49 protein-coding genes and 1 tRNA gene (2 of these 50 cut by a window edge) are annotated in these 57,671 nt (G+C 49.0%); 11 read left to right on the forward strand and 39 right to left on the reverse strand.

Features of this window, described 5'->3' with window-relative positions; genetic code table 11:
* The 3 genes in view from BRW83_RS09505 to BRW83_RS09515 are tightly spaced (at most 33 nt apart) and all read right to left on the reverse strand, a layout consistent with a single transcriptional unit that may run on beyond the window.
* Positions 1-18, reverse strand: the beginning of a protein-coding gene (locus tag BRW83_RS09505; protein ID WP_036602589.1) for an ammonium transporter. The gene continues 1,320 nt to the left of window position 1, outside the view; the window shows 18 of its 1,338 coding nt (coding positions 1-18); its start codon is at positions 16-18; its stop codon lies beyond the left edge, outside the window.
* Positions 19-31: 13 nt separating this feature from the next.
* On the reverse strand, positions 32-370 hold the full coding sequence (glnK, locus tag BRW83_RS09510) for a P-II family nitrogen regulator (protein ID WP_005879748.1): 339 nt from the start codon (positions 368-370) through the stop codon (positions 32-34).
* Between the two features lie 33 nt (positions 371-403).
* Entirely contained in the window at positions 404-1,147 is a 744-nt protein-coding gene (locus BRW83_RS09515; protein ID WP_005879746.1) for a TorF family putative porin, read from the reverse strand.
* A 476-nt stretch (positions 1,148-1,623) separates the two neighbouring features.
* Here BRW83_RS09515 and BRW83_RS09520 point away from each other — a divergent pair.
* Positions 1,624-1,699 (forward strand) — tRNA-Lys (locus BRW83_RS09520).
* Positions 1,700-2,125: 426 nt separating this feature from the next.
* Here BRW83_RS09520 and BRW83_RS09530 read toward each other — a convergent pair.
* The 3 genes from BRW83_RS09530 to BRW83_RS09540 all read right to left on the reverse strand — a co-directional run bounded on the left by BRW83_RS09530 (position 2,126) and on the right by BRW83_RS09540 (position 4,085).
* Positions 2,126-2,332 (reverse strand): hypothetical protein, encoded by a 207-nt coding sequence (locus BRW83_RS09530; RefSeq protein ID WP_005879744.1) that lies wholly within the window; start codon positions 2,330-2,332, stop codon positions 2,126-2,128.
* 26 nt (positions 2,333-2,358) lie between these two features.
* Positions 2,359-2,556: a hypothetical protein gene (locus BRW83_RS09535; protein WP_005879742.1), complete on the reverse strand. Its 198-nt coding sequence runs from the start codon at positions 2,554-2,556 to the stop codon at positions 2,359-2,361.
* Between the two features lie 74 nt (positions 2,557-2,630).
* The gene (locus BRW83_RS09540; protein ID WP_005879741.1) at positions 2,631-4,085 is read right to left on the reverse strand and encodes a phage tail protein; all 1,455 of its coding nucleotides are present in this window, start codon (positions 4,083-4,085) and stop codon (positions 2,631-2,633) included.
* A gap of 649 nt (positions 4,086-4,734) precedes the next feature.
* On the opposite strand from BRW83_RS09540, the gene BRW83_RS09545 reads away from it, so the two are divergent.
* The 4 genes from BRW83_RS09545 (at position 4,735) to BRW83_RS09560 (ending at position 8,890) form a co-directional block, all read left to right on the forward strand.
* Complete coding sequence (locus BRW83_RS09545) at positions 4,735-6,384, forward strand: phosphoethanolamine transferase (RefSeq protein WP_005879739.1); 1,650 nt, start codon at positions 4,735-4,737, stop codon at positions 6,382-6,384.
* A 239-nt stretch (positions 6,385-6,623) separates the two neighbouring features.
* Positions 6,624-7,181: a nitroreductase family protein gene (locus BRW83_RS09550; RefSeq protein ID WP_005879737.1), complete on the forward strand. Its 558-nt coding sequence runs from the start codon at positions 6,624-6,626 to the stop codon at positions 7,179-7,181.
* A 10-nt stretch (positions 7,182-7,191) separates the two neighbouring features.
* Positions 7,192-7,809 carry a nitroreductase family protein gene (locus BRW83_RS09555; RefSeq protein ID WP_005879736.1) on the forward strand — a complete coding sequence of 206 codons (618 nt, stop codon included), beginning with the start codon at positions 7,192-7,194 and terminating at the stop codon, positions 7,807-7,809.
* Between the two features lie 325 nt (positions 7,810-8,134).
* Complete coding sequence (locus BRW83_RS09560; protein WP_005879734.1) at positions 8,135-8,890, forward strand: META domain-containing protein; 756 nt, start codon at positions 8,135-8,137, stop codon at positions 8,888-8,890.
* Positions 8,891-9,017: 127 nt separating this feature from the next.
* Here the strand turns inward: BRW83_RS09560 and BRW83_RS09565 are convergent, their stop codons facing one another.
* Both BRW83_RS09565 and BRW83_RS09570 read right to left on the reverse strand, forming a co-directional pair.
* A complete protein-coding gene (locus BRW83_RS09565) occupies positions 9,018-9,341 on the reverse strand; it encodes a hypothetical protein (protein WP_005879732.1) in 324 nt (107 codons plus the stop codon).
* A gap of 79 nt (positions 9,342-9,420) precedes the next feature.
* Positions 9,421-11,286, reverse strand: a complete 1,866-nt coding sequence (locus BRW83_RS09570; protein ID WP_036602585.1) for a YadA family autotransporter adhesin — start codon at positions 11,284-11,286, stop codon at positions 9,421-9,423.
* A gap of 236 nt (positions 11,287-11,522) precedes the next feature.
* Between BRW83_RS09570 and BRW83_RS09575 the strand changes: the two genes are divergently transcribed.
* Positions 11,523-11,915 carry a hypothetical protein gene (locus BRW83_RS09575; protein WP_005879730.1) on the forward strand — a complete coding sequence of 131 codons (393 nt, stop codon included), beginning with the start codon at positions 11,523-11,525 and terminating at the stop codon, positions 11,913-11,915.
* A gap of 611 nt (positions 11,916-12,526) precedes the next feature.
* Here BRW83_RS09575 and BRW83_RS09585 read toward each other — a convergent pair.
* The 3 genes from BRW83_RS09585 to BRW83_RS09595 all read right to left on the reverse strand — a co-directional run bounded on the left by BRW83_RS09585 (position 12,527) and on the right by BRW83_RS09595 (position 15,042).
* Positions 12,527-13,015 carry a hypothetical protein gene (locus BRW83_RS09585; RefSeq protein WP_155811797.1) on the reverse strand — a complete coding sequence of 163 codons (489 nt, stop codon included), beginning with the start codon at positions 13,013-13,015 and terminating at the stop codon, positions 12,527-12,529.
* A gap of 363 nt (positions 13,016-13,378) precedes the next feature.
* Complete coding sequence (locus tag BRW83_RS09590) at positions 13,379-13,732, reverse strand: nucleotide pyrophosphohydrolase (protein WP_005879728.1); 354 nt, start codon at positions 13,730-13,732, stop codon at positions 13,379-13,381.
* On the reverse strand, positions 13,729-15,042 hold the full coding sequence (locus tag BRW83_RS09595) for a mechanosensitive ion channel family protein (RefSeq protein ID WP_005879727.1): 1,314 nt from the start codon (positions 15,040-15,042) through the stop codon (positions 13,729-13,731). Before BRW83_RS09595 ends, BRW83_RS09590 begins: the two co-directional genes overlap by 4 nt.
* A gap of 189 nt (positions 15,043-15,231) precedes the next feature.
* On the opposite strand from BRW83_RS09595, the gene BRW83_RS09600 reads away from it, so the two are divergent.
* Positions 15,232-16,698, forward strand: coding sequence for an aminoacyl-histidine dipeptidase (locus BRW83_RS09600; RefSeq protein ID WP_005879726.1), 1,467 nt, complete (start codon positions 15,232-15,234; stop codon positions 16,696-16,698).
* A 127-nt stretch (positions 16,699-16,825) separates the two neighbouring features.
* Here the strand turns inward: BRW83_RS09600 and BRW83_RS09605 are convergent, their stop codons facing one another.
* From BRW83_RS09605 to BRW83_RS09675, 15 genes are all read right to left on the reverse strand, one after another.
* Positions 16,826-17,158, reverse strand: a complete 333-nt coding sequence (locus BRW83_RS09605; RefSeq protein ID WP_005879725.1) for a hypothetical protein — start codon at positions 17,156-17,158, stop codon at positions 16,826-16,828.
* 543 nt (positions 17,159-17,701) lie between these two features.
* Complete coding sequence (locus BRW83_RS09610; protein WP_005879724.1) at positions 17,702-18,469, reverse strand: hypothetical protein; 768 nt, start codon at positions 18,467-18,469, stop codon at positions 17,702-17,704.
* Between the two features lie 99 nt (positions 18,470-18,568).
* Positions 18,569-19,081 carry a hypothetical protein gene (locus BRW83_RS09615; protein WP_232451487.1) on the reverse strand — a complete coding sequence of 171 codons (513 nt, stop codon included), beginning with the start codon at positions 19,079-19,081 and terminating at the stop codon, positions 18,569-18,571.
* 258 nt (positions 19,082-19,339) lie between these two features.
* Entirely contained in the window at positions 19,340-20,446 is a 1,107-nt protein-coding gene (locus BRW83_RS09620; RefSeq protein ID WP_036602580.1) for a porin, read from the reverse strand.
* 208 nt (positions 20,447-20,654) lie between these two features.
* On the reverse strand, positions 20,655-22,073 hold the full coding sequence (locus BRW83_RS09625) for a Sapep family Mn(2+)-dependent dipeptidase (protein WP_005879720.1): 1,419 nt from the start codon (positions 22,071-22,073) through the stop codon (positions 20,655-20,657).
* Complete coding sequence (locus tag BRW83_RS09630; protein ID WP_005879719.1) at positions 22,066-23,496, reverse strand: class I adenylate-forming enzyme family protein; 1,431 nt, start codon at positions 23,494-23,496, stop codon at positions 22,066-22,068. Before BRW83_RS09630 ends, BRW83_RS09625 begins: the two co-directional genes overlap by 8 nt.
* Positions 23,493-24,248: a VOC family protein gene (locus BRW83_RS09635; RefSeq protein ID WP_157658864.1), complete on the reverse strand. Its 756-nt coding sequence runs from the start codon at positions 24,246-24,248 to the stop codon at positions 23,493-23,495. The genes BRW83_RS09630 and BRW83_RS09635 overlap by 4 nt, the downstream gene beginning before the upstream one ends.
* A gap of 2 nt (positions 24,249-24,250) precedes the next feature.
* Positions 24,251-24,646: a PaaI family thioesterase gene (locus BRW83_RS09640; protein WP_005879717.1), complete on the reverse strand. Its 396-nt coding sequence runs from the start codon at positions 24,644-24,646 to the stop codon at positions 24,251-24,253.
* Positions 24,643-25,641: a quinone oxidoreductase family protein gene (locus tag BRW83_RS09645; RefSeq protein WP_005879716.1), complete on the reverse strand. Its 999-nt coding sequence runs from the start codon at positions 25,639-25,641 to the stop codon at positions 24,643-24,645. Before BRW83_RS09645 ends, BRW83_RS09640 begins: the two co-directional genes overlap by 4 nt.
* Positions 25,641-26,645: an ABC transporter substrate-binding protein gene (locus BRW83_RS09650; RefSeq protein WP_036602577.1), complete on the reverse strand. Its 1,005-nt coding sequence runs from the start codon at positions 26,643-26,645 to the stop codon at positions 25,641-25,643. The genes BRW83_RS09645 and BRW83_RS09650 overlap by 1 nt, the downstream gene beginning before the upstream one ends.
* 18 nt (positions 26,646-26,663) lie before the next feature.
* Positions 26,664-27,416, reverse strand: a complete 753-nt coding sequence (locus BRW83_RS09655; protein WP_005879714.1) for an ABC transporter permease — start codon at positions 27,414-27,416, stop codon at positions 26,664-26,666.
* Positions 27,413-28,195, reverse strand: coding sequence for an ABC transporter ATP-binding protein (locus BRW83_RS09660; RefSeq protein ID WP_005879713.1), 783 nt, complete (start codon positions 28,193-28,195; stop codon positions 27,413-27,415). The genes BRW83_RS09655 and BRW83_RS09660 overlap by 4 nt, the downstream gene beginning before the upstream one ends.
* A 581-nt stretch (positions 28,196-28,776) precedes the next feature.
* Positions 28,777-30,039: a Y-family DNA polymerase gene (locus tag BRW83_RS09665; RefSeq protein WP_005879711.1), complete on the reverse strand. Its 1,263-nt coding sequence runs from the start codon at positions 30,037-30,039 to the stop codon at positions 28,777-28,779.
* A gap of 31 nt (positions 30,040-30,070) precedes the next feature.
* Entirely contained in the window at positions 30,071-30,493 is a 423-nt protein-coding gene (locus tag BRW83_RS09670) for a LexA family protein (protein WP_005879710.1), read from the reverse strand.
* Between the two features lie 211 nt (positions 30,494-30,704).
* Complete coding sequence (locus BRW83_RS09675) at positions 30,705-32,834, reverse strand: bifunctional diguanylate cyclase/phosphodiesterase (RefSeq protein WP_196793271.1); 2,130 nt, start codon at positions 32,832-32,834, stop codon at positions 30,705-30,707.
* Between the two features lie 372 nt (positions 32,835-33,206).
* Between BRW83_RS09675 and BRW83_RS09680 the strand changes: the two genes are divergently transcribed.
* Entirely contained in the window at positions 33,207-34,208 is a 1,002-nt protein-coding gene (locus BRW83_RS09680; RefSeq protein ID WP_005879708.1) for a sugar ABC transporter substrate-binding protein, read from the forward strand.
* 163 nt (positions 34,209-34,371) lie between these two features.
* On the opposite strand, the gene BRW83_RS09685 is transcribed toward BRW83_RS09680, so the two are convergent.
* Both BRW83_RS09685 and phrB read right to left on the reverse strand, forming a co-directional pair.
* On the reverse strand, positions 34,372-35,805 hold the full coding sequence (locus BRW83_RS09685; protein ID WP_005879707.1) for a phage tail protein: 1,434 nt from the start codon (positions 35,803-35,805) through the stop codon (positions 34,372-34,374).
* A 258-nt stretch (positions 35,806-36,063) separates the two neighbouring features.
* Positions 36,064-37,560, reverse strand: a complete 1,497-nt coding sequence (gene phrB / locus BRW83_RS09690) for a deoxyribodipyrimidine photo-lyase (RefSeq protein ID WP_005879706.1) — start codon at positions 37,558-37,560, stop codon at positions 36,064-36,066.
* Between the two features lie 302 nt (positions 37,561-37,862).
* On the opposite strand from phrB, the gene pnuC reads away from it, so the two are divergent.
* Together pnuC and BRW83_RS09700 are read left to right on the forward strand one after the other, a co-directional pair.
* Positions 37,863-38,429 carry a nicotinamide riboside transporter PnuC gene (pnuC, locus tag BRW83_RS09695; RefSeq protein ID WP_005879705.1) on the forward strand — a complete coding sequence of 189 codons (567 nt, stop codon included), beginning with the start codon at positions 37,863-37,865 and terminating at the stop codon, positions 38,427-38,429.
* Positions 38,426-39,082, forward strand: coding sequence for a thiamine diphosphokinase (locus tag BRW83_RS09700; protein WP_005879703.1), 657 nt, complete (start codon positions 38,426-38,428; stop codon positions 39,080-39,082). The genes pnuC and BRW83_RS09700 overlap by 4 nt, the downstream gene beginning before the upstream one ends.
* A 245-nt stretch (positions 39,083-39,327) precedes the next feature.
* Here the strand turns inward: BRW83_RS09700 and BRW83_RS09705 are convergent, their stop codons facing one another.
* The 5 genes from BRW83_RS09705 to BRW83_RS09725 all read right to left on the reverse strand — a co-directional run bounded on the left by BRW83_RS09705 (position 39,328) and on the right by BRW83_RS09725 (position 52,997).
* On the reverse strand, positions 39,328-40,500 hold the full coding sequence (locus BRW83_RS09705) for a tail fiber protein (RefSeq protein WP_005879702.1): 1,173 nt from the start codon (positions 40,498-40,500) through the stop codon (positions 39,328-39,330).
* A gap of 160 nt (positions 40,501-40,660) precedes the next feature.
* The gene (locus BRW83_RS09710) at positions 40,661-49,330 is read right to left on the reverse strand and encodes an autotransporter outer membrane beta-barrel domain-containing protein (protein WP_005879701.1); all 8,670 of its coding nucleotides are present in this window, start codon (positions 49,328-49,330) and stop codon (positions 40,661-40,663) included.
* A gap of 249 nt (positions 49,331-49,579) precedes the next feature.
* Positions 49,580-51,343, reverse strand: a complete 1,764-nt coding sequence (locus BRW83_RS09715; protein ID WP_005879700.1) for an AAA family ATPase — start codon at positions 51,341-51,343, stop codon at positions 49,580-49,582.
* Positions 51,343-51,822 carry a hypothetical protein gene (locus BRW83_RS09720; protein WP_036602569.1) on the reverse strand — a complete coding sequence of 160 codons (480 nt, stop codon included), beginning with the start codon at positions 51,820-51,822 and terminating at the stop codon, positions 51,343-51,345. Before BRW83_RS09720 ends, BRW83_RS09715 begins: the two co-directional genes overlap by 1 nt.
* Positions 51,819-52,997, reverse strand: a complete 1,179-nt coding sequence (locus tag BRW83_RS09725; protein WP_005879699.1) for a dsDNA nuclease domain-containing protein — start codon at positions 52,995-52,997, stop codon at positions 51,819-51,821. Before BRW83_RS09725 ends, BRW83_RS09720 begins: the two co-directional genes overlap by 4 nt.
* Before the next feature lie 618 nt (positions 52,998-53,615).
* Here BRW83_RS09725 and BRW83_RS09730 point away from each other — a divergent pair.
* Positions 53,616-53,852, forward strand: a complete 237-nt coding sequence (locus BRW83_RS09730) for a hypothetical protein (protein ID WP_005879698.1) — start codon at positions 53,616-53,618, stop codon at positions 53,850-53,852.
* 257 nt (positions 53,853-54,109) lie between these two features.
* On the opposite strand, the gene BRW83_RS09735 is transcribed toward BRW83_RS09730, so the two are convergent.
* From BRW83_RS09735 to BRW83_RS09760, 6 genes are all read right to left on the reverse strand, one after another.
* A complete protein-coding gene (locus BRW83_RS09735; RefSeq protein ID WP_005879697.1) occupies positions 54,110-54,394 on the reverse strand; it encodes a helix-turn-helix domain-containing protein in 285 nt (94 codons plus the stop codon).
* Positions 54,387-54,704 (reverse strand): type II toxin-antitoxin system RelE/ParE family toxin, encoded by a 318-nt coding sequence (locus tag BRW83_RS09740; RefSeq protein WP_005879696.1) that lies wholly within the window; start codon positions 54,702-54,704, stop codon positions 54,387-54,389. Before BRW83_RS09740 ends, BRW83_RS09735 begins: the two co-directional genes overlap by 8 nt.
* Before the next feature lie 332 nt (positions 54,705-55,036).
* Complete coding sequence (locus tag BRW83_RS09745) at positions 55,037-55,222, reverse strand: hypothetical protein (RefSeq protein ID WP_036602567.1); 186 nt, start codon at positions 55,220-55,222, stop codon at positions 55,037-55,039.
* 57 nt (positions 55,223-55,279) lie between these two features.
* Positions 55,280-55,483, reverse strand: a complete 204-nt coding sequence (locus tag BRW83_RS09750) for a cold-shock protein (protein WP_036602565.1) — start codon at positions 55,481-55,483, stop codon at positions 55,280-55,282.
* Positions 55,484-56,527: 1,044 nt separating this feature from the next.
* On the reverse strand, positions 56,528-57,358 hold the full coding sequence (locus BRW83_RS09755; protein ID WP_050757765.1) for a BRO family protein: 831 nt from the start codon (positions 57,356-57,358) through the stop codon (positions 56,528-56,530).
* A gap of 120 nt (positions 57,359-57,478) precedes the next feature.
* Positions 57,479-57,671, reverse strand: the 3' portion of a protein-coding gene (locus BRW83_RS09760; RefSeq protein ID WP_232455509.1) for a lysis system i-spanin subunit Rz. 182 nt of this gene lie beyond the right edge of the window; only the last 193 of its 375 coding nucleotides appear in the window; the start codon falls outside the window, past its right edge; it ends in the stop codon at positions 57,479-57,481.

A 57,671-nucleotide genomic window follows, 5' to 3' on the forward strand; every position in this document is an offset into this window, starting at 1 on the left:
TGAAATCAAGGCTTTCACGACAGTCTCCTCATCAAAGTGCACCCGCGCCGGTTTCACCGGTACGAATACGGATAACCTCTTCCAGATTGACGACAAATATTTTGCCGTCCCCGATTTTTCCGGTCGAAGCCGATTTTTCGATGGCTTCGATCACCCGTTCGAAAAACTCATCCGCAATAGCGACTTCAATCTTCGTTTTCGGAAGAAAATCGACGACATATTCCGCACCGCGATACAACTCGGTATGCCCTTTCTGTCGCCCGAATCCCCGAACATCCGTAACCGTCATCCCCTGTATCCCGATGGCCGCAAGCGCTTCGCGCACCTCGTCCAGCTTGAATGGTTTGATAATGGCACTGATCAGTTTCATATTGCTCTCCTTGTCGTTATTACATCGTCTGCGCTAAAAAACTTTCCCCACCGAAAAAATGACACGCGCATCCGCATTGGCTTCTTTCTTGTTCGCAAGATCGGTATCGACGTAATGCAGGCCGAAATCGAATCCCTGCCAATTGAGCGTCGCCCCCAGTTTCCAGTCGTTATAGGAATTGCCCGAACCGGTAATGATCTGGCGACCGAAATGGGCATTTAAAGTAAGCTTCTCCGTCAAGGGATAAGCGGCTGAAAAGTCGATGTACTTGCTGTTTTTCGTATCGACCGCCCCGAACAGATCCGTAAACGAATGGGAATACTTCAATGAAAGAAATTTCCACGAACCGCCGATATAGCCTTCCAGCGTGTGCGGGTCTTTCATATTGTTAGCCTGTTTCCACGCACTGCTGTAACTGCCCGGATAGAGATACCCCAGCAAACCGACGTCCACGCCGAAATCACCGAACTGGTGCTTGTAGCCGCCATATACATCCAGTTCCATACTGCTCGAAGGCGCACCACCATCAGACATATCGTGGAGCCATGAAATACTTGAGGCCCAGGTACCGGCATAAAAACCGGAATCATGCTTGAAATCGAACCCACCCTGAATGGCGGGACGTTCATCCGTCTGGCTGATCCCGCGATAAGCGTAATCGCTCGTCAATGTGACATTGGCAGAAAACGGGTTTTTAGCTTCCTCGGCATTAACGCTGGAGATGCCCAGAAAGGGCAGACAGGCTAAAGAGGAAAGGGCGATGATTCTACGATCCATGAAATGCTCCTTAAAAAAGCTTCAATATTTTTATGATTAGACTTACGCATAATGCGTGCCAACTTTTATAAAGGAATCGATATCAAGATGTCGCCAATATGAAGAGAGTGCCTGTAAAGAAGCTGTTAACGGCAGGGTTTACTGAATAAAAACCGTATTTGGGCATTATGGAGAGGCATTCTTATGCAGAATAGAAAGACTGGCATGACAGATCCCCCATGCCAAAACACCATAAAATCGGAAAAATATGCACCAAATTGGTGAAAAAATAAGGTAATGACGGGTATTTTTGTTGGAAAAACAGCATTCAGGGCATTGCCAGCAAGCTGGACAACTCAATGGGTGAAAAAAGGCTTCCCGAGCTGGCCTTATGCATTTTTTCCAATAAAAATCGTATGAAAAAGGCATTACATGAAAGAAACAGCACGCCGGTATTAACCTCGGACGATTTTGCTGCTATAATTTCATCCCTCGATGGGTTGTTAGCTCAGTTGGTAGAGCTGCGGACTCTTAATCCGTAGGTCGAGCGTTCGAGTCGCTCACAACCCACCAATAAATTCAAGGGGTTACGTACTTTTACGTAACCCTTTTTTATGCCTTATATAGTTTGAGATTTACAGGTCAAAATGTCTTTTTTTGTGCCTCTAATTCAGGCGAAACGCGCATAGGATTTCATCCTTTATTGAGTTTTGCCTCAAGAACGCCTCACAACGCGTCGATGTTCCCCGGCAATTTAGATGATCTGCATTCTGTCATTCTGGTTTCCTGAATTCCTGCGGCATTTGCAATCGTTTTTTTCCGACTCATAAGCCTGCCGGCAATGTTCTTTTTGCCAAAAAAAAGCACGTCAATGACGTGCATTATGATTTTCCAGCGTCTTTTTTATGCCTTTCCCGCCATGCCCAGCTTGATAAAGTTTCATCCGCCCATTTACCGATCAATGTATTGGCCAGCTGATCGACTGCAATCAAAACCTGATCAATTCTCATCTACGGACACGTTTATGGTGACTTCGATCGCGTTGACATCATCGATTGTTTCACATATATCCAACCTGTTTTCAAGTGCCTGTCTCTGCCTGATGACGACACCCGACAGAACAGAATAAGCCCCGTGTTTTTGCATGACACGATTGACCAGATCAGCCAGCGATATCCCTCGCGCACTTGCCAGAGCCGATAACAAAGTTGCATCCGATTTTTTACCGGTTTCTACAAAACCTTTGCGTCACTGATCTGCTGGTCGAAAGTCATCATTTCCGTGTCCGTATAGGTTTTGACAGCATCTTTCAAAATGCCGTCACATGCGCCGTTGATTTCGGCCAGTTTCGCGGCTTTCGCATCTTCTAGCGTCTGTTCCGGAAACGTGACGACTTCGTAATAGCTACCTATCTCTTCAATCCTGAACATGTTGACATTGCACCAGATCGCCGTATTTCGATAGTCATCCCAGTCGTGTACTGGTTTATGGATTTATTTTCCGATCATAATTGGGCTCCTTGTCCACATGCGTACCAACGTGAGTACGTATACACGTCCACTTGTGGAGTTAGAGCAGATGTCGCAGTTAAATTGTAAAAAGACACGGCCGCGCTGCTCGGATATCCGCCGTTTACTGTAGACCCCGTATTTTTCAAAATACAGTATTTATCGTCAGAAAATGGCAATAAAAAGGTGAGCGTTATAATGCCCGTTTGCGCAACAAGCATACCTCCCTGCTCCAGCCACCCATCCGACCATTTCCGGTACCAGTTCATGCCATCGTTATAAGTTTCCGTGATGTATTTGACGGCTTTGCCATTTACAGATTTATCAAGTTTGTTTGCTGACAGATCAGCAACATCATTCGCCAATTCCGTAATATCAATCAGGCTGGGATTCGTCGCTGCATCGAAGGCCTTGATACAGGGCAACAAGGTTAATGCAGGGGGCTGGACGGTATTGGAAGCACCATAAATATGATTGGATCTAGAGGCATCAAATCCCGTTATAAATTGAATTGCAGAAGTGCCAGTATAACCGACCTGATTATGATCTTGACCATCACCAACAAAAGCACCTGTCACATTATTTGCATGTAATCTAATTGTTGCGCCAGCAGTAATATTCGGCAACCCCGCCTCAATCTTCAGCCCCGGCGTAGAACTCCCCTGAGCGAACCGGTCAATCAGGTCCGGCAGGTTGAACGTGGTGGATTCATCACCTTCTCCAAATGCCGTCCCTATCGCTGCAAAGAGTTCCGGGTATGTCGTACGTCCCACTGCCACCCCATCCGCCTTGAGGTATCCTGCAGGCGGAATCGCTGAGGCAAAGTATTCAATGGTTCCAACCGGAACCCCGCTTGACGGGCTGATGCCTTTGGCCGGATTCTGCAGGATCCATTTGTCCAGCGCTTCGTCGTATTGCATTTCCAGCCAGTGTCCCGCTCCGGCAATATCCCCGATCGCCAGCGGCAGGTTATTGCCTTTGACGATGGCTTTTGCGCCTGTTTCATCGGCATTGAAGGTCGGGATAACCGTGACATTGATGTCTTTTGCCCGGACATGCACGGGCAGGCCATGCTTCAGTTCTTTCACTTTTGGCGTAAAGCGCGCAATCAATGCGTCAGGTAATCCGTCTGCGTCAGCAATCAAAAGGGACGAGACACTGCTGATGGCGGTTTCGATTTGTCGGGAAAGCGCACCGATATCACCATTGTCAAAGATATCTTCTCCGGTCTTTTCCGCCGCAAAACGCGCAACGGCGGCGGCAATGGACGATCCCTGTCGGATGGCCTTGTTGATCTCGGAGGATCTTGCCATTCCTTTTTTGAAGCCTTCTTTCAGAAAGCCTGATTTTTCATATTCCAGCTGGTCTACTACGTTGGCTCCTTCTCCTGTCGCGAAGGGTTTGAAGTCGTTTCGGACCTGAATTGAATTTTCTCTTGCCTGTGCTTCCACAATACTCTTTCAAAAAATAGACACCGTCTCCGGTAGCGGGTCTGATTGAACAATAAAGCCCAATTGGGAAGCGCGAATAGTACGTCAGGATTTTTCTTCGGTCAGCTTGCATGACATGAATATGACGTTTGTTACAACATTTTCTGCAGGCACCCTCAGTCTTTTACAACAGAGAGAGGCACGAATGCGCTTTTTGATGAAATGTCATGTACTACAGCGTTGTCATGGTATTTGAAAATAAACAAGCAAAATATTTTCCATTTCTCCCGATTTTGCTTCGGGCAACTCACTCATTATTCGACCATTGTCATCCCTCATCCCGGCTATGTGCTTTTTATTTATCCCCACATCCTGTGGAAAACCCGGTGTATAAAGATGAGCCAGCCAACAATTCAGGCGCGGCCGGTCATAATTGCCACTTTTTCAGGCAATCAGAATCCCGGCAATTATGACAAATGTAACAAAGTGTGAATATTTCATTCTGCGGAGTCTGACCGTCGTATGCTCTTGCCTGTTTTCTATAAGCAAAAAAATATTTCCAGAATTGTCAACAAAAAAATACCGATTCTGTCATAATTTCGCAACATAATTTCAGGCGCCATAAATAGCAGGCTTTAACGTACCGAACGCATCGACTTCAACCTTCATCATGAGACGACTCTCTTTCAGTTCATTCCCTTATAAATTCCACATTAAAAGTCACTGGTTAATCCTGTTCTCGGCACTTTACATGACCAGTATCCTGAATCTGAGTCTCTGGCGTTATCTGCTCGTCCATCTGGAGGTGACTGGCATCAAAATGTTCTTTTTCGGAATCAGCCTTCCGGTCTTTGTCTTCGCTGCCTTATACCTTTTACTGAACATCTTCTGCCTGCCGTATCTGACGAAACCATTGCTGACAGGCCTGTTGCTCATATCTTCCGCCACCAATTACTTCATGTTCAATCTGGGTGTTTTCATCGATTCCGACATGATCCGTAACGCCTTTGAAACCACAACCCGCGAAGCGATGGACCTGATGTCGCTCTCCGCCATAACATGGATATTCATTACCGGAATCATTCCTGCCGCGCTTCTGGTATTCACGAAAATCGAATACAAGAGTTTCTGGAAAGAATTGCGTTTCCGTCTTTTCGCCATAGTCGGTTCCATCGTCACTATCGGCGGCATTGCAGCCCTGTTTTTCAAGGAATACGCCGCTTTCGGCCGTAACCACCATGAAATGCCACGTCTGATCAATCCCACCAACTACATCTATGCAACCGTCCGGTATTACCATCACAAATCGCTGGTCAACCGCCAGTTCGCACGGCTCGATGAAAAGGCAAAGCTGATGCCTTACGAAGACGCCGCTCCGACCGTTTTCATTCTGGTCGTCGGGGAAACGGCCCGGTCGATGAACTTCTCATTGAATGGATATCCGCGTGAGACCAATCCGATGCTGGCGAAAGAAGATGTGATTTCTTTCAAGGATGTCTATTCCTGTGGAACGGCGACAGCCATTTCCGTTCCATGCATGTTCTCGAACATGGGGCGTGAGAAATTCAATGCCGACGATGCGGCTTATTCGGAAAATCTGGTCGATCTGATGCAGCAGTCGGGTTTTCAGGTTTTGTGGAAAGACAATGATGACGGATGCAAGGGCGTTTGCAACCGGGTTCCCAACGAAGAGATGGTCAAGAAAAATGACATCCGATACTGTGACGGAAAAAGCTGTTTCGATGAAGTCCTGCTGGAAGACCTCGATGAATATCTGGGCAATGTCACCAAAGACGCTTTCATCATCCTGCATACCATGGGCAGTCACGGACCGACTTATTACAAGCGATATCCGGCGACATTCAAAAAGTTCACGCCGACCTGCGATACGGCAGACATTCAGAAATGTACCCGTGAAGAGGTCGTGAACACATACGACAATACGATTCTCTATACGGACTATGTCGTTGCCAACGCCATCAATATCCTGAAACGTTTCCCGCATCTGGAGTCCGGCCTGATGTATATATCCGATCATGGCGAATCACTGGGGGAAAACAATATTTACCTGCATGGACTTCCGTATTCCATCGCTCCTTTAGAGCAGAAAAAAGTCCCGATGGTCCTCTGGATGTCCGAAAACATGAAGAAATTCGACCATCTCGATTACAGCTGTATCGCGAAAGAAGCGGAAAAGAACACTTATTCGCACGACAATCTTTTCCACACCCTTTTGGCGCTGATGGAAGTGAAATCATCAACCTACGACAAATCGAAAGACATGTTTGAAAACTGCCGGCTGAAACCGCTGCCGCACTGATTCTGAACTGATCTTGTTTTTTACGAAGGACTATCCCGCGCGATAGTCCTTTTTTTATAAACCTTTCAGGAAAAGGCAACTTTTTCTTTTCCGCCAACGTCAAAACATGCTGAGACATTCAGAAAACAGAATATGAAGAGCTCAAGTTTACAGGGCAAAAAAACAGTGGTCTAATAAGCTTCATCCCCAACCGCACACAGCCTTTAAGGCTACGAACCTATCTTTCAAGGAGATTTCTCATGAATGAGACGATCAACTCCATGCTGACCCGCAGAAGCATCCGATCGTACAAAACCACCCAGATTGCTGAACGCGACCTCAACTGGATTCTGGAAGCCGCCATTTATGCCGCGACCTCGCGAAACCTGCAATCCTGGGATTTCACGGTCATCCAGAATAATGACATGCTGAAAAAGCTTTCGAAAGCCGCTGCTGACACACTTCGCAAGATGGGGGATGCCCGTAGTCTGGAAAAAGCGAACGACCCGGATTTTTCCCCTTTCTACCATGCCCCGACCGTTATCATCGTTTCCGGAAACGATAATCGCAATGCCCGTATCGATTGCGCCAACGCCACACAGAACATGTGCGTTGCCGCCAACGCACTGGGACTTGGCTCCTGTTATCTGGCCAGCTTCACGCAAGCGTTCGACGATCCTGCTGTTGCCGCGACACTTATGAAAGAGCTCGGCATTCCCGATGGCTACAAACCCCAATTTGCCGTTTCATTGGGATATGCGAACGAAAAACCGGCCACCCCTGAACGTCGGCGCGACGTCATTCACTTCGTGAAATAAGGAGAGAGCCATGTTCGACAACCGTAAACGCATCATAAGTGCATTGGCCGCCATGACACTCATCAGTGCGCCTGCATGGGCAGACGTTATCCTGCCAGCCCCTAAAACATCCGCAGGCATGGGGGTTTTCGCTGCATTGAACAGCCGCCATTCTGCCAAAGCCGGTGAATTTCCCCTGAAAGACATCTCCAAACAGGAACTGTCCAACCTGTTATGGGCAGCATCGGGGAAAAACCGTTTCGGCAAAGGCTGGACTGTCCCGTTTGCCATGGGAAAAGCGCCGTACAATACCATTTATGTACTCGACAACAGCGGTGTATTCAAATACAACTGGAAAGATAACAGGCTGATTGAAATCTCGAAACAGGATGTCAGGGAAAAAGCCGGGCCGCAACCGATCGTCGGGCTCTCGCCCGTTGTCCTCGTCTTTGTGGCAGACAGCGGCACAAAACCGGATGTCGCCTGGATCGCTTCAGGTGCCATGACACAAAATATCTATCTGGCTGCTGAATCTCTGGCGATAGAAGGTCGTTACGTCATTTCAATTGACGAGGCCCAATTGCGTCAGGCACTGAAACTCAAGCCGGACGAAAAGCCCCTGAACCTGATGTTGATCGGAAAAAAATAACCACTCCATCATTCATGAAAGAGTTTTCAGACTGAAAGCTCTTTTTTTATTTCCCCCGGATTCTGATAGTTGATCATGACCAAACGCTTATTCATTAATACTGCCTGTCCCGCAAATTCCTGAACTTAAAAACATGAGGGCTGTCACATTGTCGCAAGAGCATGTGGGCGCGTTGTCCTGACATGTCTTTCAGGAAAATTGAAACAAATTTGATAAATCGAAGCACTTCCCGTTCTCGCAATGTTACATTTTCACCTGTGAGAAGAAGTGCCCCATTCTGTCCAGTCCCTGTTTTCGGCTGGCAAAATCATCCCTGGAGAATAATATGAAGCGTTATCTCTTATCTTTATTGGTAGCTCCGCTTGTTCTGGTCGGTTGCGCGCAAATGCCCGACTCCAATCCACCCGTTTCGCAAGCGGTCAATTCCCTTGATGCATTTCACTGGCAACTGACCGATGCAACCAATCATCGTGGCCAGCGCCTTGACTATCTGTTCGTCCAGCCATCCAAACCGGTACAGGTCGACTTCAAGGTCAACCGCTTTACTATTTCGAACACGTGTAACGTCATGTCCGGCAATTACCTTCTGAACGAAAACATGGTGACGTTTTCCGATATGGTATCGACCCGGATGCTTTGTGCACCACAGCTGAATACACTGGAACAGCAGGTCGCTGCCCAGTTCCAGAAAAAAGCCAACATAGACATCTACCTCTCTGCCGCCCCGGTCATGAAACTGCGCTTTACTGACGGCAACACCCTGACCTTTACCGGCCGTCCTACAGCCGAAGTCCGTTACGGTGGCACCGGCGAAACCATATTCATGGAAGTCGCTTCATCGACGGTGGCATGCGCCCTTCCGGGAATGCCATTGAAACAGTGCCTGCAGGTGCGTGACGTCTATTACGACAATAACGGCGTCATCAACGGCACCAGCACATGGCGTCCTTTCTATCCAAACATTGAAGGTTACAGACACGATGGCATGGGTCACATCCTGCGCCTGAAACGTTATAACGTAACCAACCCGGCCGTCAATGCACCGAATCAGGCCTATGTCATGGATATGGTTGTTCAGTAACGTTTGTCCACCATCTGCTGCCGTTCAGGAAATCCCGATGGACACAAGACTGTCGGGATTTTCCAAATTCCTCTCCCGCGCAGAAAACCGGCACAAAAAAGCCATTCAATTTCGCCTGCGGCAATCGTCACCTTGCTTTCATCGGCACAACATGCACCTTCACCTTCACACAACTGATCGAGCCGATAGAGTTGCCTTCATACATGATTCCCTGCGGGATTTTTCGTGTCACCGGCAAATCCGGCATCAGGACATAGCACACCACGTCGTCCGACGGATCGTACATCTTGTAAATCCCGGCATTCGGGACACCTGCATCGAACTTGCCCAGAAACTTCATCTTCAACGCCCCGCCCTGAGCCACTGTTTTGCCGGCAGCCGGGTCGGCGAACCCCGGCGACAGGAACAAACCGGCGAATGCCGCCAGCAAAACGCAAACCGTTTTTTTCATTACACATACCTTCCCGCTTCAATGCAAAAGGGCCGGCAGTCGCCTGCCAGCCCCTGATGTGCACACTCCTGTTCACCACTTACCAGGAATACGAAACACCGCCACCGAAAGCAACATGACCGTTTTCAGACGTGCCAAGGGACGCTTTTACAATCGTGTTTTCCGTCACACGTCCACTTGCGCCGATCGCAATAGCCTGATAACCGTTATAGCTGCCGACGCCGGCGCCAATTGAAAATGACTTGCCCTGTTCGACCTGCGGAATATTGGACATGGCACTCACCGCTGCGATACCGCGAGAGGCCAGTCTTTCAACATCCTGCAACTGACCATAGTTGACCGCATCGTAACGGCTGCGACCGTCAGCCACGCCGGAAACCGTAACCGGACCGCCGCTGGCATTCGAAAAATGCGCGCCGGAACTGCTCAAGGCCATACTGGTACCACCACCTACCAGAGTTGTTGTCGTGGCATTGGCCATCATACCGTTACGGCCCCAGCCACTGTCAGCGGTCATGATCTCTGCCCTGTTGTCAGCCAGAGCGACAGTAGAAGCCGTATCGGTACCCGATCCGCCACTCAAAGCCGTCGTGTCCGCTGTCGCCGTGTTGACGTCCAGACCCATGCCCGTACTTGCCTGCAATGTAGCCCTCGTTCCGGAAAGCGCCATTGTCGCAGAAGCCCCTCCGACCGTACCGGCCAGCGACATGCCGGTCGCCGTACCTGTCCCGCTCATGGCAATACCGGTTTCCTGATTCGTCCCCAGCGAATTGATGACGACACCTGTACCGCCAGTCTCATCGTTTCCGACAACGACACGGTTATTGTCATCCATACTCCGGATGGTATTGGTATCGCCGGTTATACGATTGTAAGTCGCCGTGATATTGTTGGCACCGTTTGCACCTGTCGCCGACAGATTGTTGCTGCCATTGTCTCCAGTCACAGTGATATTGTTGTTTCCGGCAGCCGTAATGGTGTTTTTGACACCGGCACTCATTGTATTGTCACCCTGCGACAAGACCTGGTTATGATTGCCTGCGGAAATAATATTGTTCTGATCCGCCCTCACCGTATTGTTGGTTGCCGACGAAATGGTATTCTGTCCCGTTCCGGTTGCCGTGATCGTATTGGTACCGTTGGCCACTGACATGGTATTGGATGCACCTGCGCCGGTTGCTGTAATGATGTTTTTGTTGCCTTCAACCGTATTCGTCTGGCTGGTAATCAGATTGCTGGTATCACCGTTTATTGTATTGGTCGTGCCGGTAATGGAAGTGGCCCCGTTTTCCGCCTTGATCACGGACGTTCCGGATGTAATCGTGACAGCACTGCCGCTTGCATTCCCGATAGTCGTTGCACCCGTTCCGGTGGTATTGATACTGGTATTGCCCCTCACGCCCAGCGTCCCGTCAACCGTGGTATTCGTCAATGCGGTATCACCTGTCACGCCCAGTGTCCCGCCTACTGTCGCATTACTGGTTACGCCAACACTGTTTAATGTCGCAGCGCCCGTCGTCTGTAACGTGTCCGTTTTAACATCACCTGTATTGGTGATTCCAGTCGTCTCCGTCGCTCCCAGTGTACTGGTACCCGAAACATTTAACCCACCCGTGCCAATGATCTGACCCGTTCCTGCATTCACGCCTGTACCGGTTATTTGACCGCTTGCATGAATTGTTGTGGCACCACTAATCGCCCCGGCATTGATAATACCTGCATTATTGGCATCTAAACCGGCAGTTCCCTTAATCGTTGTCCCTGACACGGCTCCGTTCGATGTCAGCCCTCCCACGGTAATGGTATCAGCCGTCTCGGTACCTGTCGTGCCTGAAAATGTACGATCCCACCGATCAACTGTTCCGCTATATGAAAAACCAGCTGCATGAACCGCACCCGTAACAAAAACAGAACCAACTGCCAAAGCAATCCATTTCTTATTCATCTCTTCCACCATTATTATTTATTAGACACCGTTTTATCTTTTTAAAACCAAGATAGGATTTAATGATTTCAACATGAAAGGAAAGGATTTCCCAATAAGAATAAAAACCTAATTTTAGTACCTAATTTTAGTACCTAATTTTAGTACCTAATTTTAGTACCTAATTTTAGTTATTGATTTCAGATTTTTCTCTTACACTTATATTGTTTTTTCAAATAAAGCCATTGGAAAATCTGATGAATAAAATGTATCTGAAATTGGAAGTGGCATTATTAATATCATTAAGGAATGCCATATCTGATCATCTGCCGGTCGGATCCAGTCTTGTCATTCTGGATATCCTGATGTTCGTTCTCACCGAATATCTTCATGAAAGGCCTCTCACGATGAAAAAGCTCCTTCTCAGCCTGGATTTATCCCATACCGGTTTCAGGTATCATTTCAAAAAACTGGTCGACGACAATTGGATCAACCTATCCAGGCTCACGGAGAAAAACAGCGATCAGAGACTGCGTTTCATTACACCTTCCAGCAAGCTGGTTACCAAAATAGTATTGATTTCCAATATCATGAATGACCAGCTTGAAGAAATCAGAAAGCAAAAGGAAACTGTTGGCTTGCCGAATTAAATAAATATGGTGAAAACGCTTGCCAATACCGATTGTCCCGTTTATTTAACGTCATTAATGAATCGCAAATAATATGTATGGATTAACTACCCGGACTATCAGAGACAGATTCGCCAATACCCTATAAAGTTAAATCCCTTAACGATATCCATGCAAGAATTTTGAATTCGTTTATAAATGTATTTAATATAAATGGCGAGTTCCATTTATTTTTATATGCCCTGAAATCATTTATAAAAATGTTTCATCATATATATAAATATAAATATGCGGGCAAACCTGCCCGATATCATCCTTCACGTTATTTATCAGCACAGGTTTGGGGCAACTGTTTCGAATCATGATTTTATCAACATGATTTCTGAATGGATGAAAACATGGCTTGTTGGCCATGTGTGCATTGGGTTCCGGTTCAATCTTCACGGATGATCCAGAAAAGGTGTACGCAGGTTTTGCGCAAATAAACCCGTTATCGTTTTACGTGTGTGATTTCTTTTTGATCCGGAACGTCTTGACGCCAGTGGGGCCACTTTTGAAGTCAGGATTCCAGACATGCAAAATCATGAAGGCCATCAGGACGAACCGGACAGATGCCTCGTATATCCCGCCCGTCACGGGCAAACCTTGCGTTTGACCGCTTCAAAAGCTTGTATCGCGCCCAGCAGCAAATCCTGGAGCTGTTCCCTTTCAATGCGTGCCAGCATTTCCAGCCTGCCATCCCGGCTGTCGGAAAGCGTTTTCATATACGTTATGGCTTCTTCCAGACACTCGAACCCATAATTGATATCCTGAATCTGAAGTTCTCCAAGAGAGGATTTTTCTGCCAGATCAAGAAAATCGGCTCGCAACCTTTTGTCACCAAGACGCCAGAAACTGTCCTGCGAAACACTTAATAATTCATTGTCGAAATTATCGGAACACAGGAGTTCGACAGAATCCTGCAGATTGATAATCAGGTTGCGTAACTTTCCGTCCAGAACCGAACTGTACATCCAGATCATGACCTGTACATGATTTGCACGCTCTTTTTTCACATAAAACGACAGCCATACCAAACCGGCAATGACGAGAAAAATGAAAATGATTGCAAAAATGCTCATCCAGTCGACATCAGCCCCGGACATTGTCACTTGGGATGCAAAGACGGCACGAGGTATCGCAAATATCGAGATAAATGCAATAGAGAACAAATAACGGCATAAATGATTATGTTGCATGCTGGATAGGGCTTCCAGAGATGGAAAGGATAATCGTAATAATGAATGAAACCTGTCCAGGAGAACAAGAAAAGTCTGTCAACTCATCGGCAGGAAGCAAAAAAAAACCATATTTGTCTCATTTCAGACGATTTCCGAAAAGAAAACGGCACTTGTATGCGAACCATATGACAAAAATCGGGCAGGGAAATACAAACCTCTGCCCGATACAGCACCAGCTTCACTCTGCCCTGCGCCAGCGCACTGTCACTCATTATATTTTTTGTCGGAACCCTTTGAACGCATCACTGGATATTTCACAGCATTTTGTGCCATCTTTTTCAGCGCAGCCTGCTGAAGATCGATTTTTGCGAGAGAAGCAAAACGGATCAGGTAAAGCAGGATATCAGCCACTTCTTCCTCGACGTGCGTTCTGACGCTTTCGTCATCATCGATTTCCGACCAGTCATGTTGTCCCCGGGTCCACTGGAAGATTTCCAGCAGTTCGGAAGCTTCAACTGACAGGGCCGACGCGATATTTTTCGGGGTATGGAATGGGTCCCAGTCCCTGTCCGTTGAAAAGCGCTGGAGTTTTTCTGCCAGCAAATGATCATCAATCATCTGGCCTTCTCCTCTGTATCGGGAACCTTGCCCAATACGATGGCATCATTTTTAAAAACCGTTTCCGTTACGTTTTCCAGAACGCGTATTTTCCGGAAATCGCGTCCGCTCGGCTGTTGATAGGCATAAAGGCCGAAGCGGGGCAGGATCGAATAAAGATGGTCGAAAATGCCGGACTGGATGGCTTCATAATCATTCCAGACCGTCGTATTGGTAAAGCAATATATTTCAATCGGCAAGCCGTTGGCGCCCGGATCAAGCTGCCTGACGAGTACCGTGGCATCCTGAACTATATTGGCGTGGTTTTGCAGATATCGTTCAACATAAATGCGGAACGTCCCGATATTGGTCATCCGGCGATGGTTGGCATAAGCGTTATCGGCGTCATCAAGCCGCCTGTTCCATTCATCCAGTTCCTTTTCCTTGCCGGCCAGATAATCCTGAAGCAGGCGGATACGATGAACACTCTGCATTTCCTCATCCGTCATGAAGTGAATGCTCGTCTGGTCAATATATATGGAACGCTTGATCCGGCGTCCACCCGATTCCTGCATCCCGCGCCAGTTCTTGAACGGATCGGTAATCAGCTTTCTGGTCGGCAGTGTCGTGATCGTCCTGTCCCAGTTCCGGATCTTGACGGTATGCAAGGCAATATCGATCACTTCCCCGTCCGCATTCTGATTGGGCATTTCAATCCAGTCACCTACCCTGACCATCCCGTTGGCGGAAATCTGGATACTGGCCACCAGTGACAGCAGCGTATCCTGAAAGACCAGCATCAGAACTGCTGCCATGGCACCCAGACCGGACAAGAGCAGAATCGGCGATTTTTCGATCAGCGTTGCGATGATCAGAATAGCGGCAATCAGATAAAAACCCAGTTTCAATAACTGAATGTACCCCTTGATCGGCCTGTTGAGCGAAACCGGACGCTGGTTATAAATTGCCTGAACGACATTCAGAGCCGCTCCGATAGCCATCGCAAAAGTCAGGATGATGAACGAAGCTGCCACATTACGGATAAAGGAAGCGAGCCCTTCCGGCAAATTCGGAATCCAGAAGACTCCCCGTGTGAACACGAGAGCGGGAACGATATTGGCAAGCCGGGCAATGACTTTTTCAATCAGGTTGTCACCGATATTGGCTGCCGGCGTCAAACGTAGCGCCCGGTTGACCAGCCTGAGCAATATTTTCTTGACGATAAAATTCAGGATCGCCGACAAAACGACGAGCAAGGCCACTGCCGCCAGCGTGTACATGAAAGGCGAACCATCGAAAAAAGCCAGATATTGTTCAATCAGAGATGCCATAAAAACCCTGTTTTCATATTCATTAATCCCGCTGAAATATAGCATATTCCTGACAGAGAGACCGGACACTCAACCGGCTTAACGCTTAATTCGCTTCAACATTTCATGAAAAGAAACTGCCGACTTCCATTGAAGTTGGTATGATGGCTTCATATCAATTGAAACGTATCGTCTTTTGAGGATAAAAAAATGAACTCAGGGGAATATCCTTTCAGGGATCTCAAACCCGCTTCCGTCTGGAAACACTTTGCCGAACTGTGCCGTATTCCACGACAATCCAAGCACGAAGAAGCCGTCAGGGATTTTCTGAAGCAATGGGCAAGCAGTCAGGGACTGGAAAATCGGGTCGAGGCGGGCGGAAACCTCATCATCAAAAAACCGGCAAGCGCCGGATATGAAAACGCACCCGGTGTCATTTTGCAGGCGCATCTGGATATGGTCTGCCAGAAAAACGAAGGGGTCGAACACGATTTTTCAAAAGACCCGATAAAGCCCGTCGTACGTGACAACCTCGTTCTCGCCGAAGACACGACCCTTGGTGCGGACGACGGTATCGGCGTTGCGCTGATACTGGCTGCCTTCGAAGACAAAACGCTTGTCCACGGCCCTCTTGAAGCCCTCCTTACCGTTGACGAGGAAGAAGGTATGGGCGGCGCCAACAAACTGGAAAAGAACGTCCTTTCCGGAAAAATCCTGTTGAATCTGGACAGTGAAACATGGGGCGATTTCTGCCTTGGCTGTGCCGGTGGCGCTGACGTCATTGTCCAGCGAACCGGGCGCGCCGAACCTTTCCCGACGGCATGGAAAGCGTTGAAGATCGACATCAGCGGATTGCGTGGCGGTCATTCGGGCATCAATATCCATGAAGGCCGCGGCAATGCCATCAAGTTGTTGACGCGCATTTTATGTTCGCTGGAAAGACAGTTTCCACTCTGCCTGTCCAGTTTCACAGGCGGTACCGCCCGAAACGCCATTCCACGTGAAGCGTCTGCCGTCATTGGCATTCAGGAACAGAACATGATTTCGGTCAGTGGCCTCTTGCAAAAATGGCAAGACCGTATCATGACAGAACTGGCTGGCGTCGATGAAGCTTGCCAGATCAAATGGAGTACCACCTCCGCAGACAAAATCATGTCCTCTTTCGACCAGCGCATCTGGCTGCTTTCCTTGAATGCAGCGCCGCATGGCGTCTGGCGCATGACTGCCGGAACCTGTTCGCCGGAAACGTCCAACAATCTCGGTACGATCAACCTGCAATCCGACACGGGAACCTGTACCTTCATGGTCCGCTCTACGATCGAAAGCGCATGCAATGCCCTGACAGGGGAAATCATCAGTCTCTTCATGCTCTCAGGCATCCAGCCGAGACGTGAAAACGCCTATCCCGGATGGGCACCTGATATGAATTCTCCCCTTCTCGCCTTGTGCCGCCAGATATACAAACGTGAATTCGGCAGCGAACCGGCAACCCACATCATTCATGCCGGGCTGGAATGCGGCATCCTGAAGTCCAAATATCCTGAACTGGACATGATCTCTTTTGGCCCGACCATTCACAGCCCGCACGCGCCGGGTGAATCCGTTGAAATCGATACGGTTGAAAAATCCTGGCAATTATTGCAGGCCTTGCTGAAAGCGATCGCCATCAAAGCCTGAAAAAACAATTCCATGAAAAAGGACTGCACGAAAATAATTCGTGCAGTCCTTTTTTTTATTCGTTTAGCTTCGGTCTCTGGCCATTGGAAAACAGTTACGCTCTTGAAAAACAACTCAAACATCCCGATCACCAGCCCGACCGTCTGGCCGAAAGCGCCCGGTAAAAAGCGGCTTCATTGTCCCAGAGGGAACCGGAATCGATTTTCCCTTTTTCCAGCTCAGCCAAAAATCCCCGCAAAGCCTGACCGGTTACAAAACGGATGCCACTCGTCGTCTCAGGATTCAGCCATGCATCAGGATCGTTCCCGTACCAGCCGATTGCATTATCACCACCCAGCAGACGGGCAACATCCTTGGCAAGATTGTCCGGATTGTCATACACATGGCAAAAATCGTCGCCGTCATCGGCAACCTGCAACTGGCAATACCCGCTGGCATAAAAAATAACGCAAACCTCCATAAGCTTCTCCGACCGTTTTTAAACCATTCATCCATCATATATGAAAACGGGACGGGGAAATAAGATTCGCAAGACGAAACATTGAGGACAGATTTGTGCAACCCCGCCTGCCTCTGCCTTGCATGGAAAGAAATTCCCCACACAAGAGATACTGTTTTTTCGGTAACCGGTAAAGAAATTTCGTACCGCTTATAGAATAGGGAGCCCTATCCTTACATCACATTCAGGGGAAACTGGGAACAGGCAATTACCACAACAATCGAAGCGATAAAGATCAGTGCATCCATCATTTCGGAAACAAGGTTTTTCATTTTGGATTCTCCTTTTTGTACTGTTTATGCATCCAGTATATCATACTGTAAATAAAAACAGTGTTTTCTTCATGCAACACAAAAAGAATCACTTTCAAATGGAAGAAAGTCTGTAAAAACAAAGCGAATCCAATAAAAAGCCCTTGCAGACAAGACAGACGAAAAACCGCGAAGACATAAAAAAACCTCCCGTTCGTTTGAACGGGAGGTTTTCAATACAGGGCAGCAAGTATCAGTTTTCTGTACTCAACAAACCGGAATAACTGATATAAGCCTTGTCACCGCGATAGATAGGCAATGGTTTTTCCCCTTCTTTCAGCGGTTCTTTCACATTCTGGTTTTCGTTGGCGAAAGTGACATAGGCAAAGGTACCCTTTGCTTCCTTGGAGGCATAAGCGTCTTCAATTTCCTTGATGTTATCCGGAATTTTCGCTTCGGCAGGCCAGCGAACGGCCTGTACAACGACCCATTGCGGAAATTCTTCGGTACTGATCCAGATGGAAGGCTGCAATTCAGGATTGCTGACCCATCCGGCGACGTGTTCGCCTTCATGCATCAGATTCTGACGAACGACCTGAACGGCAAAATCGTGCAGTTCCCAATCCGTCATTTCGATTTTTTCATCTGTGACCAGATCAGGCGGGTTCACCGGCTTTTTATCGACAGCTGACAAAAGGCCCCAGCCCTTTTCTACTGGCATCCAGTTTCCGAAAGAGAACCTCATCGGCATGATACAGGCATGACCTTTGCACCCCTCTGCGATTTTGATCAGATTTTCGTCTGTTCCAGGGACTTTCAGTTCATTGTCAACATCTATAACGCGAACGAAAAACAGCTGGTTACCGAGTCTGAAAGACAGATGTTCCATAAACGGTTCATCCAGTGACGCCCTCATCCACGTCAGGCCGCCTTCAACCTGACTCTGCAAATGGCGACCGGCAGACTGCCAGCACTGTTTGAAATCATCCGTCACTTTTATTGGTTCTTCCTGATTGGCCATGATTATTCCTGTTCAATGGGATTGGACAAACGTTCATTGTACCGGACATTGTTCTCCGGTATCGGGATAAGACAGAAATATTTGATATTACCAAAAATATCACGCCAAAAAACGCCTTGTGACGAGTTCTTCCGGTGAAGTCCCCCGTGTATACTCCGATTCGATCATCTGGATGAACGGCGTCATGCCCCCGCACTGGTTGATGACGGGAGTCGGGCGGATGTTTTGTGCGAGTGCCACCTGCACTACCTGAAAATAATACGGCAACATACCCTCGATAAAGTCCCAGCGTTTCGGCGCGGCGACGGAAAAAAGCCAGCGGTCGACAAAATGGGCAGGCTCTTCTCCCGACTTGTGCGTTTGTGCAATCGTCATGTCATACTTGTCTTTCAACACCTGCTTCAGGAGTGTCACCTCGGCGCCCTGACTCAAGAGTTCCCTTTTGATGGCCGCTTCGTATTCCGCTGTGGTGGGATACTTTTCACGGAAATCCTGGACTGAGGCGACACCCTCCCTGACTTCATTGACGATTTTGCTTTTCCGGAACCATTTCCTGAAAGCACCGAAGCCAATCATTATCAATGTCGCCAGCACAATGGCCCATACAATCATCCATGTTTCCATCGTTTTCCCCGTCCGTTCATCTTGTTGCGCAATAAGGCATCCCTGCAATCAAACCACCATAACAGAATGGTTTTTATTCTATCCTATCAGAAGCCATATTCGTGCCCTCGCATGGCCATACAAACCTTCAACACAAAAAAACCGGCTTTCATCCTGACCGGTTTGCCAAAACGGGTTCAGGACAAAAGCCGGATTCTGGCTTCAAGGTTAGGATCATTCACCTGAGCTGCGAACGATCCCGTCATTTTAAAATTTATGCGTCATGCCGAGCTGGACACCCGTCACACTATCCTTCTTCAGGCCACTGTAAAAATTGCCCGTTTCCTTGTCGCCGTAATCCGTATAGGCAAGGAAGCCATAGAGGGAAGTCCTTTTCGAAAGAAACCAGGTATAACCGACCGAATATTTCCAGGAATCCGCCGTATCCGTCAGAAATGCCGTGTCTTTCAGGCGATTGTACTGGACGGAACCGTCAAGCCTGCCGGGGCCGACATTCCAGCCAAGCCCTACCAGCAAATTCCTTTCCCTTGCTTTCAGTGCACTGGAATATCCGTCAGGATTGGCCGTCGTGCCCGAAGCCGCCCCATTGCCGCCCTTCCAGCCCTTGCTGTTGGTGTCTTCATAGGAAGCGGAAAGTCTGAGAGTCGGCAAGACTTTGTACCCAAGCCCGATATTCCAGACAGAGGAATCGTTCGAATCGGCCACACGGCTCCAGTTTGCCGTCGATGAGAACGGACCATTGTTGTATGAAAGATTGATACCGTAGCCGTCATTGTCTGCACCGGAGTACGCAGGTGCAATCGCATTTTCTCCCTTTGTATTGCCACCGAGAGAATAGCTTGCGCCAAAGCTGAAACCGCTCCAGTCCGGGCTGTTATAGCGAACGGTATTATCGATACGGGCATTGCGCTGGACACTGTAAATCTGGGAACCGATACCGATCTGGTTGAAGGGATCGAATTTGCGGATCGTTTCCGTCGAGAGTTCATTCACACGTCCCAGCTGAACCTTCCCCCAGTTCTCGCTTGCCAGTCCGACAAACGTCGGGCCATCCCAGTCTTTCTGTTTTGCGTTTTTTGTTCCCTTGTAACTGGCCGTATTCGAATTGCCCGCTGTACCGTCATTCAAATCGAACCGTTTTTCAAGGTTGAAAATGGCTTTGAACCCATTGCCGAGATCTTCCACTCCCCGAAAGCCCAGACGGTTGTTATCGTTATCGCCCATCCTGATGTCCCGGCCGGTTTCCTTGATATACCCGACATCGACGACACCATACAGTGTCACACTGCCTTGCGCATGAGCAAGCGTTCCCGACAAGCCCAGAGCGAGGAGGGCGACTGTTTTTTTATTCATAAAATTCTCCATAAGACAAAACAAACCGGCAAAGCCGAATTAGAAAAAGAAAAGAAAAAAGAAAGGGCACGATTTCGGGACACGACGTTTCCCGAGCCCGGCAGCAGCACAAGCTAGCGCCGGTTACAACCCGCCGGATTTTCCAGCCGGACGATCAGGAAAGATCAACAACAGCAGAAACAGCGAGTATCGATGCCATCCAAAAACATCATGAAAACACCCTGTCCTTCCCGGCCGTCGACTTCATGGAAAACCCGTTTTTCCCGGAAAGCCCGTCGATACGATTCAACGCTTCGGCATAGATATGGGCGGCCTTCTTCAGGGAATCCACATTCACATACTCGTTTGCCATATGCGCTACAGGTTCTTCTCCCGGAAAGACGATTCCGAACGACACGGAATTGGGCATATCGCGGCAATACGTTCCGCCTGCCGTATACAGGGGCTTTGCCTCATCCCCGGTTACCGAGGCATACGAATCCAGCAGGAGACGGACAAAAGGATCACTTTCAGGCATGTAAAGCGGTTCATTACGGCTATCGACACTGACTGTGGCGCCAAAAACGCCAAACACGTTTTTCAGCTTTGCCACGATGTCGTCACCTTTGACCGTCACCGGATGCCGGATATCGATCTTGAGAACGCACTGGCTCTCATCCGCCTCGATAATGGAAAGCGAGCAGAAAAGGCTGCCGGATATACTGTCTTCAGAAGCGATCTGCAAGGACTTGCCGTCGTACTCCCCCGGGAAAAGAGTATGAAGATCCCGGACATACCGGCCAAGCGGCGTGTCGATCCCGAGCGAGGCAAGATAGGACAGCAGCTTCAAAATGGCGTTGTCGCCCTTGTCCGGATATTTGACGTGTGCGGCCTTGCCTCTTGAAACGATCTTTTCACCATCGATCCCGATACCCTCTGTCGCATGATGTGGGAAATCCCCTTTCAACACCGCAAACGCTGCATCCGGAATGATGTTCGTGCGAACTCCTCCGGAAATGCGTTCGATCGCTTTTTCGCCATTTTTTCCCGCTTCATCGAAATGCTTTTCAACCGTCAGCCGCAAGATTCCCTTTTCCGCATTGATCAGCGGAAATGCGCCATCGGGCGAAAAACTGTACAGGGGGATTTCCTCCATTTTCAGGTAACGCTTCATGCAGCGGAAAGCTCCCGTTTCCTCATCCAGCCCGACAATCAGACGGAAACGGCTCTTCAAATTTTGTGAATCCCGTACCGCCTTCATGGCATGAAGGGCCACGACCGCCGGGCCTTTGTCGTCCAGACTGCCCCGTCCGTAAATCCGTCCGTTTTCCTGTACTCCACCATAAGGAGGATGAATCCATTTCGCCCGGTCTCCGGCAGGAACGACGTCCAGATGGCACATCAGTCCATATAGAGGAAGAGATACATCGTCCGACGTATCGATATATCCCGCCATATTGTCGATATTCCTGGTAATGAATCCATAACTTCTGGCCATATCGAGGAAAGCGTCCAGTGCCTCCGTCATATGTTTCCCGAAAGGATGCGCCGCATCCGGATCGTATCCTGACGCCTCCGTCTGATATGAAAGTGTTTTTTGAAGGTCGCTGACCAGTCCGTCAAAACCGTCGTCTATTTTCTTATGCATGTTCTTTCTCCCTCACCCGTTTTTCCGCTTCCGCCATCAATTTCCGTCGGTCGATCTTGTTCGTATCGGTTACCGGAAAACTGTCCAGAAACCACACCCTGCGCGGATGGATATGCGGAGCCGCCCGATCCAGTATGTGTTGCCTGAGTTTTTCTTCAGTAACACTTCCATGACGGATGACGAAAGCGACCGGTTTCGTACCCTTGATCTCGTCATCGACCGGAACCACGCAGGAATTGACGACGTCCGGATGCGTTGCCAGCAAGGTTTCCACCTCGCCGGGATAAATGTTCTCGCCGCCCGACACGAACATATCATCCGCCCTGCCGACAAAAGCGTAAAAGCCCTTGTCGTCCCGCCTGAAAACATCGCCCGTCACGTAATAGCCGTCTTCCGTAAAAGGCGACAGTTCGGGACGCTTGTGATAGCCGTTCATCAGGGCAGGAGAACGGATTTCCAGAACGCTGTCGGCATTCAAACGGACATCGACTTCCGGATGCGGATAACCATAGGAAAGCGACGGCAACGGCACACCGTCCGGATGCGCACCGAACGTCACCGGCCCGGATTCAGTCGTCCCGTAACCGACCAGAATGGCGGCATAGGGCAGTATCACGGCAATCCGCTGGTAAAGGCCCGGCAAGACCGGAGCCGATCCGAGACGGACAAGCCTGACGGAAGAAAGATCGGCCAGATGAATGCCATCGTCACGCAATATGGCCTCGATCATCGGAGGAACCGCCGTGATGAACGTGCACCGGTACGTTTCGATCGCGTCAAGATAGGACGCGGTTGAAAACCGTGGCAATATCACCGCCGTCCCACCCGAAGCCAGCACCCAGAAGGCCAGCGCGAGCGCCTGCATGTGAAAAAGAGGGGCGGCGATCAGCGTGACCTCATCCTGCAATGACAGGGTTTCCACCCGCGCCAGCGCTGTCCAGACATGGCTTTGGTGAGAGAGGACAACGCCTTTTGGCTTGCCCGTCGAACCTGACGTATACAGGATCAGCGCGGGCTGCCCGTCGTCCGGAACGACCGTTTCAAACGAACGGTTTCCCGATGTATAAAAGGCGTTGACAGGCAGCGTTTTCGACAGGGACGCCTTCAATTCCCCGTCCGCAAATACCTGTTGCGCTCCGGAATCGGCCAGTATGTCGCTGATACGCAAAGGCGGCAGCTTCGGATTGACGGGCACGGCAACCATTCCCGCTTTCATGACACCAAGCAATGTCGCCACGTAAGCGCCCGAATTGACCCCGACCAGTGCGATTTTCGTGCCTTTTTCAAATTCGTCCGCCAGATCGGCAGCGACCATATCCGATATCCGCTGCAAGTCGGCATAGGTGTAATGAATGCCGTCTGCAAGGCTCACAAATGCCGTTTTCGACGGCTCCGTTTTTTCTCCAAGCGTTCCCAGATTCATGATTCAAACTCCAGTACACTTCCGTCCTTCAAAGGAACGAGAAGACTTTCACCGACAAAGAAATACGATACCTTCGCATCCAGCAGGAACCCTGACAGCCGGTGCAAGTCCGCTCCTGTGAACGTGATCGCCAGAAACCGGTCGGGCTGAACGGTTTGCAAACCAAACCGTTTCCGTGCCTCTTCCAGATCGCAGATATCGAGTTCGATCCCCTTCAATTTTCCGAGTCTGCCGTAAGCCTCGCGGGTCACGTCCGGATCGGCTGCGGCAATCGTCAGTTTGCCGATTCCGGAAACCCCATTCGGGTGCGTCATATGCCCGGGCTGCCAGACCAGTTCCGGTGTCAGATGACGGCAGAAATACACACGGCCTTCGGCAAACTGCCCAGGTTCCAGCCTCACGGCAAGGAATTCCGCTTTTTCGCCGTTTTCCAGCAAACGGTTGAACTTTTGCAGAGAAAATGCCAGTAATCCTGCCTTTTTCAGCCCGGCCACAACAGCTTCTTCGTCCTGCATCCTCAAAACCAGCCCGTCAATGCCCATCCGGCTTTCCATGATGTCCTTGCGGACAGGGCCATCCCGTTCCAGACCGATCAATTCCAGATACGTGTCCTGAAATACAATGAGATGATTCACCGAACCGAGGCTGTGGTGACTCTTTGGCGTTACCGTAAAACCCAGACGGCTGAAAAACGCCCGGTAAGAATCCAGATTGAACCGGGTATTGATGACAAGATGGTCAAGTGAAAACATATTCATTCCCCCGTCTGGTAAACGCCCCTGCCGGAGGCGACCAGTTTTCCGCTTTCATCGAACACTTTCGCCTCGGCCGAGGAAATCTTTCTGCCGGCTTTCAGTACCGTTCCGACTATTCGCAGGTTTCCCCTTGCCGCAGCGTGATAATCGACGCGCAAGTCAATCGTCGGAACCCCGCGTCCGGTATGGGAGAAAAGCGCCCAGTCCGCGCCCAGATCGACCAGTGAGGCCAGGATGCCGCCATGAATGTAATTGCCTTCGGGATTCACGATCCATTCAGGCCGCCACTGTGCCGTGATTTCCACGTGCCCCTCGCCCACATCGGTCACTTCCAGCCCGAGCCACTGGTGGAAAGGACGGGATTGGATCAGAGCATTGATTTCGTTTTTCATCATGTCGGGTCCACAATAATTTTTCCGATGACCTTCCGGTCCCTGATTTGTGCCAGCCCCTCTGACGCCTGTTCCAGAGGAAGAACACTGTCGATGTAGGGATCGAGTTCACCTTTGGCAACCATATCGAGCAAATCCGTCAGGTTCTCGTTATAAAAACTGTTCGATCCCCGGATGTTCAGCTCAAACGTCCAGATGTAGCGCAAATCCTCTTTCGGGTCGTAACCTGCCGTCGCACCGCAAACCAGAATCTGTCCACCACGTTTCACGGCTTTGAGGGATTTCGTCCAGGTATCGCCCCCTGTGAAATTTACGAGCACATCCACGCCTCCCTTGTAAACACGGCGTTCCGGCTTGCCGAGATGCTCGTAAACCCATTTGACGAAATCTGTCGTCTGGTAATTGATGACATGGTCTGCGCCGAGTTTTTTCAGTGCATCGCATTTTTCCTCGCTTCCGCCGCAGGCGATCACCTCGGCACCCAGTTTCTTTGCCAGCAAAACCGACGCCGTTCCAACCCCGCCACTGGCTCCCAGAATGAGCACCGTATCGCCCGCCTTGACCGTGTTGTGCGTGATGAACATGCGATGTGCCGTTCCATACGCCACGGGCAAGGCAGCTGCCTGATAAAAGGTCACCGCGTCCGGAATGCGCAAGAGCTGATCGGCACGGGCTACAGCAAACTCCGCCATCCCGCCATCGATCATTTCCCCCATCAGGCCGATACCGGGACGGACAGGGTTGACCAGAACACGGTCGCCCTTTTTCCACTCGCCTGCATCCTCTTCAACAATACCGGCAATATCCAGCCCGATCACGACCGGCAATGGAACCTTGATGCCCGGCATACCGGAAACCGTGAACACATCGTGATAATTGAAAGCCGACGCTTTCACCCTGACCAGTACTTCCCCTTCACCGGCGACAGGAAGCGGCTTGTCATTCACCAGTTCCAGATTTTCCAGGCCACCATGTCCATTCAATATCAATGCTTTCATTATTGTCCTGTCGCTTTCTTGTAGGGTTCTGTGACAAAAACAGCTTCGTTAAGCTGGCCTTTGATGACACCGACTTTTTTGAAGGCTTCATGTTCGAGCTTGAGCGTTTTGATCGTCACCGGATCAAATGCCGTCCGGTACATGCTGTCCCAGCGGCTGGCAAAGACACGCGCGTCTTTTTCAGGCAGGTTGGCCTTTTTCTCCATAATCGTCGCGACCTGATCCTTGTTGGCGCTTCCCCATTTCTGGGCTTCGATCAGGCCACGGATGACTCTGGCGGCCGCATCCGGATTCCTGACGGCAAAGTCTGTCGTCGCAGCCACCGTGCCGATATAGGGAGGCGCATCGTTTTTGGTGATCTTTTTCCATTCATCGCCCAGATTGGCAATCGTCTTCAGTTTCAGCTCCTTGCCGACCTGATCCAGTGTGACCGTCCTCAAGACACTGGCATCCACCTGTTTCTGCGCCAGAAACTGGACGAGCCTTGATTCGTTACCGGCCACAATCAAAAAGTCTTCCGGCTTGACGCCGTATCCCTGATCGGCAATCGTGTTCAACAGAACCGAAACCGCCGCAGTCGGATACGTGCCACCCACTTTCTTCCCCTTCAGGTCGGCCAGCGTCTTGACCGGTGAATCTTCCGGGACGACCACCACTGCGTCAGCAGGCTGAGACGCGCCGATCAGGACAACAGGCACCCCTTCCTCGTCAGCCGCATAGATGGCAGAGAGAGGCGAACCGAAAGTGACGTCAATCGAACCCGATGCCAGGGCACGAATCTGCGCGGCCAGATCCGGAAAACGGACGAACTCGACGTCCAGCCCTTCCTTTTCCAGAAATTTCTGTTCTTCCAGAACCGTGCCGAAGCCCAGACTGACCCCGCTCGTCCAGTACCCCACACGTACCTTTTCTTTTGCCGGTGCTGGCGGCGATGATAGCCAGAAATACCCGGCAGCCGCCGCAGCAATAATCACCAGAACTGAAACCACTATCCATTTACGCATTTTGTTTCTCCTGAATTTTTAAGATAATTTCCAGCGGAAAAGCCACTTTTCCACCGGCTTGATCACACCTGATTCAATCAGCACCATGAAGACGATCAGCAGCACCGTCCATGCAAAAACCTGTGCACTCTGGACCATATCCGCTGCCAGACGCAGGCGGTAACCTATCCCGCTTCCCGCGCCGATCGTTTCCGCGACCAGCGAGACACGCCACCCGAAACCGAAAGCCAGACGCGACGCGGAAAAAAACGCGGGCAAAATGGTCGGGATATAAATCTTCCGGACAATCTGGAACGTGTTCATCCGGAAACTGCGGGCCAGTTCAACGTACTGGCGGTCTACCGTCCTGGTCGCGTCCCAGATATTCGTCAGGATCAGGGGCATCGCCGTCATGAAAACGACGGTCACCGTACTGGCGTCCGAAATGCCGAACCAGATAATCGCGAACACGGCCCAGATTGCCGATGACACCGTATTCAATACCGAAATGACCGGTTCGAAAAAAACGGCCAGTCTCCGGCTCGCCCCGAACACGACGCCAATTACCGTGCCGACGATCGCGGAAAGAACAAAGCCCAGCAAGACCCTTCTCACCGTCACGGCAACGTCCGTCCAGAACGTGTCGGTTTTCACCAGCGACACAAACGCGTCGAACACCGCCAGCGGGCCGGGCAAGACGAACGCCTGCAACTGCCGTGAAGACAATTCCCATATGGCCAGAACAATCGCGGCAAGCAAAAGCCGTTGTCCGATCAGAGAAACGGTTTTCATATTTTTTTCCTCAGCGTGCGGATCTGTTCCGAGAGGTGGGCATCCGTCAGCAATCGCGGGCGATCCAGATTCACGTCGACAATTTCTTTCACGCGACCCGGACGGGAAGAAAAAACAGCGACCCGGTCTGCCAGAACGGCAGCCTCTTCCACATCGTGCGTCACGAAAACAACCGTCATGCCGGTCAGGTCGTGAAGCCGGAGCAACTCACCATGCATCTGCGAGCGGGTCTGGGCATCCAGTTTGGAAAAAGGCTCGTCCATCAGCAGCACTTCCGGTTCAATCACCAGACTTCTCGCCAGTGCCACACGGCTTCTCATGCCCCCGGATATCTGATGCGGCCAGTAATCGGCAAATTCATGCAGGCCGACCAGATCAATGACCTCGTCGATCCGCGCTTTTTTCGCCTGTTTTCCGAGAGAGGTGTTTTCAAGACCGAAAGCGACGTTATCCCTGACCGTGCGCCAGGGCAGCAGGCGATCTTCCTGAAACATGTAGGCGATCCGCTTCCAGCCCGAAAACTGGCCGCTGGCTTTTCCCGAAATCCGGAAAGAGCCACTGTCCTGCTCGAGCAGGCCGGAAATGATGTTCAAAAACGTGCTTTTTCCCGATCCCGACGTACCGATGATGGCGAATATTTCTCCTGCCCTGATCGCAAAATCGATATTTTCAAGGACTTTGAGCTCACCAAAATTTTTGGAAAGCGATTTCAATTCGATAATATTCGACCGTGCAAAATCGGTAGAATAAACCGGTTCCAGATAGGCTACGGATCCCATGATCCCTCCTTCAAACGCGGATTAAAAAGTTTTGTCACCGGAAAAATCCGGCATCAGGGCAAAAAAATGCCCACACCAGTTTTTTTGAAAAAAATCGGGGTGCTGATTCGGTCTTTTTCCTGTCCACATCGAAACGGGACAATATGAAAAGAACCTTGAATGGACGCAGCCTGTAAATTTACAAACCGGTCAGGACAGCACTGTTATTGCAATCGGGGATCAGCAACAACAGCAGCAGAAGGAGTGGCAACACATGGACATTTGTCCGGAGGAAACAGAAACGTCTGAAAAGAAACGGGACTTTGCGGATACAGACACGCTTGCGAAAGATCGTTTCGCATCGCCCGGAGAGGTATCAAAATTGTCTATTGAATGATTCATGATATTTCCTGATTTCCATTTTCATATAAATCCTATGGGATTAGTATGTTTTATGGATGCTATTTTCCCTGAATCAAAAAAAATGTCAACATTATTTTGATCGGCTATGACATTTTTTTAACACTTCCACTGAAAAAGGCAGGCTTTTCAGGAAAAATTTTCTTGAAGGAAAACATTTTCCCCGGAGTCAGCCGAAAAATTTACTGACATTCCGCCAGCTCATCCCACGATGTCGTATATCGCGGGGAAACCCTGTCCACCTTCGGACGCCAGCGCCGGTGCATCATATCGTCCTGCGACAGACGTAATGTCCCGTTCCCGAAACGGTCATTGATCTCGTCCATGACCTGCATGATCTTCCGTCTTTTCGGATCGGTGAACATGTCCGGACTGAAAACCGACTCAGGCGACAATTCACTGACACACGCCCCCGCCTTCCTGTATTCGTATCCCGGCCTGAAAATCCGGTGCAACCCCATCATGGCGTAGCGGTTGATCTCAATCGTACTGTTCGTCGCGTCGATCAGCGGCAAACTGACATGAGGATGATATTGCGGCTTGTCTTTCCTGAACCGGTCAGTCATGAGGAATACATGCACCATCCCTGCAATGGAATGCTGCCTGCGGAGCTGCTTGCCTATTTTCGTCGCATGAAAAGCGATGGCGTTTTCCAAATCGTCAATTTCCGTTATCACCCCGCCAAACGAACGGCTGGAGAGAATCTGTTTTTTGGGTGGACTGACATCGACCATATCGATACAGGAAATCCCCCGGAGTTCGGAAATCAGCCGTTCCATGACAACCCCGTAGCGTGAGCGCATCGTCCGGATATCCGCTTCCCGCAACTGGTACACCGTTTCAATGCCACGGCTGATCAGCGAGCGGTTCAGGCGACGGCCGACACCCCAGACTTCATCGATCGGGATCTGTTTCAGCAAGCCGGATTTCTGCTGTTCGGTCAACACATTGTAATGAAACACGCCCTTTGACCGGGGGTGTTTCTTCGCGACGTAATTGGCCAGCTTCGCCAGTGTCTTGGTCGGCCCGACACCCACGCAAACCGGTATGCCGATCCTTTTCGCTACCGTTTCCCGAATGGCGACCATCCGCTCTTTGACATCGTCGAAACCGGTCAGATCCAGAAACGATTCATCGACACTGTACACTTCCTGAACGGGTGAAAAATCCGCCAGCAGGTATTTCACCCGGTTGCTCAAATCCGAATACAGAGGGAAATTGCTTGAAAACACGACGACATCCCGGTATTTCGGCAAATCCTTCACCTTGAACCAGGGTTCCCCCATCCGGATGCCCAGCGCCTTCGCTTCATTGCTGCGCGCAATCGCACACCCGTCATTACTGGACAGGACAATCACCGGTTTCCCCTCCAGATCGGGACGGAAAACCCGTTCGCACGAGACAAAAAAATTATTGCAATCGACCAGAGCGAGATTCTTTTCCATCGTTTTTCAAATCACCGTATGTTCACACGTTTCAAATCAGTTTGCGGATACTGGCCGTAACCACTCCCCATATCTGCAATTCACGTCCTTCCGTCAATTCAAGCGGCCGGTATTTTTCATTTTCCGGCATCAGGCGAACCGTCCGTCCGCGCTTGTACAAACGCCTTACCAGATACTCCTGATCGGCCACCCCCAGCACGATATGGTTATGCTGTGGATCGATCGAACGGTCGACGACAATCGTATCCCCCTCATAAATGCCGATCCCTTCCATCGAATCCCCTTTCATGCGAAACAGGAAAGAAGAACAGGGATTGACCAGCAATTGCGCATTCAAATCGACCATCGTATTGGCTGAATCGGTATGCGGAATGGGAAAACCGGCGACAGAAGTATTTTCAATCCGGTTACGGGTAATGGAATCGGACAATTCCGGTGCCGGAGAGCGTCTCATAATGAACCTCAAATTACTGTAAATATATACAGTAAATTACCGCTCTTTTCAAAGATTAGCAAGTCTGCCTGTCAGTTTTATGCAGGAAAAATAGTTACCGCAACGAAATGAAAACCCGGACTCCATCCATCAGGCAGGTCTTCAGGAATACCTTATTTTCAGGACGGATCGAACAAGCGGGTGAAGAAATAATACGAACTTTTTTCTGTAGCTAGCAACTGCCTTTTTTCATCACATCACTGAAATCTTCTGACGGCATTGGCCGGGCAAAATAAAAGCCCTGTGCGATGGAGCAGCCACAGTTCCTCATCAATTCGACATTTTCGATAAATTCGACGCCTTCCACCACAATCCGGATATTCAACTGCGTTGCCATCTCCACGATCGTGGAGAAAATAATATTGCGCCGGCTGTTATCTTTTGATTCCTCGAGAAATCCCTTGTCAATTTTGAGCACATCGATCGGAACGTCTTTCAGCATGTTCAGCGATGAATAGCCCGAACCGAAATCATCCATCGAAATCGAAAAGCCATGAGAATGCATTTTCTCGGTGAAAACGTAAATATTGTCGATATTGTCGAAAATGGCGCTTTCCGTCAGCTCGATTTCAATCAGGCTGGCCGGGACATTGTATTCTTCCCGCTTGCGGACAATCTGGTCAAGGAAGTCTTCATTCAAGAGATGCATGCGGGAGAAATTGACTGAAATCGGCACACAGGCAATACCGGCATCCAGATGAGCTCTCAGGAACTGAAGCACTTTTTCATAGATCATCATGTCGATATCGACGATCATGCCCGTCTGTTCGCACATCGGGATAAACACACCGGGCGATATCATTTTTCCTTCCGGGCTACGCCAGCGTGCCAGTGCTTCACCACCCACCAGTTCACGGGTATCGATATTCACTTTAGGCTGAATGAAAGGAATGAATTCACCATTTTCAATACCCTGCTGCACAGCACGCTTGAGCTGCTCGTTACGGATATTGGCCTTGTCGAATTCTTCCGTATAGTAAGCGACATACCGGCCTAACGTCCCCTTGATTTCCTGTGCCGCCGTACAGGCCTTGTCCAGCATCAGGTTGATGCCTTCCGTCTTGTCGGTCACCGCATAAACACCGGCAGAAAAATACAGGATCAGCTCTTCATACTCAATGGAAGACAGCATTCTTTTAAGCCGTTCCTCACCGGCGTCGCGCAAAAGCGCGACATAATGGTCACTGGAAATCCGCGCGAGAACCTCACCCGGCATCAATTTTCCGGACACATTTTCGTAAATATGTTTCAGCACCCGGTCGCCGAATTCAAACCCGTAGAATTTATTGATGTATTTGAAATTGTCGATGTCGAACTTCATGATGAAGAAGTTCGTCTCGTCCGTCGATTGCATGGCCGCAATGGCATCCACGACAAATTTGTTCACCGTATTGCCGCCGGTGATCGGATCGACAAACGCGATCCTTTCCAGATTGGCGCGCTGCCTGTTCTTGTACCACAGGAAATACGTGATACTCGACGAGAAAATCAGAACGACAACCAGAAGGATGAAATAGAAGAGGTTGATGACGGTATTGCCGTTCGGCGACACCGTCATATAAGGCACAGACGTGATCAGGAACCAGTCATGGGCCTTGTCGATCGGCGTATAGGCAGAGAACAGTTTTCTGCCACCGATCGTCGTTTCCATGAAACCGCTCCTGGCATGCTGGATATCGTCTTTCAGTTGTGAAGAAGCCTCCCGGTTTCCGGAACTGTAGAGGTCGCGATAATAATTATCCGAGCTTCCCTGACATCCATCGTGATCGGTATGCAAAATGACATAGCCTTCACTATTGATGATATGCATGAACCCCTGCGAGGAGAACAGCGTCGGTGACGCCATCCTGTACATGGCGTCATGGGAGTAGAGATGCTGTACCGTACCGATGACCTTGTCTTCATACATCAGCGGCACGGAAATGATGAAAACTTCAGTCCCATCGATCCGTGAAATGGATTTATCTGAAATATTGGCAGTCCCTTCACTGGCCAGACGGAAATACCGGCGTCCCGAAATATCGATAGTGCGGCCATTTCCCCACCGGATCACACCCTGTCTGTCAGCGATAAAAATGTCGTTTTTATTGTTTTGAAGGGAATATTCTTCGAGGAAACGGTCAATTTCCCCATCACTGGTCATACCGGACGTTTTCAGATTGTCGGTAATCTGGTTCGAGATGACATCCAGATCCTTGATGTTCACCATCAACCGGCTGGTAATCGCATCCTTGTTTTGCGTCACAATCTCCATGAGATTGATCCTGACGTCGGAATCCAGCAGATTTTGCACGTGCCGCATGAGAAACACCACAACCACTGACAAAAAGATATTTATCAGCAGCATGAAAATGGGCAAAGCCCTCTGGGCAAATTTTCCGTTTCTCATTGCGAATTCATGTCGCCCGGTATGTCCGGAAAGCGGTTCGGTCTTGTATCGATATTCAACGGTTTTACACAAAAATCACCTACCTTGCAGAAACGATAGTTGATTGAATGAATTGTTGTTTACAGGCAAGCATCGCATAATAACCCTGAAAAATCCAGAGTAATCCACTGGAAAATCAGGCTCCTCCCAACGTCAGGTGACAAGCAAAGCATGCTATAGTTGTTTTTTTACATTTCTTCCGGGCAACCCCTTCCCTTACACAAAAACGATACAGGGCCAAACACCATGTTTAAAAAACTGCTCGCCTGCTTTTTATTATTGTTTTTATGCGTCGGATGTGACAATGCGACCAAACCCAAACTCGGCATTTCTTTCGGTGTCGGCCCTGCCAAACGCTGGCCGGTGGAAATGAACCTGATGGTAGAACGCGCCAAAGAACTTGGCATGGACGTCGATGCCCGACTCAACAAAACCGATACGCCGAAGACCCAGACCGAAGACTGTATCGACATGATCGACAATGGCATATCGACCCTGATTCTCGTCCCCCGCGATGCCAACAAAACCGACGAGATCCTGGACTATGCCCGGAAAAAGAACGTCAAGGTCCTGTTATATGCGAGAACCATACTCGGCAAAAACCTCGACTTCTTCGTCGGTTACGACACATACAAGATCGGACAGAGCCTTGGCTCGCACCTTTCCGAAAAAACCTATAAAGGTTCCGTTGCCATACTGAAGGGCGACGCCAACGATTTCAACGTCCCCCTGTTGAATGACGGTGCCATGAAATACTTCCAGCCACTGGTCGAGCAGGGTGACCTGACAATCATCCTGGACGAATACATCGACGGATGGAATCCCGAAATTGCCCGCAAAAAACTCACGGCCGCCATCAAAAAGAACAACCATCAGGTCGATGCCATATTTGCCCATAATGACATCATGGCCGGTGTCGCTGCCGAGGTCGTGAAGGAACTCGGCATCAAAAACCACGTCGTCATCGTCGGCATGGACGCCGAACTGCCTGCCATCAAACGGCTCGTCAACGGCACGCAGGACGCCACAGTCTATATGGATCTGAAAGCCATGGCCGTCACCGCCGCAAACGAAGCGTACAATCTGGCCACTAACAAACCCACCAACGTCAATGCCGCCTTCGACAACAAAAGCGCTTCGACTATCAAGGCCTACCTCGTGAACGGCAAAATCATCACCCGCGAAAACATCGACAGGCAACTCATCGATACGGGTGTCTATACACGGGAAGAGGTTTACGGGAAATAGGCGGGATCACTGAAAACAAAAAAAAGTACATCCGGATTTTTCCAGTTATATTGACAAAAAGAAAAAGAAAAAAAGCGCGCCTATAAGGCGCGCTTTTCTTAATGAATTTCCGAAAAATCCGTTGCTTCGAAAAAAGCATTTTATATTTGTATTTCAGCCATGATTACGCGCCCTGACCACATGCGTACCAGCGCGTATCGATAAATATTTTCGCATTGTTGGTTTTAGCTGATGTTGTTGTCAAACTATAAAAACTTGAGTAGCCATCAAATTGATATGCAGACGTATTTCCGCCGATGTTTTTCAATATGCTGTAGGCCTTGGAAGAGTACGGTTTTAAAAACGTTAATGTAACAATCTCATTCGCAGGCGCTGTATTTATTACCCCGCCCTGCTCCAGCCACCCGTCCGACCACTTCCGGTACCAGTTCGTGCCGTCGCTATAGGCATCGACGACATACCTGATCGGTTTGCTGTCGATGACCTTGTCCAGTTTTCCATCCACTTCATTCGCCAGTCCGGTAATGTCGATCAGGCCGGGATTGCTGGCAGCGTCGAAAACCTTGATGCATGGGAGCAAGGTCAATGCGGGCGGCTGGACGGTGTCGGAAGCGCCGTAGATTTGATTTGAACGGGAGGCGTCAAAACTACAGCGGCGAGCATTAACCGCGCGACTATCACCGCCGAGGCTAAGATCATTGCCAGCAATTTCAAACGCACCGTTAAAAAACGGTGGCGTAGCTGATGGTACTCTTTCAAATTCACCTTTTATATTCGGCAACCCCGCCTCCACCTTCTGCCCGGGTGTGCGGCTCCCCTGCGCAAACCGGTCAATCAGATCCGGCAGGTTGAAGCTGGTTTGTCCATCCCCTTCTCCGAAGGTGGTACCGATGGTGGCATAGAGTTCAGCATAGGTTTCCCTCCCCACTGCCCTTCCGTCTGCCTTCAGGTAGCCTGCTGGCGGGGTTGGCATGGCGAAGTATTCGATGGTTCCGATGGGGACACCGTTTAGCGGGCTGATTCCTTTGGCGGGGTTTTGGAGTACCCATTTGTCGAGTGCCTCGTCATATTGCAGTTCGAGCCAGTGCCCGGCTCCGGCGATGTCGCCTTCTTCCAGTGGCAGGTTGTTGCCTTTGACGATTTCTTTTGCTCCGGTCTGGTCGGCCTGAAAGCTTGGGGTTTTACTGGTGTTTTTCTGTTTTGCGCGTACGAGGACGGTTTTTCCGGAAGCAAGGTGTTTCAATATGGGGGTGAAGGTGGCGGTCAGGGCATCGGCTTCTCCCTGCGCTTCGGCGGCAAGAGTAGAACTGATGGTGCGGATGGCGGTTTCAAAGTGCTGTTTCAAGGTATCGATGTCGCCATTATCGAGGATGTCCTGTTCGCTTTTTTCAGCGGTAAATCCGGCAACGGCAGCGGCAATGCTGGTGGCTTGCCGCAGGGCCTTGTTGACTTCGTTGGATCTTGCAAGGCCTTTTCGGAAGCCTTCTTTCAGGGCGATCGATTTCTCGTATTCTTCCTGTGTCTGGACGATGGCATTGGCGCCGGTGGCAAAGGGTTTGAACTGGTTTTCTGGTATTGTATTTTCTGTTGCAGACATATCATTTCTCCATAAAAAAAGACCCCACCTTTTGCAAGATGAGGTCTGTCAAGTCGTTAAGCGGACGCACTTATTGCCGCAGAGAAATATTACTTCACGGAAATTTTTCGGTCAGCCCGTGCAACAGAAATATTTCCAAAATACAACACCGGGCAGACATTCCCGAAACCGGGGTTTATACACGGGAAGAGGTTTATGGAAAGTAATTGAAACCAATAAAAACCCTGAACGGATCTTGCATTTCATATCTCATTGTTTTCACTGCCAGCCACCCTGCCTGCCGCTGTCCGGTCTGTCGTTGCCACCGGCTTTTTGCCGGACAGCATTGAACGCGTTCAGGGTTTTTTCACGGGCTTGTCTGTGATCCACGACCGGATCGGGATAATCGAGGACGACATGATTCTTTTTCGCCCAAAGCTGAGGGGTATGAATATCGCCTTCCGGAACGTCTTTCAATTCAGGGAGCCAACGACGGACATAATGGCCTGCCGGATCGAATTTCTGTCCCTGAGTCACCGGATTGAAAATGCGGAACCATGGCATGGCGTCCACACCCGTTGAAGCCGACCATTGCCACCCGCCGTTATTGGCAGGCAGATTGCCGTCAATCAGTTGCGACATGAAATAGCGTTCTCCCTTGCGCCAGTCGACGAGCAGGTCTTTCACCAGAAAACTCGCCACAATCATCCTCAGCCGATTGTGCATCCATCCGGTTTCCTTCAATTCCCGCATCGCGGCGTCGACAATCGGATAACCCGTTCTGCCCTCCACCCACGCCCTGAAATCCGCCTCGTTCGCATTCCAGACGATACGATCCGTCCACTCGAGAAAAGGTTCATAACGGCACAGGCGGGGAAAAGCGGCAATCAGATGATAATAAAATTCGCGCCAGACAAGTTCATTCAACCAGACAGCGCCACCCCCTTTCGATTGCCAGATGGCATCGGGCACTTCCGCAAGCAACGCATTCAGGCACTGGCGGGGAGACAGGACACCGATAGCAAGGTAAGCGGACACACGGCTTGTCCCGTCCAGATCGGGACGATCGCGCGTCTTGTCGTAATCGTGTACTTTCTCCCTGCAGAAATTCTCCAGCAATGCGATCGCAGCCTCTTCCCCAGGCGTATATTCCGCCCCGAAGGATACTTTTTCATATGGAAAAAATGGCGAAGAAGACCCCTTGATCCGGGTAACATGAAGACGCCGCTCCGGTTGCGGCAAACTGCCCGTATCGGCTGACCCCAATTTTTCCAGAAAAGTCCGTTTGAACGGTGTGAACACCCTGTACATCTCGCCCTGCCGGTTATTCGCCGCACCCGGCGGCAACAGCAGGCAATCGTCATACCGGTTCAGGGACGTCTCTTGTGGCAAATTGTCTTCCAGCCAGCGATCCCGTCGCTGCTCGTTCAATTCATACTGATTGTTGAAAAACACGTCATCGATTTGCTCGCGACGGCAAAAATCGATGACGAAACGGGCCGCATCATCGAAATTGCCGCAAACATGGCAAACCAGCGGGATACCAATCCTTTCAAGACCTTCCGAGAGTTTTTCCAAATGCCTGTGCATGAAAGCAACCTGCCTCTCCGATACACCATGTTCTTCCCATTGTGAAAGCGGTGCCGTAAAAAGCGCGTAAACGGTGGCATCCTTATCCTCGCAGGCAGCAGCCAAAGCCTTATTGTCCGTCAGTCGCAAATCCTGACGGAACCAGACAAGATGCTTTCGGGACGGGTTACCGGCTTGTTTTTTCATGTATGACAGTCAATATCGGGCAGGAAGAGCCATATATACCGCTTATTGACCAAACCGGGAATGATTTTTTATAAATGACCCGATCATTCCCTTCTGTACCTGAACAGGGCTGAAGATGACGCACAGAACTATTGAATATAAATTACCCGGATGCATACGCTCAGCTTAAATGCTGAAGAAAACACTATAATGATCCCCTTCCTGCCATGACGACAACAGGAAAAGAATTGTTTTCGAAGACCTCTTGCCTGACAGAACCGGTCCCGACCACAGTACCGTCATGGCGACAGATAACGATTTTCATGACTGAATTTTTACAAACACACTGGATTGAAATGGCCGGAACCATTTTCGGCCTGATCTACCTGTATTTTGAATACAGGGCATCGATGCTGATGTGGCCGTCTGGTCTCTTCATGGCCTCCTTTTATGTGTACATCTTTTCCATGAGCGGATTCTATTCGGGCGCTGCAATCAATGTGTACTACATCATCATGGGAATATACGGCTGGCTCGTCTGGCATAAAAAAACACAGGAATCCGGCACATTGCGCAATATGCGAAACCCCGTCCACTATGCGCTGGTGGTCGCATCCGTTGCCATACTGTGGGGAGCCCTGTCGCTGATCCTGAAACAAACCGACAGCACCGTTTTCATCGTGGACGCATTAATCACCTCGCTGTCCCTTGTCGCGATGTGGATGCTCACGCAACGGTATGTGCAGCAGTGGATACTGCTGATTGTGGCAAACGTGATTTCCGTCTTTGCCTATGCTTCTGCACAGCTCTATTTCACCGGCTTCATGTATACCGTCTATGCCGTCGCTTCCATCGCGGCGTATTTTCACTGGAAAAAAATGGCAGAATGAGACACTATCTTCTTCCCCGCAAAAACCTTACGCCAGACGCCATCATCGTCGCAAACGGACAATTTCCAACTCATCCCGTTCCACTTTCATTACTCGAAACAGGCGGGCCTGTCGTCTGTTGCGACGGTGCATTGAAAAAGCTTCTCAATGCCAATGTCATGCCCACCATCGTTATCGGCGACTGTGACTCGCTGTCTGAACAGGACAGGATTCAATACGCCTCCATGATTTGCCGGATTACTGAACAGGAATCGAATGACCTGACCAAGGCGGTACGCTATTGTGTGGAACAGGGCTGGAAAGATCTGGTGATCCTCGGGGCAACCGGCGGCCGCGAGGATCACACCATCGCCAACATCAGCCTGCTTGCGGACTACCTCGACATCACGCGGGAAGTATGGATGGTATCAGACTACGGCGTGATGAATGCCATTTCCGAAGAGGCGACTTTCGAAAGCTGGCCCGGACAACAGGTATCCATTTTCTCCATCGAGCAAGCCCCCATGAGCAGCGAAAACCTGAAATACGGTTTCAATGGCGCCGTCTTCACCAATTGGTGGCAGGCCACGCTGAACGAATCGTTAAACGATACCTTTACGCTGCGTGTATCGGGCAAAACGATCGTTTACCGTACATTCACGGAGGCGATCTAGGCTTCTTCTCTCTATGTCAGAAACACTCATTTCGCTGTTTTGAACCGGCAGAATGCCAGACCGGACAACAGCATTCTTTTATTCTGCCGCCAGCCTGTAAAACCGGATTCATTCACACGCTCGAATTCGCAATCGTCGCCGGTGACCTTGAGCTTGTTCCGGTCATGCTTCCAGTTTCCCCAAGATCACTGGAATTTGGCAAATTCCGGTTTTACAGTTCATGATTGTTCTTTGACTTTATCCGTTCATGATTGCGTTCCCTGACCACAGGCATACCATTTGACATATCCGCTGACCCAATCATTCCCTCCTACATAAAAACCGGTAGTCGTCATGTTCTTGTCGTTATTTCCATCGAGCAACACTGTTGGCGGTGTCCCGTAAGGACGACCGGTTGGTGTGAGTTGCACATTATAATCAGTATCAGCATAAGGCCTTGAGAGCGTGATACGGCCATATGCACTGGTAAAAGGTCCCGAGAAGCCGCCCTGTTCAAGCCAGCCGTCGGACCATTTCCGATACCAATTGGTGCCGTCGTTATACGTCTCTGTGACATGTTTATGAGCTGCCAACTCATTGGCAAGGCCGGTAATATCGATCAGGCCGGGATCAGTCACTGCATCGAAAGCCTTGATGCAGGGTAACAAGGTCAACGCAGGTGGCTGAACGGTAGCAGATGCACCATAAATCGAATTGGAACGGCCAGCGTCGAAACTAATCGAACCCAGAACGCTCCCGCCTGTCCAGCTGCTTTCGGCAATGGCCTTGTTGGTTAGATTTCCTTTCGATGTCAAAGCCCCCGGATTAGACGTTCCCGCAATCGGCCACTCTCCTCCGAACGTAAATGCCGTGTCTGCCGGAGACGGATTGTTTATCGTACCGGTGATGTTCGGCAACCCCGCCTCAATCTTCTGTCCCGGCGTCATACTACCCTGTGCGAAACGTCCGGCCAGATCCGGCAGATTGAATGTCGTTTCCCCATTTCCGGCACCGAACGTCGTCCCGATAGCGGCAAAGAGTTGAGGCCAGGTTTCCCTTCCCACTTCAGCCCCATCGGCCCTGAGATAGCCTGCCGGGGGTGTTGTCATGGCAAAAAATTCTATGGTTCCGACAGGCGTTCCTCTTTTGGCAATCTCCTGTTCCAGTTCGTCTGTCTTGCTTTCAAACAGGGTCTGGTCAACCTTGTTTTTCATCGTTTCTTCGAGGGTTTCCTGATCAGCTTTGGCTTCTATTTTGTCGCTCAGCACTTTCAGGTCGATTCCGAGTGCCTGACGCGCAGTTTCCTTGTCGGCACTGTCTTCCCCCAGCAGCTCATTCAGGTAATCCCTCAGTCTTCCGAGGGCTTCTTTCATTTCTCCTGTTGTCGTATGAGGTGTTTTCGAACCCGACAAGAGTCCTTTTTCCGGCAGTTTTGTCATCTCTTTCTTTTCTCCATAAAAAAAGACCCCTCTTCACAGAAGAGAGGTCTTAAAAGTTTCAATATTGGACGCAATATGGGCGTCAGTGAAATAATAACGTGCAAAAAAATTTCGGTCAGCTTGAATCTTTCACAATCGTTTACTGGCAAACGGTTTTGACTTACCAGCTTACCTTAATGCCAGCCAGACCACCGACGCTCTTGTAATTGTCTTCCCCTTTCTGCATGCGAACCTGCGCCCATGCATTGGTATTTTTATTTAAAACGACCTCAAACCCGGCCTTTAGCTCGGCGACGTTCTTCGGCAAAGCCGAATCGAAACTTTCGTCCCCGATACGGATCGTCGACGCTTTATTGTTATGCAACCAGTTCAGCTCCGCATAAGGCTGCCAGCGGCTGCCGGCACCGGTACCGTTCCCGAAGAAACGCGCGCCCAGACGGGTCGAAATCCCGTCTTCATGGCTGTTTTCAATGACCGTTCCATTATTTTCAATGACGTCATTACCGTGATAACGGGTGTAGATGACCTGCACCTGAGGCTGGACATAGAAACGGTAATCATTGGTCGACCAGGCGTTGAACGTCCAGCCGCCCTCGACCGATCCACTCCATGCCCGGCTGTTGTACCGCTGTTCGGCCAGCTCGTCACCTTTCACCTTGTTCCTGAACCAGCCGTGCTGTATCCAGCCATCCAGATATGGGCCGTCCGCTCCTGCCTTGCCATCGGCAAACCAGGTGGCATACAGTCCCGCGTTGTAACCGGTCAGGTCACTGTCCGCCCGGTAAGCCTGACCGTCAGTCAGGCTGCGGCTTCGAAGCGTCCCGTAACCGGCCATCGCACCGACACGCCAGTTATTGATATCTTCGGTACTCCGGTAAAAATCACCGCCGACCTGAACCTTGTTGCTCCAGCGCCGCTGCTCGATCTGGCCTGCCGCACGGCCCGTGCCGTAACCGGCTTCCACATAGCTCCAGAAAGCCGGTGCGTTTTTGCTGGCGACCTTGCCTTCAGAGAAGGCACTTTCCCCCATCCGGTCGTGCAGCGTATGCCGGAACATGGTCTGCGCGGCATCGCGGTTAGCCAGATACGCCCCGATTTCCGGACGGATCACAGGCGTCGGATCGTTGCGCGTGGAACGCAGGTACCAATCCCCGTCATCCGGATTGTCGATACTGCCCTTGTAAAGGCGGTAATCGTAAGCCCCTTGAACCACACGGCTGCCCAGATAAAAATTCCCGTCAGACGCGCCGTCGACCTGAACGATCTGGATACCGTTATGCGTATCGGCGCCCAGCCCTCCCTTGTTGTTCACAAGCACCGCTGTCGAACCGGACGTGTTGCCTTCAACAACCAGCTTGTCCGTTGCCGACGTATCGTCGCCCAAAACCGTGTTGAGCATCAATGTGCCCCCACCGGTAAAATTGCCCTGTACCCTGAGAACGTTCCCGACAGCCGCACCGCCGAGGTGGATCGCCCCGCTATTGGTCAGGCCGCCTGCAATCGTCAATGTCCCCGTTGTGGCGCTTCTCAGCAATTCCGACCCGTTTCCGACCGCCAGTGTCCCGAAGTTGAAGACGCTGCCACCGATCGAACCGTAACCGGCCAGTGTGGCCCCTTCGGCAATCCTGACGTCCCCGCTTCCCGACAGTGCACTGGCAGCATTGTCCATGACAAGCGAACCGTGCGTGATTTCAGTGCCACCGCTATGGGCATATTCGGAACTGACGCGGATAATGCCATCGCCTTCCTTGACCAGTTTGCCCGAGCCGCTCATGGCATTCGTGAATGTCCAGTCGCCATCGCTGTGAAGCACAAGATTCCCGTTATTGGCAACCGTCGCCGTTCCCAGCTGGGAACCGGCAGAAGCGGACAACGTCGTGCCCGACCCGATATTGACACTGCCCGAGAAAGCAGAATTGTCTGCCGAGAAATTCATATTGCTGCCATCGGCAAGTGTCACCGCTCCTGCCCCATTCAACCGGTTTGCCAGCGTCCCCTGCGCACCGGAGAACTGAAGCTGTCCTGCCAGACTGATGTCACCCGACCCCAGCCCTTTGGTCGACAACAGTTGGGCAGTTACCCCGCTCTGGATATCCACGGCAGCGGAAAGGTTTTCATTGGCGTTGGCAACGACCAGCGTCCCGCCGGTCAGATGCAGGTTACCCGCTCCGGAAAGGATGCCGTTACTGTTTCCGCCTGCCGTCACCGTCAGTGAACCTCCACCCAGATCGAGTGTCGATCCGTCCTCCCCGTTCAATTCACCAACCGTCTGCGTATGGCCGTTCATATTGACCGTAGCGCTGTTCTTGATGTTCAGCGCGCTGGTCTGGCCGAATACATTGTTCGTGCCCATATTCAGCGTCCCGCTCGCTGCGGTTGTCTGGCCGCCGTAATCGTTGGCGGCATTGACCAGCGTAATGCTATTGTCGTTCGCCCGGAACTCGAAATTGCCCGCCCCGGTCAGTTTCGCACCGAAGTTTGCGTCAGGAGCCGTCGTCGAATCCAGTATCGCGTTCGTCTGGCTTTCCAGCGTCTTCAGGACATAACCACCGAAGAGCCCCGTCATATTGTCGGCCTTCTTGTCCGTAATAACAGCCATATACCCATACGTCGCGCGCAAGTCATCGTTTCCGAAACCGTCCGTCGTCACGACGGTCTTGTCCTGCGGGGCAACACCATCCATCAGGAGTTCCAGCTGGGTTCCCACGGAACTGACCGAATCCGCCCTGACAATGGCAATACTGTTATTCGCGTTGATATCCCCCTGCAGCAAAAGATTGCCGCTTCTGTCCGGTTCCGGATTCAGGGTGCCCCCCACATAATTCACCGTTCCCGGTACCGCTGGAGAATCATCCGCATTCACATCCAGATAACCGACCGTCAGCACATTGACGTTCGTGCCGTTTTTGAGCGTGGTATTCAGTTGGCCACCACCGAAAGTCAGGTTGCCGATCGTCCGGTCTCCATCCATCGTGACGGTCGCGTTTTCGCCCAGATCGAGCGTCGCCTGTGACAGCGCGGCCGTGTTCGCGTCGCCCAGCGTCATGCTCCCCTTGTCGAAATTCATCTTGCCGGTGAAACGGCTGCCTGCGCCGGAAGCGAAATCGAACGTATCCGTTTCAGAACCCATCGCAACCTGCAATTGCCCGTCACCTTCGAGCCGGTTATTGAACGTATAGGCATTCCCGTTCGGACTATCGACCAGCAGGGTTCCCTGCGACGCGATATTGACCGTTCCGCTGCCGGGCGTTCCCGCTCCCGTCAAACGAAGCGTCCCGTCGCTGACCTGCGTACCGCCGTCATACGTATTGTTTCCGGTCAGGGTGAGTGTACCGTTACCGGCCTGTTCCACCTGTCCCGTCCCGCTGATGACACCACCGTAGGCCAGATTGTCACTCCGGTTGAAAACGACACTGCCCGCATTGGCGATATCGCCCGTAATGCTTCCGCCCGTTCCGCCATTGCCGATCGCAAGCGTTCCCGCATTGACCGACGTCGTGCCGGTATAAGTCTGGTCGGCCGTCAGTGTCAGGACGCCATTGCCCTCTTTGCTCATGCTTCCGTTGCCGCTGATGACGCCGCCAAAAGCGATATCGTCGCTCCGGTTGAAAACGACTCCACCGGCATTTGCAATATCGCCGATAATGATGCCGTTTGTTCCGCCATCCCCGATTTGAAGCGTCCCGGCATTCACTTCCGTCCCACCCGTATAGGCGTTGACCCCGGTCAGGGTCAGCGTTCCGTTACCATCCTTCACGAGGTTCCCACTGCCATTGACCACACCGCCGTAAGCGATATCGTCACTCCGGTTGAAAATGACCGAACCTTCATTGGCGATGTTGCCCGCATAACTGCCCGTTGTGCCGCCATTGCCTATCTGCAAGCTTCCCGACGCGACTGTTGTCGCACCCGTAAAGGTATTTTCCCCCGTCAGAGTCAGCGTTCCTCCTGTCAGATCGACCGTTCCCGTATCCCCTGCGATAACACCACCGAAGTCTCCGCCGTTTGAAACCGTCAGATTCCCGCTATTGACGTTCAGGCTACCCGCACCACCCAAAGCCCTGACCGTCTGTGTCTTGCCGTTCATATCCATCGTGGCTCCGGCCGCGATATCCAGCAGGCTGGTATTGCCCAGCGCATGATCAGTACCCAATTGCAGGGTTCCGCTATTGACCGTCGTGCTGCCGGTATAGTCGTTAGTCGTATTGGCGAGGATAATCTTGTCGGTCGCATTGATCGCCAGATTGCCGCTTCCCGTGATCTTGGCCTTCATGTCGTTGGCACCGTCAGGGGTCGTCTCGTCACCCGAGAACGTCAATGTCTGGTTCGCCAGAATATCCAGCTGCGTCAGGCCATAATTGAGATACACACCATCGTTCCCGCTGCCGGTTGTCAAACCGTAATTGTAGGAAGCGTCCGCCACCTTGACGTTGTTTTCGACGACCCCGACCACCTGATTTGCCGCCAGTGCATTGCCGTTCAGGTCGGCCAGCTGGATATTGCTGATATCGCCCGTCACATGACCGGCAGAAATCAGTTTCGACGACACGTTCCCGTCGTCCTGCTGCAACAGCTTGGAACCGCCAGACGCAGGCGGATTGCTTTCCCCTGCCGCCGACATGTCCACCCGTATCTGGCCGCCGTTCAAGGCAAGATTATTCGTGCTGATCGTGCCGTTCGGATTTTCTTCCGGAGTCGTAAAGCCATCCCATGCCAGGCTGCCCCCGTTCAGGTTCAGGTTGCCGATCGCCTGTTCTCCATCCCCGACCGTTGTCACGTTCCCGTTATTCAACTGCAGGGAAGCATTCGCCAGAACCTGCGTATTCGCACCGGACAATCCAAACGAACTCTTGCCAAGCGAGAGCGTTCCGGTAAATCCGTTATTCGCCGCATTACTGAAACTGAACACATCGCTGCCGGAAGCCATCGTCACATTCAGGTCGCCCGCTCCGGACAAGGCATTGTTGAATGCATAATTCCCCGCTTGCGCGTTCAGGTTCAAATCGCCAGCAAGCGAAACGCTGCCATTCCCCAGATTGCCCGGTGTGCTGATATTGGCGCTGCCCGTAACATTCCATGTACCGGAAAAAACCGGATTGCTTACACCCAGCGTGATATTGCTGCCCAGCACGGAAACGGTCGATCCGGCAAAACCGAAAATGGAATTGTCGAAAACCCCGTTATTGAATCCGAGCTGAAGTGTCGTCGTATCGGCCAGCGAGATCGTGCCGGTTCCGGCCGCATTTTCCTGCAGCAAGGCCAGTGTGCCGTTATTGACAACAGTGGTGCCCGCATAAGCGTTCTCCGCTGTCAGGGTCAGCTTTCCGTTGCCTGACTTGTCCAGACTGCCGCTTCCGGTAATCACGCCGCCAAAAGTGATGTCGTCACCGCGGTTGAACGCCAGCTTGCCGTTATTGGTGACATCGCCTGCAATGCTGCCGCTTGTCCCGCCATTGCCCACGGCAAGCGTTCCGGCATTGATCTGTGTACCACCGCCATAAGTATTGTTGCCCGTCAGCGTCAGCGTTCCGGTGCTACTCTTGACCAGATTGCCGTCGCCACTGATCACCCCGCCATACTCCGAACTGTCGCTGCGGTTGAACGCCACCGTGCCACCGGCAACAATATTGCCCGCATAACTGCCGGACGTGCCGCCACTGCCGATCTGCAACAGGCCGGAAGTCTGCGTCGTCGTGCCGGTAAAGGTATTGGCTCCCGACAAAATCAGGTCACCCCCTGCAAGAGTCAACGCCCCTGCATTGCCACTCATGACGCCACTGAAATACCCTCCATTGGAAACCGTCAGATTCCCGCCATTGACGTTCAAACTGCCCGCCCCGACCAGCGAGTCGACCGTTTGCGTCTTGCCATTGATATCCGTGCTGGCACCGTCGGCGATCGTCAGGAGGCTGGTATTGCCCAGTGCATGATCGGTTCCCAATTGCAGCGTACCCGTATTGACCGAGGTATTGCCGGAATAATCGTTATTGGCGTTCGCAAGAATGATCGTGCCGGTCGCGTCAATGGCAAGATTGCCGCTTCCGGTAATCTTCGCCTTCATGTCGTTCGCCCCCGCAGGCGTTGTCGCATCCCCCGACAGAGTCAGCGTCCGGTTGTTTTGCAAATCCAGCTGCGTCAGCCGGTAACTCGTAAACAGCCCGTTATTGCCCGGCGAATCCGACACGCTCGTCAAACCATACGCATAACTGGCAACCGCTACCGTATTACCGTCCTGCTGGACATTCGACTGGACCGTGCCTGAAACCGATCCCGACAAATCCTGCAAGACCAGATTCGAGGCCGAACCCTGTACCGTATTCGCACCGATCAAAAGCTGGTTCGTATTGCCATCATCCTGCTGCAAAAGCGGTTTCGCCGAAATGGCCGACGTGTCCGCATTGACCTGAACCGTTCCCGAGCCCAGATTCAGCACACCCGTCTGGATCACGCCGGTCGGCAAATTCGGGAACCGCAGCAATCCGCCGTTCAACTCCATATTGCCAACCGCCTGCGTCCCCGCCCCGACGTTCGTCGTACTGCCCGCATTCAGCCGCAACGTCGAATTGCCGAGCACCGCCGTATTCGTTCCCGACAAACTGAACGTACCGTCATTCAACTCGACCGTCCCGGCAAACGCCGTGCCTGCCGAACTGGCAAAGTCAAACGTGTTCGTCCCCGAAGCCAGTCCCACCTTCAGCAACCCCGTCCCAAGCAGCGCATTGCCGAAACTGACATTCCCACTTGCAGGACTGTCGATTTCTAGCGTGCCGTTCGCATTCACCGTTGCAGAACCACTGCCCAGCGTCCCGTTTTCCGTCAACACCAGCGTTCCGGCATTCACAACCGTCCCATCGGTATAGCCCTGTACGGTCGGCAACAACAGCGTGCCTGCTCCGTTCTTGACCAGTTTCGCCGTCCCGCTAATGGGTGCTTCCAGCCTCAGCTCTTCTGCATTGCCACTGCTATCGAGCCCGATCGTCGCATTAACGCTCGTCCCTGCATAAGCCGCTTTCAATGCACTGGATGAATTCAGCGTGCCATACCCCGTCAGATTCACCGTTCCGTTCACGGCATTACCCAGCGCAATAGCCGCGGAATCCAGCATCAGCGTGCCGCCTTCCACATCCAGAGAGGTTCCATTGTTGAGATTCAACGTCGCCACCTTCAGCGTCCCGGAATTTTCCCCTTTCAGCGTTGCTCCGCTCTTCAGGTCGAACGTGCCGAACGTCGTCCGCCCATACTTTACCCCGTCAGCCACCGTAAACGTGCCGCCGTTGACTGTCGTATTGACGTTGATATCCGTATCGTAAGCCGTCGAGACCCCGTTATCCCCATAAAAAGCCGTCTCGCCCGTGCCGTTCTGGTTAAGCGTCAGCGTGCCACCGGCAACCAGCGACAGCGGGTCGTAAAAACGGATTGCATTGCCCTGCGACCCGTCAAGGTTGAGCGTATTGGACGTTTCCCAGTAAATCGCATTCGGCGTGCCCGTTCCCTCGACCGGCTTGTAGAAGGCATAAGAGTTGCCCGTATCCAGCGTCCTGTTTTCAGACACGAAAGTCGACCCCTGACGATTCCCCCTGAATACGATATCGCCCGTGTTCGCATTGATATTCAACGACCCTTTACGGATGTAAATCGCCCCGCCCAGCGTCTTGGCGGAGTTATTCGTGAATTCAGCTGCCCCTGCAATATTGGCGGAACCGCCCTGCGCATTCAGGAAAATCGCGCCACCGTATCCACTGCCGTTCAAGGAATAAACATAATTGTTATTGAACGTCGAATGCCCGTTCATAAACAGATTGTAATTGTGAGTACCTGCTTCCCTCGACTGGTTCAAACCGATAGCCCCGCCCTGCGCATTATTGTAGGCCGTGGTTTTCAGGTCATTGACGAAATTGCCGTCAAACGTGGCGTCGCCATTAAACGTAATCGACGTTCCCGTTGTCCCGGCAGAAGCGATAAACCCCATATGAATCGCCCCGCCGCTGGCGCTGCGGTCAGTGTAATGGTTCGGGAAATCCTGCGTCGCCCCCATAATGCTGTAGGTGTAATTGTTCGTGAAACTCGTGTCCCCATTGAACACCAGCGTCCCGTTCCCGCCCCACATATCGATCGCGCCGCCGTAATGACCCGTATGGTTATTATTGAACAGCGTCGTCCCGTTGAAATTCACCGTCGGCGCCGCATCCGGATAAATCGCCATCGCCCCGCTGTAATTGGCCCCCCAGTTCGAATCGAACGTGACATTATTCAAAAAATTCATCGTCCCCGAACTGATCCCGATTGTCCCCGACTGGTCGGCCAGACCATGATTTCCCTTGAAAACGACCCCTTTCGCACCCCCGTCGATATTCGTGACACTGTTCACCCGCTGCGAAATGATCGGGCCATAATTGCCCGAGGCATACAGGTTGAAATTCGTCGGTCCGATATTCTGGAAAGTCGTCCCGTTGAAATCGAAATTCGTCGTAATCCCTGCCGAGCCGATCCAGAAAAGCGAATCTCGCACCCCGGCAAACGTCTGCGTCTCGACCACCGCGTCATTAATCGCCAGAGACCCGTTATTGCGGCTGAAGTAAAAATAAACCCCCGTCGCCGGCCCGAACGTGATCTTGTGCCCGTTCCCGTTGATTTTCAGGTTATTCGTGTTCGTTGAAGCATACGTAAACGCCGTATTCCAGGAAACATCTCCCAGAAGATTCAGGTCGTATTGCCCCTTGCTGAGATACCCGCTGACCAGATCGTCACCAGACTGCACCGAAATCTGACCATAAGCCGGAAAAGCCAAAGAAAGTGCGATCACCACGCACGACGCGGAGGGTAGTTTCATTTTTCAGGAAGTTTGTAGATGGACGAAGCTTTATCTTCGACCTTCCCGATAATGAAGGGCTAGACTTAGGACAAGGAAAGGGGCGGGGCGGGTTGAGGTGGGGCAGGAGAATAGAAAAGGGTTAAATTTATTAAACTACTTAAAAGGTTTTAAATCTCTCGAAAATAAATAATAAAAGAATAAAATACTCACCCAAGTATAATTTTGACAATGCAATAAATTTATTTTGTTTAGCCAAAAATAAAAAATTTAATTTAAATTTCCTAAATACATAGATGTATTATCTCTATTAAAAGCAGGCTCCCATTTCTCATCATTATTATCAATATTATAATGATAAGAAGTAGATGAAAATATTATCTGAGCATCTTTATCTGAAGCTAAATTTTTTAAATTAATCATAAAATTATTAATATCTTCTTCATGAATCTCATGTTGCCTAGGCGTATCCAATATTAAAAAACGGAATTGTCTATTTTTATCATTGAGATATAGCTCAAAAAAAGCAGCGCGAACAGCTAATATTACTCTTACTTTTGTGCTTCCCTTTATAGAATTAATTTTTTCTTTTCCAAATATAATTTTTAGATCATTCTCTACAATTATATCACGAGAAATGTTTTTAGTACCTAATATATCTAACCACTTTATAATAAACTCTTTAAATTTTAATCTTATTTTAGTATATTCAATATCAGAAACACCAACATTTGCAGACATAGAACCTATTAAATCTAATATTTTATCTCTTTCAACAATTTTATTAAAATAAGATGTTTTATATTTATTTACCACCTCAATAGACTTTCGTTCTCGCTCCAACTCAAAGATTTCTTCTGTCAACCTTCCAATCACATCTACCAACGATTTAATATCATCCCTTAATTCGATATTTCTAATCTGCTCTTCTAACTCAGAAATATTACTTTGAATATTATTTAAAAAATTGGATAATTCTTTGATTTTTTCATTAATAAAGTGAGAATTCGACTCAAGATCTTTTATTTGGTCTTTTAAATATAACAAATTCTTTGCATAAGATTCCGAACTCACGGTAAATAATTTGCAATCTATATTACTACATATATCTTTAAAAGAAGCAAACAATTTACGAGATTCTTCATTTAAATTTAATGTATCAATTTCCACTTCAATTTCATTTTTTATTCTTTCTATACCATTAACTCTAGATTGATAGCTATAGATTTGTTTTTGCACATTCTTAACATCAGAATACTTTGAAACTAATAATTCCTCAAGATTATTTAATACGCTTCCCTTTATATCTCGAGTTGTTCTCAATTTACTTAAATCTTCGCGTCTTTTTTCAATTTCATCAGCTAAATACTTTTCTGTTTTATTATCATTTATATTAATTTCAATATTTTCAATCATTCCTCTTATATTTACAATACTTTCATCAAGCATCTTTAATGTTTCATTGAGTTTCAGTAAATTTTTTTTACTATCAAATGAATTTTTTGGCAAAAATCCTAGAGCCAAACGAAACATTTCTGAAAATTGATCCTTAATGAAATTTGCTTGCGCGGTTTTATAATATTCCTGATATCCATAATCTTGGTCAAGATAGAATAATGGTAGAAATGTTGATAAATAAGGTTGTGTTTTTTTATTAGATGTAGAAATAAGATTTGAATATTCAATACCGGCAATATTGAATATAAATTTCGAGTATTCAGACTCAGTGTCAAATTCAATAATTTCATTATCATTTTGAATGACACTCACAAAGAAATTTCTATCAATTACTCTTGTTAAAGAATATATTTTTTCTTTATTTTCAAAGACTAGTGATACAGATTCACATTTTTCTGATATATCTTCACGGAATTTTATAGGATATCCTAAACAAAATACAATAGACAAAATTATAGGCGTTTTACCTCTTCCATTTGGAGCATATAGAAAAGTAATATCACTGCCAAAATTTAATATCTCTGATTTCCACCCATGTTCACCACGCGGATTAACACGTAAGCTTAACAGTTTCATTAAATCCCCAATTCGATTTGTTTCTCAGTTCTGATATTACGATAATTACGTTGGACCATCATTAAAGTAAGAGATAAATTGTTTGTATCTCTTTTTGCGGCATTAAGAACTTTTTTTCCTTTTTTTGTAGAAGAAATTATTTTAGAAATATCATCAATATCAATTAATTCTGCAGCTTCAAGAAAAGTCAATGCTCGAACAGTTCTTATTCTCAAATTAGCAGACCATCCTAAATACTGACTTTTTCCTTTAAATCCAACCAATGTACGTTCAAGGCACTCACCAACTAGTTGTCCGATTTCTGTATAGCGTGGTTTTGATTTTGCTGTAGAAATTATAAGTATCACCATAGCTATGAATGGCAAATGAAAAAGCACCTCGTTACTTAACAAAGAAGATTCTCTATTTTCATACTCTAATGAGCCAAAACTGCTAATATTTAAGTTCTTTGCTAATGAAAAAAATTCATCAAATTTCATCGAGCCTCTCCACGCACCAATACTGAAAAAAATCCTCCAAGAAGTAAACTTACCGTTATTGATTCATCTATTTTTTTATCTAACAAATCAATATGTAGCTCTTCGATTTCTTTTTTCAAGATATCCAGATTATAATAGTTTTGATGCCATTTTTTACAAATTCTAGATAGACTAGCCATCATAAAATTAAACTCAAATTCAGCAATAATATTACGTTTTTCCCTGACCCACACATCCCAATTAACTTTTTGTTCCGCGCAAAAATTGATCATTTCTTCATCAGCACCAGATTCTTTTAACTTCCTATATAAAATCGAAGCATTTTTTAAGGCTTTCGTATCACCACCATTAGATAATGAGTAATAAGCATTCTTTGATATACTTAAAATTGTAAGTAAATCATCTATTCCTATTCCCGCTTTATTATCAAGTTCTACTTCAGAAATATCATTTATTCTTGCAAATGACTTCTTTTCAACAAGATCAATTAAATTTTTAATAATTTTTTCAATTTCTGACTGAGTAAGATCAATTTCACTATAATGATATATAGCACTTCTAGCCTCTTCTGTCAGCCCAGTAGAGTCAGGATCAAGATACGAAACCCCAGGCATAAAAACTAACTTTTTGAGATGTTTCTCAATGACATCAACAGTAATAGGATTTTTTATTTCAAATACATCATTGAAATTATCAACTATGAATTTAAGATGTTTATTTTCAAATGAATCACTTTCTAGTTCACTTATGATGTTTTCAACCGCATCTTTTAGTTGGACATTTGTCATAAATGTTACTTTATTACATGTGTCCTCAAAATTTATTGAATGTATGATTAACCTACCTACAAAGCTATCACGTACACCTTCCAATGTTCTTTTATTTTTTTGTTGTTTTCTCTCATTAAGAGCAAGAATATCCGAAACTGACCATTGATAGTTTCTTTTTGCTTTTGTTTTAACTTGATAGAAATCATATGTAAAATTATCTGCCGATTTTTTTCTAACTACAAAATCATCATGATAATCACAGTACACACGATCAGTGTCTTTTCCATTAAGGATAGATAGGCATGCAATACTTGCCGCGCGAAATTGAGCTCTAAAGCGTGCAATCGTATCTCGCCCATTGTTTTCTCTAGGCTCAATTTCATGCAACTTGATTAGTTTTGTCATATGACAATACAAGTATTTTATGAAGAAAGGTTACTAAAGGCATCTGTTTTGCCCATCACATGTTCTTATAAAGACTAGCATTAAATCTGAACTATTTCTATGATTCATCTGCTATTTTTCTTGTATTTTTACCTATACCGATAACAAACTGTTCAATTTACAAACGTCTTTCTTGCAATAAACTATCCAATCAAGTAAATTCATGAACGGAGCCGTATGGAAGCGGCTCTGGGGGTCTGAATAATCTCCTATTTCCTATCTCGGTTAGCAACCGATACCGTGCTACCGACGTTCGCCAACGTTGCGGTGTAATCTACCGCTTCGTTGGTTGCGGCGGTCGCACATTTTTATGTGCAAAAACAAAATGAAAAAGCTTCCAACAAAACATAATCGTTTTTGTTGATTAGCTCGTAAACACTGGATAGTGGTACTGAATATACCCCTGGCTACTGCGTTTGCGAGTTGATTGCAAACGTTCGTTTGTCCGTCGGTTTGTGACGGGCGGGTGTCTGTGAATAAAATACCTCTCCGGAGGGAATAAGCAGGCAGCGTAGTTAGGACTGTATTCAACGCCCGCCCGACCCCTCGTAAGGTCATAACCTTTAACGGACGAACACCATGCATACCGCCGACACGGACAGTACCGACCCCATTTTCATCGCCGACTTCGGCGAAAGCCCTTCGGTTTTCATCAATGGAAAAGAAGAACCCATCTACCGTTATGCCGTCTGGAGCGAGAAGAAAATAAAGATCATCGAATATGGAGACGATCTGGACTATTTGCGTAAAAAATACGGCTACGACATACGTATTCGGGTTCTGAACTACACGGCATTTCCGGATGAACCGGTCTGATTGACCCGTTTTTCCGCTCAATTCGTCGCTTTGTGAACAACGAATTCCCAGTATTTATGCGGGTTTGCAGACGAAAAACGGTTTTTGTTTAACATTTAATGATAAACTGGATCTGCGGCAGTGGGCTGGTGCGCGATCGTCTATGTCCCAGATTGATCCCCTCTCGCTGTCGCACCCAAAAAACGGTCATGTATGCCGTTTTTATGTCAAACGATCCGCTCAGCCTCATTCCAGATTTCCACTGCATTCCCCTTTGATCAGTGCCTTGCCAGTTTCCGCAATATTTCCGGATGTGTTTCGGCGACACGGAGAAGCGTTTTGGCTGCACCGGACGGATTGCGTTTTCCCTGTTCCCATGCCTGTAATGTGCGGACAGAAACGCCCATCAACTTGGCAAAGGCCGGTTGGGACATGTTGACCTTGTTCCGCGCCCGGGTGATATCGGAAACGACAACAACCGTTTTTCTGGCTGCTTTTTTCTCTTTCATCTGTTTGGCAGATTCCAGAAGATCCTCGCAAAACGCATTCATTTCCTTATCCATTGATAAGCTCCTTCAATTTCAACAGTACATTAGGCGGCAAATTGTCGAATTTGGACTTTGAATAGGCAATCAGTAGCCAGATTTCCCCATCGTCAAGCATATTGTAATAAATCACTCGGGTACCGCCGCTTTTTCCCATACCGCTACGTTTCCACCGGACTTTCCGGACACCAGCGGCACGCGGTACTACATCGCCAGCCAAAGGATTGTTCGCGATCCAGCTGACAAATTCCAGCCTTTCTTCTTCAGTCCATATATTACTGATGTGTTTCTGGAAAATATCGGTTTCAATAACGGTATACATAAGCATAATATACTACTTGGTAGTATAGCAAAAAAGGATTTCCCTAACAGGAGGGCAATTTGGGTATCCGGAAAATCATACCGCGTCAGAATACTTCGGTCAGCTTGTATGTTATCAATCTGTTTTATCAAATAGAGCGATGCAGGCTTTTAAAATTTACTGCTGGTTTGTAAAAAAAGACGCCCCAAAAAAAAGCCATTGCAAAGCCGGTTCCTTTCAGAAATAAAAAAACCACAAATCATCAATGATTTGTGGTTTTGCATTCATGGCATGAGGGGAATTTGCAGCAACCCGAACTATTCCATTAACAGCCTGAATGAATTTGTCTTTTCCTGCAATTACGCAGCATTCCATCCTGTCATATTCATGAGCGCAATGTTGGCCCGGCGTTCAATGTCACATTCACTTGAACAGAATTCATGTGGAACCTGATTGATTTCTATGGTCACAGAGTTGCAATCGCTATTGATAAGTGCGCCGCAGTTATCGCAGACAGCATTGCTCATTTCGTTTGAATTTTTCATTTTTACCTCCTGACACGTGAACATTAAAAAAGCCCCTTTCAAGGGGCTTTTGCTGGCTTACATCGGCTGGATGTTTTTCGCCTGCGGCCCCTTTTGGCCAACGCCCGATTCAAACTTCACTTTCTGGCCTTCTTCGAGAGACTTGAAGCCGCCCGCCTGAATTTCAGAAAAATGAGCAAAAAGATCAGCGCCGTTATTGTCCGGTGTGATGAAACCAAAACCTTTGGAATTATTGAACCACTTGACAGTACCTGTTTCCATTTCGGAATTCCTTAAAAAATAAATGAAGGGCATTTGCCCGGGAGCAAGATAATCAAGGAAGACTGAATGAGACGATGAAGATACTGTGTAAACAGTGCGACGAAGCTGACTGAATCTGGGACTTGAAAATATTGAAGGGTCATCATAACACAGAAATCGGGTTTGACGACTTTTTATTGAGGCTGGCTGTTCTGGATCAATTTTCAATTAGCTGTGCGGAAATCGTTGTAGACTGATTTGTTCTGATGCATGTCTTCACCTTGCACCTCGGAAACTTGTCAGCTTAAAGAAGATTCATTATTATTTAACTGCTGTGTTCGGGAGTGAGCTAATACAAGACCTGAAAAGGAAATAGGCTCGGCCTTTGGTCACTTGGGTTTTAGAACTCCTGACAAGCATGCAGGTGGATAATTCCTCTGTCTGCCTTGTCGGCTTCTGAAATAGAAACTCCGCATCTTCAGTCTGAAGCCTGTTTCCTGTTTTTGCATTCTCCCTATTGGCGCTATCGCCACTCAGAAATATTCCGGTATCCGAAAATTCAAATCGTTCTTGCAACGGCAAAGAACCTGAACGAGTGGGAATAGCACTTTCGCACAAATCTTTTTCAAAATCCTTTTCGGGAAATAAAAAAGCCGCAAATCATTTTCCAATGATTTGCGGCTTTATATTCTGGCGGAGAGAGGGGGATTCGAACCCGCGTTAAGCCGCACGAATACTTGCTTACGCAAGCATATTGCATTAAAGCTGCAATCCTATTTTTTATCCCCGTTTTCAGTTGATAAGATTGTGCATAACATCGGTAACCTGTTGCTTTGCTGCGTTCGCTTTGACGTGCCCGGAAATGAGGCAGATGTACGATATTTTCGTACAACTCAGTTATTGAGAATTTCTCAATAGCTCGACCTTTTTACTGACATCAGCAAAATGGTCTCCACACTCCACTTATTAAGTATTCTTTAACAACTGAACCTGTAAGCAATTTTTACGTGTTCAGTTATTCGGAATTTCCGAAACACTGATCTTCCTGCGACCATTTCTCGCCTATCATTTTAAAGGCTTCTTTTTTTGTGAATCTATTTTCTTCATTTCTTTTGAGGCTGATTTAATGCGTTTTTTTACATCATTGATATTTTCTTCAAGCGGCAGATTTTCAGGCTCTAAACCACCAGACCGCAGCATAACATTTCTGACTTCTGTCCCGACGCTCTTTGCAGTCTGACTTAGATTTTTCAGTCCCTTTACATTATTGTTTTTTATGCGCTCCGTTGTTTGAGTGACTCTGAAAAGATTAGCGGCAAGCTCTGACTTTCCCATGAAATCATACAAAGTTTTGTTTTTTTCGATTGTCATCCCTTTGTAACGAATTAAATCGTTAAGCGACATATTGTATAAGCCTCTGTATCCAGCATCTCTGAAAATGCCGAACTCTCTGGATTGCAGACCTGCTGACATAGCGACACCACTGAGGAATCGTTCCCCATCTTTCAATTCATTTCTGACCTCAATCCGTTCCACGCTGTCATGATGAATAGCTTGTTCAACTAGCGCATCTGCAATTCCAGCCAATACGGTTTTCGCTTGTAATACTTCAGGCTTTCTGGAATCAGCATTCATTGTTATAAGGAAACATGCAAATCGTGTGAGCTTGTATGTGCTTACATCTTTCCCGTCAAATCTATATTTCATTTCCATGAAATTTTCCATAACAGGAACGTTCAATGATGCGCATGCGGAGATGGAGCGGTTGACTACTCTGTTGAACGAAGTCCATGAGTCATACCCTAATTTCTGCATGAATTCATGTGCAATCCAGTACCGAATTCCGTTCTGGTGCGACAAATCTTCAAATTTTTGGATATCAAAATCTTCTTGCATGATATTGTCCACTTAGTTATTAACTTATTTGAGTATAAGGTTTTTCATCCCGTTTTTGGTAGTAATAAATTTACTTTTTCTATTCTCTCCCGACCGCGGAATTCCGCGAACGGAATTAATTCAATCAGTTATAGCAGATTTCACCGCATTATACTGATCAATGCACAGGTTCAAATCCCGGATTGCGGTGTCTCCGTCTCGTCCGACAGCGAGAATACTTTCAGCAGTCGCTGGGTCAAGTTCGGCTCTCGTTTCTCGATCATCAGTGCCGGAATGTCCGGCTTCGGACACGTCGACACACGCACTGGCGGGG

Origin of the sequence: Oxalobacter formigenes (assembly GCF_002127965.1) — a bacterium.
GTDB lineage: Bacteria > Pseudomonadota > Gammaproteobacteria > Burkholderiales > Burkholderiaceae_D > Oxalobacter > Oxalobacter formigenes.

Excerpts from the sequence above, each read along its gene's own strand:
- BRW83_RS09745 (WP_036602567.1), bottom strand. The coding sequence starts at position 55,222 with ATGAAAAATTCAAACGAAATGAGCAATGCTGTCTGCGATAACTGCGGC.
- BRW83_RS09720 (WP_036602569.1), bottom strand. The coding sequence starts at position 51,822 with ATGAAATTTGATGAATTTTTTTCATTAGCAAAGAACTTAAATATTAGC.
- BRW83_RS09660 (WP_005879713.1), bottom strand. The coding sequence starts at position 28,195 with ATGGGATCCGTAGCCTATCTGGAACCGGTTTATTCTACCGATTTTGCA.
- BRW83_RS09535 (WP_005879742.1), bottom strand. The coding sequence starts at position 2,556 with ATGTTCAGGATTGAAGAGATAGGTAGCTATTACGAAGTCGTCACGTTT.
- BRW83_RS09635 (WP_157658864.1), bottom strand. The coding sequence starts at position 24,248 with ATGTTTTCACTTGACCATCTTGTCATCAATACCCGGTTCAATCTGGAT.
- BRW83_RS09600 (WP_005879726.1), top strand. The coding sequence starts at position 15,232 with ATGAACTCAGGGGAATATCCTTTCAGGGATCTCAAACCCGCTTCCGTC.
- BRW83_RS09750 (WP_036602565.1), bottom strand. The coding sequence starts at position 55,483 with ATGGAAACAGGTACTGTCAAGTGGTTCAATAATTCCAAAGGTTTTGGT.
- BRW83_RS09560 (WP_005879734.1), top strand. The coding sequence starts at position 8,135 with ATGAAGCGTTATCTCTTATCTTTATTGGTAGCTCCGCTTGTTCTGGTC.
- BRW83_RS09630 (WP_005879719.1), bottom strand. The coding sequence starts at position 23,496 with ATGAATCTGGGAACGCTTGGAGAAAAAACGGAGCCGTCGAAAACGGCA.
- BRW83_RS09590 (WP_005879728.1), bottom strand. The coding sequence starts at position 13,732 with ATGATTGATGATCATTTGCTGGCAGAAAAACTCCAGCGCTTTTCAACG.
- glnK (WP_005879748.1), bottom strand. The coding sequence starts at position 370 with ATGAAACTGATCAGTGCCATTATCAAACCATTCAAGCTGGACGAGGTG.
- BRW83_RS09680 (WP_005879708.1), top strand. The coding sequence starts at position 33,207 with ATGTTTAAAAAACTGCTCGCCTGCTTTTTATTATTGTTTTTATGCGTC.
- BRW83_RS09705 (WP_005879702.1), bottom strand. The coding sequence starts at position 40,500 with ATGACAAAACTGCCGGAAAAAGGACTCTTGTCGGGTTCGAAAACACCT.
- BRW83_RS09550 (WP_005879737.1), top strand. The coding sequence starts at position 6,624 with ATGAATGAGACGATCAACTCCATGCTGACCCGCAGAAGCATCCGATCG.
- BRW83_RS09735 (WP_005879697.1), bottom strand. The coding sequence starts at position 54,394 with ATGGATAAGGAAATGAATGCGTTTTGCGAGGATCTTCTGGAATCTGCC.
- BRW83_RS09670 (WP_005879710.1), bottom strand. The coding sequence starts at position 30,493 with ATGAGACGCTCTCCGGCACCGGAATTGTCCGATTCCATTACCCGTAAC.
- BRW83_RS09675 (WP_196793271.1), bottom strand. The coding sequence starts at position 32,834 with ATGCGGCACGTGCAAAATCTGCTGGATTCCGACGTCAGGATCAATCTC.
- BRW83_RS09605 (WP_005879725.1), bottom strand. The coding sequence starts at position 17,158 with ATGGAGGTTTGCGTTATTTTTTATGCCAGCGGGTATTGCCAGTTGCAG.
- BRW83_RS09565 (WP_005879732.1), bottom strand. The coding sequence starts at position 9,341 with ATGAAAAAAACGGTTTGCGTTTTGCTGGCGGCATTCGCCGGTTTGTTC.
- BRW83_RS09700 (WP_005879703.1), top strand. The coding sequence starts at position 38,426 with ATGAGACACTATCTTCTTCCCCGCAAAAACCTTACGCCAGACGCCATC.
- BRW83_RS09625 (WP_005879720.1), bottom strand. The coding sequence starts at position 22,073 with ATGCATAAGAAAATAGACGACGGTTTTGACGGACTGGTCAGCGACCTT.
- BRW83_RS09555 (WP_005879736.1), top strand. The coding sequence starts at position 7,192 with ATGTTCGACAACCGTAAACGCATCATAAGTGCATTGGCCGCCATGACA.
- BRW83_RS09585 (WP_155811797.1), bottom strand. The coding sequence starts at position 13,015 with ATGAGCATTTTTGCAATCATTTTCATTTTTCTCGTCATTGCCGGTTTG.
- pnuC (WP_005879705.1), top strand. The coding sequence starts at position 37,863 with ATGACTGAATTTTTACAAACACACTGGATTGAAATGGCCGGAACCATT.
- BRW83_RS09740 (WP_005879696.1), bottom strand. The coding sequence starts at position 54,704 with ATGCTTATGTATACCGTTATTGAAACCGATATTTTCCAGAAACACATC.
- BRW83_RS09665 (WP_005879711.1), bottom strand. The coding sequence starts at position 30,039 with ATGGAAAAGAATCTCGCTCTGGTCGATTGCAATAATTTTTTTGTCTCG.
- BRW83_RS09755 (WP_050757765.1), bottom strand. The coding sequence starts at position 57,358 with ATGCAAGAAGATTTTGATATCCAAAAATTTGAAGATTTGTCGCACCAG.
- BRW83_RS09650 (WP_036602577.1), bottom strand. The coding sequence starts at position 26,645 with ATGCGTAAATGGATAGTGGTTTCAGTTCTGGTGATTATTGCTGCGGCG.
- BRW83_RS09615 (WP_232451487.1), bottom strand. The coding sequence starts at position 19,081 with ATGATTGTATGGGCCATTGTGCTGGCGACATTGATAATGATTGGCTTC.
- BRW83_RS09710 (WP_005879701.1), bottom strand. The coding sequence starts at position 49,330 with ATGAAACTACCCTCCGCGTCGTGCGTGGTGATCGCACTTTCTTTGGCT.
- BRW83_RS09610 (WP_005879724.1), bottom strand. The coding sequence starts at position 18,469 with ATGGCCAATCAGGAAGAACCAATAAAAGTGACGGATGATTTCAAACAG.
- BRW83_RS09725 (WP_005879699.1), bottom strand. The coding sequence starts at position 52,997 with ATGACAAAACTAATCAAGTTGCATGAAATTGAGCCTAGAGAAAACAAT.
- BRW83_RS09685 (WP_005879707.1), bottom strand. The coding sequence starts at position 35,805 with ATGTCTGCAACAGAAAATACAATACCAGAAAACCAGTTCAAACCCTTT.
- BRW83_RS09575 (WP_005879730.1), top strand. The coding sequence starts at position 11,523 with ATGAATAAAATGTATCTGAAATTGGAAGTGGCATTATTAATATCATTA.
- phrB (WP_005879706.1), bottom strand. The coding sequence starts at position 37,560 with ATGAAAAAACAAGCCGGTAACCCGTCCCGAAAGCATCTTGTCTGGTTC.
- BRW83_RS09570 (WP_036602585.1), bottom strand. The coding sequence starts at position 11,286 with ATGAATAAGAAATGGATTGCTTTGGCAGTTGGTTCTGTTTTTGTTACG.
- BRW83_RS09620 (WP_036602580.1), bottom strand. The coding sequence starts at position 20,446 with ATGAATAAAAAAACAGTCGCCCTCCTCGCTCTGGGCTTGTCGGGAACG.
- BRW83_RS09645 (WP_005879716.1), bottom strand. The coding sequence starts at position 25,641 with ATGAAAGCATTGATATTGAATGGACATGGTGGCCTGGAAAATCTGGAA.
- BRW83_RS09730 (WP_005879698.1), top strand. The coding sequence starts at position 53,616 with ATGCATACCGCCGACACGGACAGTACCGACCCCATTTTCATCGCCGAC.
- BRW83_RS09655 (WP_005879714.1), bottom strand. The coding sequence starts at position 27,416 with ATGAAAACCGTTTCTCTGATCGGACAACGGCTTTTGCTTGCCGCGATT.
- BRW83_RS09515 (WP_005879746.1), bottom strand. The coding sequence starts at position 1,147 with ATGGATCGTAGAATCATCGCCCTTTCCTCTTTAGCCTGTCTGCCCTTT.
- BRW83_RS09715 (WP_005879700.1), bottom strand. The coding sequence starts at position 51,343 with ATGAAACTGTTAAGCTTACGTGTTAATCCGCGTGGTGAACATGGGTGG.
- BRW83_RS09595 (WP_005879727.1), bottom strand. The coding sequence starts at position 15,042 with ATGGCATCTCTGATTGAACAATATCTGGCTTTTTTCGATGGTTCGCCT.
- BRW83_RS09640 (WP_005879717.1), bottom strand. The coding sequence starts at position 24,646 with ATGATGAAAAACGAAATCAATGCTCTGATCCAATCCCGTCCTTTCCAC.
- BRW83_RS09545 (WP_005879739.1), top strand. The coding sequence starts at position 4,735 with ATGAGACGACTCTCTTTCAGTTCATTCCCTTATAAATTCCACATTAAA.